The organism is Pseudomonas sp. 58 R 12 (assembly GCF_900005865.1).
In the GTDB taxonomy this organism is placed as follows: Bacteria; Pseudomonadota; Gammaproteobacteria; order Pseudomonadales; family Pseudomonadaceae; genus Aquipseudomonas; species Aquipseudomonas tritici.
This window is the reverse complement of record NZ_CVTP01000008.1, coordinates 1-56,020: the sequence shown is the minus strand read 5'-3', so window position 1 is coordinate 56,020 and position 56,020 is coordinate 1. Positions and strand designations below refer to the sequence as shown.

Annotated in this window: 55 protein-coding genes (1 of these 55 cut by a window edge); 32 read left to right on the top strand and 23 right to left on the bottom strand. The window is 60.8% G+C overall.

What is annotated here, in order from left to right:
- Positions 1-86 carry the 3' portion of an efflux RND transporter permease subunit gene (locus BFP95_RS03700; protein ID WP_065909299.1) on the top strand. It extends 3,094 nt beyond the left edge of the window, so the window shows 86 of its 3,180 coding nt (coding positions 3,095-3,180); its start codon lies beyond the left edge, outside the window; it ends in the stop codon at positions 84-86.
- Entirely contained in the window at positions 83-1,498 is a 1,416-nt protein-coding gene (locus BFP95_RS03695; RefSeq protein WP_065873185.1) for an efflux transporter outer membrane subunit, read from the top strand. The genes BFP95_RS03700 and BFP95_RS03695 overlap by 4 nt, the downstream gene beginning before the upstream one ends.
- 122 nt (positions 1,499-1,620) lie before the next feature.
- Here the strand turns inward: BFP95_RS03695 and BFP95_RS03690 are convergent, their stop codons facing one another.
- Together BFP95_RS03690 and BFP95_RS03685 are read right to left on the bottom strand one after the other, a co-directional pair.
- Positions 1,621-2,157 (bottom strand): hypothetical protein, encoded by a 537-nt coding sequence (locus BFP95_RS03690; RefSeq protein ID WP_139113199.1) that lies wholly within the window; start codon positions 2,155-2,157, stop codon positions 1,621-1,623.
- Between the two features lie 74 nt (positions 2,158-2,231).
- Complete coding sequence (locus BFP95_RS03685) at positions 2,232-3,248, bottom strand: AraC family transcriptional regulator (protein WP_065880463.1); 1,017 nt, start codon at positions 3,246-3,248, stop codon at positions 2,232-2,234.
- A 169-nt stretch (positions 3,249-3,417) separates the two neighbouring features.
- Between BFP95_RS03685 and efeU the strand changes: the two genes are divergently transcribed.
- Genes efeU through efeO (BFP95_RS03665) form a run of 4 tightly spaced genes read left to right on the top strand, consistent with a single transcriptional unit; the run spans position 3,418 to position 7,640 of the window.
- Positions 3,418-4,263: an iron uptake transporter permease EfeU gene (gene efeU / locus BFP95_RS03680; RefSeq protein ID WP_065909297.1), complete on the top strand. Its 846-nt coding sequence runs from the start codon at positions 3,418-3,420 to the stop codon at positions 4,261-4,263.
- Between the two features lie 10 nt (positions 4,264-4,273).
- Positions 4,274-5,476 (top strand): iron uptake system protein EfeO, encoded by a 1,203-nt coding sequence (gene efeO / locus BFP95_RS03675; RefSeq protein ID WP_065880462.1) that lies wholly within the window; start codon positions 4,274-4,276, stop codon positions 5,474-5,476.
- A gap of 13 nt (positions 5,477-5,489) precedes the next feature.
- Positions 5,490-6,794: an iron uptake transporter deferrochelatase/peroxidase subunit gene (gene efeB / locus BFP95_RS03670; protein ID WP_065880659.1), complete on the top strand. Its 1,305-nt coding sequence runs from the start codon at positions 5,490-5,492 to the stop codon at positions 6,792-6,794.
- Positions 6,795-6,821: 27 nt separating this feature from the next.
- The gene (gene efeO, locus BFP95_RS03665) at positions 6,822-7,640 is read left to right on the top strand and encodes an iron uptake system protein EfeO (protein ID WP_065909295.1); all 819 of its coding nucleotides are present in this window, start codon (positions 6,822-6,824) and stop codon (positions 7,638-7,640) included.
- Between the two features lie 61 nt (positions 7,641-7,701).
- Here the strand turns inward: efeO (BFP95_RS03665) and pssA are convergent, their stop codons facing one another.
- The gene (gene pssA / locus BFP95_RS03660; RefSeq protein ID WP_065873191.1) at positions 7,702-9,045 is read right to left on the bottom strand and encodes a CDP-diacylglycerol--serine O-phosphatidyltransferase; all 1,344 of its coding nucleotides are present in this window, start codon (positions 9,043-9,045) and stop codon (positions 7,702-7,704) included.
- A 125-nt stretch (positions 9,046-9,170) separates the two neighbouring features.
- On the opposite strand from pssA, the gene BFP95_RS03655 reads away from it, so the two are divergent.
- Positions 9,171-9,734, top strand: a complete 564-nt coding sequence (locus BFP95_RS03655; RefSeq protein WP_065891018.1) for a TetR/AcrR family transcriptional regulator — start codon at positions 9,171-9,173, stop codon at positions 9,732-9,734.
- A 53-nt stretch (positions 9,735-9,787) separates the two neighbouring features.
- On the top strand, positions 9,788-10,267 hold the full coding sequence (locus tag BFP95_RS03650; protein WP_049708495.1) for a nuclear transport factor 2 family protein: 480 nt from the start codon (positions 9,788-9,790) through the stop codon (positions 10,265-10,267).
- A gap of 96 nt (positions 10,268-10,363) precedes the next feature.
- On the opposite strand, the gene BFP95_RS03645 is transcribed toward BFP95_RS03650, so the two are convergent.
- Both BFP95_RS03645 and BFP95_RS03640 read right to left on the bottom strand, forming a co-directional pair.
- Entirely contained in the window at positions 10,364-11,521 is a 1,158-nt protein-coding gene (locus tag BFP95_RS03645) for a PQQ-dependent sugar dehydrogenase (RefSeq protein ID WP_065909294.1), read from the bottom strand.
- 12 nt (positions 11,522-11,533) lie between these two features.
- Complete coding sequence (locus BFP95_RS03640; protein WP_065873195.1) at positions 11,534-11,848, bottom strand: hypothetical protein; 315 nt, start codon at positions 11,846-11,848, stop codon at positions 11,534-11,536.
- Between the two features lie 184 nt (positions 11,849-12,032).
- On the opposite strand from BFP95_RS03640, the gene BFP95_RS03635 reads away from it, so the two are divergent.
- Both BFP95_RS03635 and ligD read left to right on the top strand, forming a co-directional pair.
- Entirely contained in the window at positions 12,033-12,866 is an 834-nt protein-coding gene (locus tag BFP95_RS03635) for a non-homologous end joining protein Ku (RefSeq protein ID WP_065873196.1), read from the top strand.
- Between the two features lie 3 nt (positions 12,867-12,869).
- Positions 12,870-15,347 carry a DNA ligase D gene (gene ligD / locus BFP95_RS03630; protein WP_065909292.1) on the top strand — a complete coding sequence of 826 codons (2,478 nt, stop codon included), beginning with the start codon at positions 12,870-12,872 and terminating at the stop codon, positions 15,345-15,347.
- A 19-nt stretch (positions 15,348-15,366) separates the two neighbouring features.
- On the opposite strand, the gene lpxO is transcribed toward ligD, so the two are convergent.
- Together lpxO and BFP95_RS03620 are read right to left on the bottom strand one after the other, a co-directional pair.
- Complete coding sequence (gene lpxO, locus BFP95_RS03625) at positions 15,367-16,266, bottom strand: lipid A hydroxylase LpxO (RefSeq protein ID WP_065909290.1); 900 nt, start codon at positions 16,264-16,266, stop codon at positions 15,367-15,369.
- A 253-nt stretch (positions 16,267-16,519) separates the two neighbouring features.
- Positions 16,520-17,836, bottom strand: a complete 1,317-nt coding sequence (locus BFP95_RS03620; RefSeq protein ID WP_065909288.1) for a Wzz/FepE/Etk N-terminal domain-containing protein — start codon at positions 17,834-17,836, stop codon at positions 16,520-16,522.
- Positions 17,837-18,237: 401 nt separating this feature from the next.
- On the opposite strand from BFP95_RS03620, the gene BFP95_RS03615 reads away from it, so the two are divergent.
- Positions 18,238-18,624, top strand: coding sequence for a TIGR03067 domain-containing protein (locus tag BFP95_RS03615; protein ID WP_065873200.1), 387 nt, complete (start codon positions 18,238-18,240; stop codon positions 18,622-18,624).
- Positions 18,625-18,762: 138 nt separating this feature from the next.
- Here BFP95_RS03615 and BFP95_RS03610 read toward each other — a convergent pair whose 3' ends face one another.
- Entirely contained in the window at positions 18,763-19,575 is an 813-nt protein-coding gene (locus tag BFP95_RS03610; protein WP_065873201.1) for a class I SAM-dependent methyltransferase, read from the bottom strand.
- A gap of 155 nt (positions 19,576-19,730) precedes the next feature.
- Here BFP95_RS03610 and BFP95_RS03605 point away from each other — a divergent pair, with 155 nt between their 5' ends.
- The 3 genes from BFP95_RS03605 to BFP95_RS03595 all read left to right on the top strand — a co-directional run bounded on the left by BFP95_RS03605 (position 19,731) and on the right by BFP95_RS03595 (position 24,108).
- Positions 19,731-20,969, top strand: coding sequence for an MFS transporter (locus BFP95_RS03605; RefSeq protein WP_065909286.1), 1,239 nt, complete (start codon positions 19,731-19,733; stop codon positions 20,967-20,969).
- 142 nt (positions 20,970-21,111) lie between these two features.
- Positions 21,112-22,698 carry an ABC-F family ATPase gene (locus BFP95_RS03600; RefSeq protein WP_082224316.1) on the top strand — a complete coding sequence of 529 codons (1,587 nt, stop codon included), beginning with the start codon at positions 21,112-21,114 and terminating at the stop codon, positions 22,696-22,698.
- Between the two features lie 234 nt (positions 22,699-22,932).
- Positions 22,933-24,108: an MFS transporter gene (locus BFP95_RS03595; protein WP_065873203.1), complete on the top strand. Its 1,176-nt coding sequence runs from the start codon at positions 22,933-22,935 to the stop codon at positions 24,106-24,108.
- Here the strand turns inward: BFP95_RS03595 and BFP95_RS03590 are convergent.
- A complete protein-coding gene (locus BFP95_RS03590) occupies positions 24,102-25,139 on the bottom strand; it encodes an alpha/beta hydrolase family protein (RefSeq protein WP_065873204.1) in 1,038 nt (345 codons plus the stop codon). The two genes, BFP95_RS03595 and BFP95_RS03590, sit on opposite strands and share 7 nt — an antisense overlap.
- Before the next feature lie 241 nt (positions 25,140-25,380).
- On the bottom strand, positions 25,381-25,992 hold the full coding sequence (locus BFP95_RS03585; protein ID WP_065909284.1) for an FMN-dependent NADH-azoreductase: 612 nt from the start codon (positions 25,990-25,992) through the stop codon (positions 25,381-25,383).
- Positions 25,993-26,116: 124 nt separating this feature from the next.
- Between BFP95_RS03585 and BFP95_RS03580 the strand changes: the two genes are divergently transcribed.
- Together BFP95_RS03580 and BFP95_RS03575 are read left to right on the top strand one after the other, a co-directional pair.
- Positions 26,117-27,025, top strand: coding sequence for a LysR substrate-binding domain-containing protein (locus tag BFP95_RS03580; RefSeq protein ID WP_065873206.1), 909 nt, complete (start codon positions 26,117-26,119; stop codon positions 27,023-27,025).
- Positions 27,022-27,378: an MmcQ/YjbR family DNA-binding protein gene (locus BFP95_RS03575; RefSeq protein WP_065873207.1), complete on the top strand. Its 357-nt coding sequence runs from the start codon at positions 27,022-27,024 to the stop codon at positions 27,376-27,378. The genes BFP95_RS03580 and BFP95_RS03575 overlap by 4 nt, the downstream gene beginning before the upstream one ends.
- Before the next feature lie 258 nt (positions 27,379-27,636).
- Here BFP95_RS03575 and BFP95_RS03570 read toward each other — a convergent pair whose 3' ends face one another.
- Positions 27,637-28,020 (bottom strand): DUF1294 domain-containing protein, encoded by a 384-nt coding sequence (locus BFP95_RS03570; protein ID WP_065909282.1) that lies wholly within the window; start codon positions 28,018-28,020, stop codon positions 27,637-27,639.
- The gene (locus BFP95_RS03565; RefSeq protein ID WP_065873209.1) at positions 28,017-28,847 is read right to left on the bottom strand and encodes an undecaprenyl-diphosphate phosphatase; all 831 of its coding nucleotides are present in this window, start codon (positions 28,845-28,847) and stop codon (positions 28,017-28,019) included. The genes BFP95_RS03570 and BFP95_RS03565 overlap by 4 nt, the downstream gene beginning before the upstream one ends.
- A gap of 219 nt (positions 28,848-29,066) precedes the next feature.
- On the opposite strand from BFP95_RS03565, the gene BFP95_RS03560 reads away from it, so the two are divergent.
- The 3 genes from BFP95_RS03560 to BFP95_RS03550 all read left to right on the top strand — a co-directional run bounded on the left by BFP95_RS03560 (position 29,067) and on the right by BFP95_RS03550 (position 31,993).
- Entirely contained in the window at positions 29,067-30,701 is a 1,635-nt protein-coding gene (locus tag BFP95_RS03560) for a methyl-accepting chemotaxis protein (protein ID WP_065873210.1), read from the top strand.
- Positions 30,702-30,905: 204 nt separating this feature from the next.
- Positions 30,906-31,469, top strand: a complete 564-nt coding sequence (pnuC, locus tag BFP95_RS03555; protein ID WP_049708513.1) for a nicotinamide riboside transporter PnuC — start codon at positions 30,906-30,908, stop codon at positions 31,467-31,469.
- Complete coding sequence (locus tag BFP95_RS03550) at positions 31,466-31,993, top strand: AAA family ATPase (RefSeq protein ID WP_065909280.1); 528 nt, start codon at positions 31,466-31,468, stop codon at positions 31,991-31,993. Before pnuC ends, BFP95_RS03550 begins: the two co-directional genes overlap by 4 nt.
- A 9-nt stretch (positions 31,994-32,002) precedes the next feature.
- Here the strand turns inward: BFP95_RS03550 and BFP95_RS03545 are convergent, their stop codons facing one another.
- The 3 genes from BFP95_RS03545 to BFP95_RS03535 form a co-directional block, all read right to left on the bottom strand.
- Positions 32,003-32,797, bottom strand: a complete 795-nt coding sequence (locus tag BFP95_RS03545) for an exodeoxyribonuclease III (RefSeq protein WP_065909278.1) — start codon at positions 32,795-32,797, stop codon at positions 32,003-32,005.
- Between the two features lie 179 nt (positions 32,798-32,976).
- The gene (gene ggt, locus BFP95_RS03540) at positions 32,977-34,701 is read right to left on the bottom strand and encodes a gamma-glutamyltransferase (RefSeq protein ID WP_065909272.1); all 1,725 of its coding nucleotides are present in this window, start codon (positions 34,699-34,701) and stop codon (positions 32,977-32,979) included.
- A 122-nt stretch (positions 34,702-34,823) separates the two neighbouring features.
- Positions 34,824-36,203 carry a MocR-like pyridoxine biosynthesis transcription factor PdxR gene (locus BFP95_RS03535; protein WP_065909271.1) on the bottom strand — a complete coding sequence of 460 codons (1,380 nt, stop codon included), beginning with the start codon at positions 36,201-36,203 and terminating at the stop codon, positions 34,824-34,826.
- A gap of 130 nt (positions 36,204-36,333) precedes the next feature.
- Here BFP95_RS03535 and BFP95_RS03530 point away from each other — a divergent pair, with 130 nt between their 5' ends.
- Genes BFP95_RS03530 through BFP95_RS03515 form a run of 4 tightly spaced genes read left to right on the top strand, consistent with a single transcriptional unit; the run spans position 36,334 to position 39,044 of the window.
- Positions 36,334-36,810 carry a carboxymuconolactone decarboxylase family protein gene (locus BFP95_RS03530; RefSeq protein ID WP_065873215.1) on the top strand — a complete coding sequence of 159 codons (477 nt, stop codon included), beginning with the start codon at positions 36,334-36,336 and terminating at the stop codon, positions 36,808-36,810.
- Positions 36,803-37,243 carry a GNAT family N-acetyltransferase gene (locus BFP95_RS03525; protein ID WP_065873216.1) on the top strand — a complete coding sequence of 147 codons (441 nt, stop codon included), beginning with the start codon at positions 36,803-36,805 and terminating at the stop codon, positions 37,241-37,243. Before BFP95_RS03530 ends, BFP95_RS03525 begins: the two co-directional genes overlap by 8 nt.
- Positions 37,240-37,833: an FMN-dependent NADH-azoreductase gene (locus BFP95_RS03520; protein ID WP_065909270.1), complete on the top strand. Its 594-nt coding sequence runs from the start codon at positions 37,240-37,242 to the stop codon at positions 37,831-37,833. The genes BFP95_RS03525 and BFP95_RS03520 overlap by 4 nt, the downstream gene beginning before the upstream one ends.
- A gap of 59 nt (positions 37,834-37,892) precedes the next feature.
- A complete protein-coding gene (locus BFP95_RS03515) occupies positions 37,893-39,044 on the top strand; it encodes a MalY/PatB family protein (protein ID WP_065909269.1) in 1,152 nt (383 codons plus the stop codon).
- Positions 39,045-39,560: 516 nt separating this feature from the next.
- On the opposite strand, the gene BFP95_RS03510 is transcribed toward BFP95_RS03515, so the two are convergent.
- From BFP95_RS03510 to BFP95_RS03495, 4 genes are all read right to left on the bottom strand, one after another.
- On the bottom strand, positions 39,561-39,776 hold the full coding sequence (locus tag BFP95_RS03510) for a TOBE domain-containing protein (protein ID WP_003173733.1): 216 nt from the start codon (positions 39,774-39,776) through the stop codon (positions 39,561-39,563).
- Between the two features lie 280 nt (positions 39,777-40,056).
- A complete protein-coding gene (locus BFP95_RS03505; RefSeq protein WP_065909267.1) occupies positions 40,057-40,965 on the bottom strand; it encodes a FecR domain-containing protein in 909 nt (302 codons plus the stop codon).
- Entirely contained in the window at positions 40,962-41,480 is a 519-nt protein-coding gene (locus BFP95_RS03500) for a sigma-70 family RNA polymerase sigma factor (protein ID WP_065873220.1), read from the bottom strand. The genes BFP95_RS03505 and BFP95_RS03500 overlap by 4 nt, the downstream gene beginning before the upstream one ends.
- A gap of 92 nt (positions 41,481-41,572) precedes the next feature.
- Positions 41,573-42,514, bottom strand: a complete 942-nt coding sequence (locus BFP95_RS03495) for a LysR family transcriptional regulator (protein ID WP_065873221.1) — start codon at positions 42,512-42,514, stop codon at positions 41,573-41,575.
- Positions 42,515-42,630: 116 nt separating this feature from the next.
- On the opposite strand from BFP95_RS03495, the gene BFP95_RS03490 reads away from it, so the two are divergent.
- The 9 genes from BFP95_RS03490 to BFP95_RS03450 all read left to right on the top strand — a co-directional run bounded on the left by BFP95_RS03490 (position 42,631) and on the right by BFP95_RS03450 (position 52,058).
- The gene (locus tag BFP95_RS03490; RefSeq protein WP_065873222.1) at positions 42,631-43,926 is read left to right on the top strand and encodes an MFS transporter; all 1,296 of its coding nucleotides are present in this window, start codon (positions 42,631-42,633) and stop codon (positions 43,924-43,926) included.
- A 16-nt stretch (positions 43,927-43,942) separates the two neighbouring features.
- On the top strand, positions 43,943-45,127 hold the full coding sequence (gene rhmD / locus BFP95_RS03485) for an L-rhamnonate dehydratase (protein ID WP_065891029.1): 1,185 nt from the start codon (positions 43,943-43,945) through the stop codon (positions 45,125-45,127).
- Positions 45,128-45,137: 10 nt separating this feature from the next.
- Complete coding sequence (locus BFP95_RS03480; protein WP_065873224.1) at positions 45,138-45,938, top strand: HpcH/HpaI aldolase family protein; 801 nt, start codon at positions 45,138-45,140, stop codon at positions 45,936-45,938.
- 11 nt (positions 45,939-45,949) lie between these two features.
- Positions 45,950-47,383 carry an aldehyde dehydrogenase gene (gene aldA, locus BFP95_RS03475; protein WP_065873225.1) on the top strand — a complete coding sequence of 478 codons (1,434 nt, stop codon included), beginning with the start codon at positions 45,950-45,952 and terminating at the stop codon, positions 47,381-47,383.
- Between the two features lie 70 nt (positions 47,384-47,453).
- Positions 47,454-48,335, top strand: coding sequence for an amidohydrolase family protein (locus BFP95_RS03470; RefSeq protein ID WP_065909266.1), 882 nt, complete (start codon positions 47,454-47,456; stop codon positions 48,333-48,335).
- On the top strand, positions 48,335-48,655 hold the full coding sequence (rhaM, locus tag BFP95_RS03465; protein ID WP_175403029.1) for an L-rhamnose mutarotase: 321 nt from the start codon (positions 48,335-48,337) through the stop codon (positions 48,653-48,655). The genes BFP95_RS03470 and rhaM overlap by 1 nt, the downstream gene beginning before the upstream one ends.
- A 40-nt stretch (positions 48,656-48,695) precedes the next feature.
- Positions 48,696-49,754, top strand: coding sequence for an L-rhamnose/proton symporter RhaT (rhaT, locus tag BFP95_RS03460; RefSeq protein WP_065873227.1), 1,059 nt, complete (start codon positions 48,696-48,698; stop codon positions 49,752-49,754).
- Between the two features lie 27 nt (positions 49,755-49,781).
- The gene (locus BFP95_RS03455; protein WP_065873228.1) at positions 49,782-50,552 is read left to right on the top strand and encodes an SDR family NAD(P)-dependent oxidoreductase; all 771 of its coding nucleotides are present in this window, start codon (positions 49,782-49,784) and stop codon (positions 50,550-50,552) included.
- 183 nt (positions 50,553-50,735) lie between these two features.
- Entirely contained in the window at positions 50,736-52,058 is a 1,323-nt protein-coding gene (locus BFP95_RS03450; RefSeq protein WP_065873229.1) for a carbohydrate porin, read from the top strand.
- Here BFP95_RS03450 and BFP95_RS03445 read toward each other — a convergent pair.
- The 4 genes from BFP95_RS03445 to BFP95_RS03430 all read right to left on the bottom strand — a co-directional run bounded on the left by BFP95_RS03445 (position 52,055) and on the right by BFP95_RS03430 (position 55,799).
- Entirely contained in the window at positions 52,055-52,669 is a 615-nt protein-coding gene (locus BFP95_RS03445; RefSeq protein ID WP_083213991.1) for an LpxA family transferase, read from the bottom strand. The genes BFP95_RS03450 and BFP95_RS03445 overlap by 4 nt on opposite strands.
- Before the next feature lie 195 nt (positions 52,670-52,864).
- A complete protein-coding gene (locus tag BFP95_RS03440) occupies positions 52,865-53,191 on the bottom strand; it encodes an aldehyde dehydrogenase family protein (RefSeq protein WP_256534135.1) in 327 nt (108 codons plus the stop codon).
- A gap of 47 nt (positions 53,192-53,238) precedes the next feature.
- The gene (locus BFP95_RS03435; protein ID WP_065873232.1) at positions 53,239-54,684 is read right to left on the bottom strand and encodes a mechanosensitive ion channel family protein; all 1,446 of its coding nucleotides are present in this window, start codon (positions 54,682-54,684) and stop codon (positions 53,239-53,241) included.
- A 182-nt stretch (positions 54,685-54,866) separates the two neighbouring features.
- A complete protein-coding gene (locus BFP95_RS03430) occupies positions 54,867-55,799 on the bottom strand; it encodes an IS110 family transposase (protein WP_065889165.1) in 933 nt (310 codons plus the stop codon).
- Positions 55,800-56,020: the final 221 nt, after the last annotated feature.

Below are 56,020 nucleotides of genomic sequence, written 5' to 3'. Positions count from 1 at the left end.
TGTTCTACGTACTGATCCGTCGCTATGTGGAGCGCCAGGAAGCGCGCAAAGCGGCCAAGGCCTTGAAGCTGGAGACACAGCAATGAGTGTGAAAGTATTCTTGCCGAGCTTGCTGGTACTGGCGCTGAGCGCCTGTGCCGTAGGCCCGGACTACAAAACCCAGACCCCGGAGGCGGCCAATGTGATGGCCGCCGCCGATGCCAAGAAATATGACCACGCCAAGTTCGAAGGCATCTGGTGGCAACAGTTCGAGGACCCGACCCTCAACCAGTTGGTGACTCAGTCGCTGCAGGGCAACCGTGATTTGCGCGTCGCCTTTGCCCGTCTGCGGGCCGCCCGCGCCATCCGCGATGACGCCAGCAATGACGCGATGCCGACCATCACCAGCCGCGTCAGCAGTGACCAGGGCAAAGGCCAGATTCCGGGCCAGACCACTAGCCGCGTCAAGACCGAGCGTTACGACCTGGGCCTGGACATGGCCTGGGAGCTGGACCTGTTCGGCCGCATCCAGCGCAACCTGGAAGCCACCGACGCCGACCAGCAGGCCGCCGAGGCTGACTTGTACCAACTGCAAGTCACCATGATTGCCGAACTAGTGGATGCCTACGGTCAACTGCGCGGCGCGCAACTGCGTGAACGCATTGCCCTGGACAACCTGAAGAACCAGCAGGAATCGCGCACCATCACCGAAAGCCTGCGCGATGCCGGCGTGGGTGATCAGTTGGATGTGGAACGTGCCGACGCACGCCTCGCGGCGGTTGAAGCCAGCGTGCCGCAACTCCAGGCCGAGCAAGTGCGCGAGCGCAACCGCATCGCCACCCTCCTCGGCCAGCGGCCCGACAAGCTCACCGTAGACCTTGGTCCTAAAGACCTGCCAGCGATTGCCAAGGCATTGCCGATTGGCGACCCGGGGCAACTGCTGCAACGTCGCCCGGACATCCTCAGCGCCGAACGCAAACTGGCCGCCGCCACTGCGCGTATCGGTGTGGCCAAGGCCGATTTGTTCCCACGGGTCAGCCTCAGCGGCTTCCTCGGCTTTACCGCCGGGCGTGGTTCGCAGATCGGCTCGTCCGCCGCGAATGCCTGGGCCCTTGGCCCGAACATCACCTGGGCCGCCTTTGACCTGGGCAGCGTACGCGCCCGTTTGCGCGGCGCGGATGCCGAGGCTGATGGCGCGCTGGCAAGCTACGAGCAACAAGTGTTGCTGGCGTTGGAAGAATCCGAGAACGCCTTCAGTGACTACGGCAAGCGTCAGCAACGCCTGGTCTCACTGATCCGCCAAAGCGAATCCAGCCGCGCCGCCGCCGACCTGGCTGCGATCCGCTACCGCGAAGGCACCGTGGACTTCCTGGTGCTGCTCGACGCGCAACGTGAGCGTCTGGCCGCTGAAGACTCCCAGGCGCAGGCCGAAGTCGACTTGTATCGCGGGATTGTGGCGATCTACAAGGCGCTGGGGGGTGGTTGGAAGCCGGACACGGTTGTCGCCACCGCCAAGTGAAGTAAAGAGCTCCTTTGGTTGGTCGCATCCAGCCAATTTTTAGCCCCGTGGTCCATTCGGTCACGGGGCTTTTTTTTGCCTGAAACCCGAGTTCACTGAGCGGGACGGGCGCGACGATCACGTCACTTGGATTTCGCCCTTCGTGCCCTGTCGATCTTGTCATAGTGCGCACGTGTTTCGATGTTCAAGGCTGAGGTAGCTTTGTCCGCAATCTCGACGGTGGTCCAATCAAACACATTGGACACGCGATAGATCAACTCGCCGTCCGTGAGAAACACCTCATGACGGCCATCGGTGTCGGGTACCAATTGCGCCTTCTGCATCAAGGGAACCTGCCGTTTGACGCGCTCAACGTCAGTGGTATTAAACGAGATGCTCAACTGTTTGAGACGGTCAGCATCATCAAAATAGGCACCCACGACATAGATCGGAACATCGCCCAAGCTGTAAGGATGGTTGGGCTCTAGCGCCCTGTAGTAAGGCATTGGAACTGAATAGCTCAAGTTGTATTCCCTGTTTACCTGCGCAAAGTAGGGCTTGAGCGTGTCAAGGACCTGCTGACGTGACATACCCAGGGTGAAATCACCAATGCCCAACGCCGACCAGGCGGTCAGCGGGAAAAGCGCCCAGCACAGCAACATAGCCAATGACTTTCGCACGATCACTCTCCTTGAATGTACCGGCGCAAACTACTACGGCAGGCGCGTAAAGCGAAGGGGGTTGGCGCCAGGGATCAACGGTTTTCGTTGAGAATCAGACTGCGGTAATGCCCCGGATTCGACCCCGCCCACTTACGAAATGCCTTATAGAAGGAGCTGGTGTCCGCAAATCCGAGTCGCTCGGCAATTTCAGCAAAGCTGATCTGTGGCTCCGCCAACCACACAATCGCCAACTCCTTGCGCACACTGTCCTTGAGCCCCTGATAAGTCTGCCCCTCTTCCGCCAGGCGACGGCGCAAGGTTGAGGCCGAGATGCACAGGCTCGTGGCGAGGCCTTCGGTTTCCGGCCAGGTGTCGGGGGGCATTTGGCGCAAGTCGTGTTTGATGCGAGTAGCGAGGCTATCGGGGTCGCGGTACTTGACCAGGATATTGGCCGGCGCGTGGGCCAGGAAGCGCTTGAGTTCTTCCGGGCTGCGCTTGATCGGCACGTCGAGGCAGTCGGCGGAGAAGATCATGCGGGTGCGCGGCCGGTCGAAACGCAGGTTGTCGGAGAACATCACCTGATAGTCAGCGCAGAAATCCGGTTTTGGGCAGCGCAGCTCAATGGCCAGGATCGGAATCCGCCGTCCGGCCAGCCAACAGGCTACGCCGTGCACAATCATCCAATACGTAAAGTAGGTGAAGGCCCTGTTGGGTTCGGGCTCCGGTTCCAGCAGCACGATCTCCGCCAGACTTTGTTGACGCACCAGTTGGGCCGGCATTCGCTCCAGCATCAGTGACAGAAACCCCAGGCCGGTTTCCAGGCTTGCGCCGAGGGTGGGTTGCGCCATGGAAGCGCGGCAAAGGAAGGCCAGGCTGCCAGACCTGAGCTTGCGCGGGTCCATGCCGAAGAACTCATCGTCCATACGCCGCGCCAGCAGGCGCCATAGACGCGCATAGGTCGTGGCCGAGACGCGCGCATCGGGCTGGTCCAACAGTGCCGGGGCGATACCGGCTTTGTTCAACACTTCGACGGCGGCTTCACCGGGTGCGCAGCTCTGCAACAAGGCTTCGCGCACGAGGTGGAGGGAGATGGTGTCTTTTTCCGACATGAGCGATCGGGCATCCGGCTGCACACAATAGTGGCGTGCATCATAAGGTGGGTCGCGATTTGCCACCACCGTTCAGTCCCTGTTCAGCAAACGTCAAGAATTGTTGTTTAGCAATGAGTATCATTATGTTACAACTTAGCTTCCTATCTAGTTCACCCCGCGGTGCCGAATGCTCGTTCCCTTTCTCATCATGCTGCGCGAAGGCATTGAAGCCGCATTGATCGTTGGCATCATCGCCAGCTACCTGCAACAGACTGGCCGTGGTCAGTGGATGCCGGCTGTCTGGATCGGCGTATTCCTCGCCGCTGCGCTGGCCCTGCTGGTCGGTGGCGGCCTTGAGTTGGTCAGCGCGGAGTTCCCGCAAAAGCAGCAGGAACTGTTCGAGGGCATCGTCGGCCTGGTCGCCGTGGGCATCCTCAGTTCGATGGTGTTCTGGATGCGCAAAGTGGCGCGGTCCATCAAGCATTCCCTGCACGCCTCCCTTGATCATGCGTTGGCCGGTTCCAAACACCAGGTGACCGCGCTGATCCTGATGGTGTTTTTCGCGGTGGCCCGTGAAGGCCTGGAAACTGTGTTCTTCCTGCTGGCGGTGTTCCAGCAGAGTGAAGGCCCGGGCGCGCCGATTGGTGCCCTGCTTGGCCTGGTCCTGGCGATCATCGTCGGTTTCCTGATTTACACCGGCAGCATGCGCCTGAACCTCGGCGCGTTTTTCCGCTGGACCGGCCTGGTTATCCTTGTCGTCGCCGCCGGCATCCTCGCCAACTCGGTGCAAGCCCTGCACGAAGCGGGCGTGTGGAACCACCTGCAAACCGTGCTGTTCGACTTCAGCGCCGCGCTGCCAATGGACAGCCCGCTGGGTTCGGTACTGGCCGGCATGTTCGGCTATCAGGAAGCGCCCACCGTCAGCACCCTCGGTGCTTACCTGATTTACCTGGTGGTGGCGCTGGTGATGTTCTTCCTGCCCGCCGCACCGCCCAAGCCTGCCACCACGCCTTCTTCCGTTTCCACCCACTAAGGACCGCCTCTTGTCCAACCCAACTCCTCAACCGGCTCTGCCACCCCGCGCCCTGCGTTGGGCCGTGGCAGGCTCGGTGGTCGTGATGATCGCCGCCGGTGGCCTGTTCTATTACGCCTCGCAACTGGCGGCCAGCAAGCGCCAGGCCAACCACAATGAAATTGCCGTGACGATCCACGGCCATGCCTGCGAACCGAATGAACTGACGGTACCGGCCGGCCGCGCGAGCTTCCGCATCATCAACCGCTCCGAGCGTGCGGTGGAATGGGAAATCCTCGACGGCGTGCTGGTGGTCGAAGAACGGGAAAACATCGCCCCCGGCCTCAGCCAGGTGATCAACGCCAACCTGTTGCCCGGCGACTATGCAATCACCTGCGGCCTGCTGAGCAATCCACGTGGCACCTTGCATGTGACGCCCACCGCCGAGTCCGACGCACAGGCCAAGGCCAAGCCGTCGATGGTCGCGTTTATTGGCCCGCTGTCGGAATTCCGCGTGTACTTGAGCAGCCAAGGCAGCGCATTGGTCAAGGCCGTGACCGCCTTGCAGCAAGCAATCGACGCGGGTGACCTGGCGCAAGCCCAAGCGCTTTACCTACCGGCGCGCGAGGCTTACCAGCGACTGGCCCCGGCGTCGCAACGCCTGGCGGAGTTGGACAACGCGATCAACGCCCGCGCCGACTACTTCGAGAAACGCGAACAGGACCCAGCCTTCAGCGGCTTCCACCGCGTCGAATACAGCCTATTCCAACAACGCAGCCTCGAAGGCCTGGCGCCGATTGCGCAGCGCCTGGTAACCGACGTCACGACATTGAAGCAACAACTGCTGGCCCAGTCCCTGCCGCCGGAGCAACTGGTGAGCATCGTGGTGCGCAACCTCAATAGCCTGGCCGATGTGCGCGCCATCAGCGGTGAAGAAGAGCGCTACAGCCACGTCGACCTGAATGGTTTTGCCGCTAACTTGGAAGTCGCCCACAAGGTTGTCGAGCTGATGCGCCCGCTGCTGACCAAGTCCGCCGCCGACCTGTTACCAAACGTCGACAGCGCCCTCGCGGCCTTCGACAGCGAACTCAATGGTTTGAAAGTCGACGGCCAGTACCGCCGCTACGACAGCGTGACCGCCGATCAGCGCAAGCAGATCGCCGACAAGGCCAAGGCTCTGGCCGTTGCACTCGATGGAATCGACCCCGCCCTTGGCCTTTCCGGCCTGCAGTGAAGACGACCGCCACATGAGTAATTCAGAACAGTTTGACCTTCAGCGCCGCCGTGTCCTGCTGGGCATGGCCGCCACCGGCGCCGCGATTGCCGGTAGCACATTGAGCTGCCCGGCCATGGCCGCCGCAGCGGAACAAGTCACCACGGCACCCCGCAGTGACAAAACCCAGGACCACCACGATTTTTTTGGCAAGCACCAAACTGGCATCGTCACTCCACGCCCGGCCTGCGGCATGCTGGTGGCGTTCGATGTACTGGCCAGCGACCGTGAAGACTTGGAACGCCTGTTCCGCACGTTGAATGAACGCATCGCTTTTCTGATGACCGGCGGCACCGTGCCGCAAGTCGATCCGAAACTGCCGCCCACCGACTCCGGCATCCTCGGCCCGGTGGTGACGCCGGACAACCTCACCATCACCGTGTCTGTCGGTGAGTCACTGTTCGACGAGCGCTTCGGCCTCACGGCAGTCAAGCCCAAGCGCCTGAGCCGCATGGTCGGTTTCCCCAACGACGCGCTGGAACCGGCGCAGTGCCACGGCGACCTGAGCCTGCAGTTCAGCTCCAACACGCCCGACACCAATATCCACGCCCTGCGCGACATCGTGAAGAACCTGCCGGACCTGCTGCTGGTGCGCTGGAAGCAGGAAGGCAGCGTACCGCCGCAGGCACCGAGTAAACCCGGAGAACCTGCGCAGAGCGCGCGTAACTTCCTCGGTTTCCGTGACGGTTCGGCCAACCCGAATTCCAACGACGCCACGGCCATGGACCAGATTGTGTGGGTCCAGCCTGGCAGCGACGAACCGGCCTGGGCGGCCAACGGCAGCTATCAGGCCGTGCGCATCATCCGCAACTTCGTCGAGCGTTGGGACCGAACGCCGCTGCAAGAGCAGGAAAGCATCATCGGCCGCATCAAGCCGACCGGCGCGCCGATGGACGGCGACAAAGAAACCCAGGTGCCCGACTACAGCAAGGACCCGGAAGGCAAATTGACCAAGCTCGATGCCCATATCCGCCTGGCCAACCCGCGCACCCCGCAGACTCAGGCCAACCTGATCCTGCGCCGGCCGTTCAACTACTCCAACGGCGTCAACAAAAACGGTCAGCTGGACATGGGGCTGTTGTTCATCTGCTACCAGGCTGACCTGGAGAAAGGCTTTATCAGCGTACAAACCCGGCTCAACGGCGAGCCCCTGGAGGAGTACCTCAAGCCGGTCGGCGGCGGGTACTTCTTCACCTTGCCAGGGGTCACGGGACCGAAGGATTTCATCGGGCGCACGCTGCTGGCTGCAACGCCCCCTCAAACCACTGCCACTACCTAAAACAACCCCCAGAGCGGAAATCGTCCCATGAAGAAGTCGACCATTGCGTTTTCGTTGTTGCTGACCCTTTCGCCGCTGGCGGCGTTTGCCGCTACCGCGCCGCTGGACCTGGTAGGCCCGGTGTCGGACTACAAGATCTACGTCACCGAAGAAATCGGTGAGCTGGTCACCCAGACCCAGGCGTTCACCGACGCCATCAACAAAGGCGACCTGGCCACCGCCAAGAAGCTCTACGCGCCGACCCGCGTGCACTATGAGTCCATCGAGCCGATTGCCGAGCTGTTCAGCGACCTTGATGCGTCCATCGACTCCCGCGTCGATGACCATGAAAAAGGCGTGACCGCCGAAGATTTCACCGGCTTCCACCGCATCGAATACGCACTGTTCTCGCAGAACAGCACCAAGGGCCTGGAAACCCTCACGGCCAAACTCAACACCGACGTCAACGACCTCAAGACCCGCGTCGACGACCTGACCTTCCCGCCGGAAAAAGTCGTCGGCGGCGCCGCAGCGCTGCTTGAAGAAGTCGCCGCCACCAAGATATCCGGTGAGGAAGACCGCTACAGCCACACCGACCTGTACGACTTCCAGGGCAACATCGACGGCGCGAAGAAAATCGTCGACCTGTTCCGTGGCCAGATCGAGAAGCAAGACAAAACCTTCCTGGCCAAAGTCGACAAGAACTTCGCCACCGTGGACAAGATCCTGGCCAAGTACAAAACCAAGGACGGCGGCTTCGAGACCTACGACAAGGTCAAGGAAAGCGACCGCAAGGCGCTGGTGGGTCCGGTCAACACCCTGGCTGAAGACCTGTCCATGTTGCGTGGCAAGCTGGGCCTGAACTAAACGCTGGATAAAAAAAGACCCAGCCCTGTTGAGGGGCTGGGTCTTTTTTTCGCCTGCAGTTCTACAGGATGCGGTACAGCAACCGCTCGATCCGAACGCGGCTGACCCGACGCAGGAATTTGCCGACCGCCTCCGGGTAGTCCAGCAGCGTTTGCAGGTCCTGATAACGCTCGATACGCGTGGTGTGCTGGAAAATCTGCGCCAGCTCGGTGCGGCGTGGTTCAAGCCACTGGCCTTGCGGGTCGTCGATCAGCAAAGCGTTTTCCAAGTCGAGGCGGAACGCTCGCGGGTTGAGATTGTTGCCGGTGAGCAACGTGTAGCGCTGGTCGACCCACATGCCCTTGAGGTGGTAGGTGTTGTCGCCGTCGTGCCACAGGTGCAGGTTCAACTGGCCGTGGTCGATGTCGCGCTGATGCCGCTTGGCGAAGCGGCGCAGGCTGATTTCGTAGAGGTAGGGCAGCGCGGCAATGACTTTGAACGGCTCGCTCGGCGGAATGTAGAAGTCGTTGGCGGTCTTGTCGCCAACGATGATGTCGACCTTCACACCCCGCGCCAGGGCGCGGTTGATTTCGCGAGTCACCGGCAGCGGCAGGTTGAAGTACGGCGTGCAGATGGTCAGCTGATGCTGGGCGCTGGCGATCAGTTCGAGGATCACCCGGTTCAGCGGGTTGTTCTTGCCAACCCCGAGTAACGGGCTGACCGACAGGTGACCATTGGGCAACTGCCCCGTCGTGGTGTCGTAGGTCGCGTGTTTCAAACGGCTGCGCAAGTCGCCGATATCATTGCGCAAGCTGCGCGTGGTCGGGGGATTGGGCAGGTCCAGGCGATTAACTGCCTTGGAGGCGACAAGCCCGTGTTCCACCAGGTGCTGCATCGAGTCGGCGAGCGGCTGGCTGTGGATCAGGTGGTAACGGTCGAAGCGGTACTTGTCGAACTTGTGCAGGTACACGTTATTCAGGCTGGCACCGCTGTACAGCACCGTGTCGTCGATCACAAAGCCCTTGAGGTGCAGCACGCCGAACAACTCGCGGGTTTGCACCGGTACGCCATACACCGGCACTTCAGTGCTGTGGCTGTGGGTCATGGACTGATACCAGGCGCTGTTGCCTGGCTGTTTGCCGGCGCCGATCAAACCGCGCTGGGCGCGCAGCCAGTCGACCACCACCACGATGTCCAACGCCGGCCGCGCAGCCTTGGCCGCGTGCAGCGCATCGTAGATCTCCTGCCCCGCCTCGTCCTGCTGCAAGTACAGCGCAACAATGTAGATACGCCGCGTGGCCTGGGCAATCTTCTCCAGCAGGCAACGGCGATACGCGTCGGCGCCGGACAGCACCTCAAGGGCGTCGGGAGTGAGGGGGAAACCGCGCAGTTTGGGCAACAGGGAGCGTTTGAAGAACGACGGCATAAGGCTCGCAATGGGTCGAATCCGAAGAGGCCCCGAGCTTACACCATGGGGGTGCTCAGGTCTCGCTGTGCGGCATGGAAAAAATTTAATTGACCAAGAAGAACGATCGTTCTACTGTTCGCCACATGAACGACATGATCAGTAATGAAACCCGCGAAATCATCCTCGACGTCACCGAAAAGTTGATCTACCGCCATGGTATCGCCGCCACCGGCATGGACTTCCTGGTGAAAACCGCCGGTGTCTCGAGAAAAAGCATTTACCGCTACTTCGCCAATAAAGACGAACTGGTGATTGCCGCTCTGCAGCGCCGCGATGAGCGCTGGATGCAGTGGCTGCGCGACGAGGTGGAGCGCAGCGAAGGCACAGGTGAGCGCCTGCTTGCGCTGTTCAGCGCGCTCAAGGCCTGGTTCGGTACTGCGGATTTTCGTGGCTGCGCCTTTATCAACACCAGTGGCGAAACCGGCGACCCGCAAGACCCGGTGCGCCTGCTGGCCAAGGCGCATAAACAAAAACTGTTCGAGTATGCACTTGAACTGTGTCAGGCACATGGTACCCCCGACCCTGAACGGCAGGCCGCGCAACTGCTGATCCTGATCGATGGCGCCATTACCGTTGCCCTGGTGATGGGCGATTCAACAGCGGCCGATAATGCGCAATGCATGGCGCAAACGTTATTGGGACTTTGAACGCACTGGCAGGCGCAACGCTCGATAAAACCTATTGTTTGAGGAATTGCCCGATGTCATCAATTGCAGAAACACGTCCGCCCTTGCCGCCGTTTACCCGCGCGTCGGCCATCGAAAAAGTGCGCCTGGCCGAGGACGGCTGGAATTCGCGCGACCCGCAACGGGTGTCCCTGGCCTACACCCTGGACACGCAGTGGCGCAACCGTGCCGAATTCGCGCATAACCGCGAAGAAGCCAAAGGCTTTCTGACCCGTAAGTGGGCCAAGGAGCTGGATTATCGGCTGATCAAGGAGCTGTGGGCGTTCACCGATAACCGCATCGCGGTGCGCTATGCCTATGAGTGGCACGACGATTCGGGTAACTGGTTCCGCTCTTATGGCAACGAGAACTGGGAATTCGATGAGAACGGCTTGATGGCCAATCGTTTTGCTTGCATCAACGACCTGCCGATCAAGGAAAGCGAACGCAAGTTCCACTGGCCGCTGGGCCGGCGCCCGGATGATCATCCGGGGCTGTCCGACCTGGGCTTGTAACCCTTTGGAACTGGCTTGCCTGCCTTGGTGCCTCTGATACACCGAGGTGCTTTCATCGCAGGCAAGCCAGCTCCCACATTGGCGCAGCGGCGTAACTCAGTCCTGATTCAGCCCAACCCGATACAGCACGCCATCCTCCTCATCCGTCAGCACGTACAAAAAGCCATCGGGCCCCTGCCGCACATCGCGGATCCGCGCTTTCAAGCCGCCCAGCAAACGCTCCTCGTGAACGACCTTGTCGCCATCGAACTGCAACCGAATCAACTCCTGGCTGGCCAGCGCGCCAATAAATACGTTGTGCTGCCAGGCTCTGAAGCGGTCTGCATCGTAAAACGCCATCCCGCTGATCCCCGGTGATTTCTCCCAGACGTGATGCGGCGGCACCGTGCCCTCCACCGTCTTGCCCTTGGCTTCGGGTATGGGTGTCAGCGAATAGTTGATGCCATGGGTTGCCAGCGGCCAGCCGTAATTCTTGCCCCGTTCGATGATGTTGATCTCATCGCCGCCGCGCGGCCCATGTTCGTTTTCCCAGATCGTGCCGCTCCACGGGTTCAATGCCAGGCCCTGGGGATTACGTTGGCCGTAGGACCAGATCTCCGGGCGTACGCCTTGCTGGCCGACAAACGGGTTGTCATCCGGCACGCGGCCGTCCGGGTAGATGCGCACGACCTTGCCTTGCAACTTGTCCAGATCCTGGGCCGTCGGGCGATCGTTGTTTTCCCCAAGGGTCACGAACAGGTAGCCGTCACGGTCGAAGGCCAAGCGCGAGCCGAAGTGATTGCCGTTGGACAGCTTAGGCTCCTGGCGCAGGATCACTTTGAAGTCGGTCAAGCCACTGAGGTCAGCCGCCAGGCGACCACGGCCCACTGCAGTGCCGGCCGTGCCGCCCTCGCCGCCGCCTTCCGCGTAGGACAGGTAGACCATGCGGTCCTGTTTGAAATCCGGCGACAGCACCACGTCGAGCAGACCGCCCTGCCCTTTGGCCCACACTTCAGGCACGCCCTTGAGTGGCGCGGAGAGCTTGCCGTCCGGGCTGACAAAGCGCAGGTGGCCGGGGCGTTCCGTCACCAGGAAGCCTTGCTTGTCCGGCAGAAAGGCCACCGCCCATGGATGGTCCAGGCCTTTGGCAATCGGGGTGGCAGTGATGCTGCCTTGTTCGCTGGGAAACTGCTGGGCCTCGGCGGCGACAGCGGCCGTCAACGGCAGCAGCGTGGTTGCGCAAAGGGCGGCTAACAAGGTTTTGCGTAGAAACATAAGGCGGGATCCTTACCGGCGATTGCCGCTGGCGTCATAAGTAGGGGCTTTGGTTTCGGTGGCCGGGCGGTTCGGGGTGGCATCGCGCTGGGGATAGCGGTTGCCGATGCCGCCGTTCTCCAGGGTCGGCGTACGTGTGGTCGGCCCAGTCTGAATACCGCGAATGGCCGGCGCATTGGGCTGGGTGCCCTGCATGCTATTGGGGTTGGCCCGGTGAATCGGACCGTTGTTGGAGTTGTTGTTGCCGGGCAGGTTTTGCGCATAGGCCAAAGGGGCAAGGGCCAAACTCAACACCAGCGCCGCAACGTGACGCACACAGCTGTTCATGACAAAGCCTCTCTGGGGCGAGGAGTACGTGCTTTCGATAACACGCTACGCCTCAGGTTCGGCTTTCGACACTAAATAGTTTCTCATCAGGTGTAACACGATCTGTCCGTGCATCTGTCCGTGGAAACTTTTCGCACAGGGTCCGAGTCACCAGAACACAGCCTCTATGTAAGGAATCGCACATATGCCACGGGCAATCTGGAAAGGCGCCATCAGCTTTGGCCTGGTGCATATACCGGTGTCACTGGTCTCGGCCACATCATCACAGGGCGTTGACTTTGACTGGCTCGACAAACGCAGCATGGACCCGGTGGGCTATAAGCGCATCAACAAGACCACCGGCAAGGAAGTGACAAAAGAGAACATCGTCAAAGGCGTCGCGTTCGAGAAAGGCCGTTACGTGGTGCTCAGCGAAGAAGAAATCCGCTCGGCCCACCCCAAGTCGACCCAGACCATTGAAATCATCGCTTTTGTTGCCAGCGACCAGATTCCGTTGCAGAACATCGACACCCCCTACTTTCTCGCCCCGGACAAACGCGGCGGCAAGGTGTATGCGTTGCTCAGGGAAACCCTTAAAAAAACCGGTAAAGTCGCCCTGGCCAATGTGGTGCTGCACACCAAGCAACACTTGGCCGCATTGATGCCCCTGGACTCGGCCTTGATACTGGTGATGTTGCGCTGGCCCGCCGAGGTGCGCAGCCTGGACGATCTGGAACTGGGCAGCGACGTGACCAAACCCACATTGGCCAAAGGTGAGTTGGACATGGCCAAGCGTCTGGTGGAAGACATGAGCGCCGACTGGCAACCGGATGACTACCGCGACAGCTTCCAAGAGAAAATCATGGCGCTGGTGGCCAAGAAGGCCAAGGCCGGCAAGATCGAGGACGTGGAAAGCAGCACGGACGGTGAGGAGCGTAAATCTGCCGATGTGATTGACCTGACGGAATTGCTCAAGCGCAGCCTGGCCGGTAAGCCGGCGAAGAAGCCTGCGGTGAAGAAATCTACCAAGGCCTCATAAGTCATGCCAAAGCCCCTCAGCGACTACAACCGAAAACGCGACTTCGGGATTACCGCCGAACCGGCAGGCAGTGCGCCCGCCGGCAAACGGAAGGCCTCGGCGCTGTCCTTCGTGATCCAGAAACATGACGCGCGCAACCTGCACTATGACTTCCGCCTGGAGCTTAATGGCGTGTTGCTCAGTTGGGCGGTACCCAAAGGCCCGAGCCTGGACCCGAGCCAGAAACGCCTGGCCGTCCACGTTGAAGATCACCCCCTCGGCTATGGCAGCTTCGAAGGCAATATTCCGGCGGGTCAGTACGGCGCAGGCGACGTTATCGTGTGGGACCGCGGCGTGTGGCAACCCCATGACGACCCGCATAAGGCCTACGCCGCCGGCAAGCTCAAATTCACCTTGGTTGGCGAGAAGCTCTCAGGCGACTGGACCCTGGTGCGCACGCGCCTGAAGGGCAGCGGCGATAAACAACAATGGCTGCTGATCAAGGAAAAGGACGCACAGGCACGTCCTGCCGATGACTACGATATTGTCCAGGCCCAACCGAACAGCGTGCTCAGCAACGCCTCGGTCGGCAAACCCAACGCTAAAGCCAAACCCAAGCCCAAGCCGCAAAAAACCGTAGCCACCCTCCCCGAGCAATTCGCCCCGCAATTGGCCACGCTGGTGGACCGCGCGCCAGAAGGCGACTGGCATTACGAAATCAAGTTCGACGGTTACCGCATGCTCGCGCGCATTCGTGACGGCGAGGTACGCCTGTTCACCCGCAACGGCCATGACTGGACCGAACGCCTGCCCCGTCAAGCCAAGGCCCTGCAAGCGCTGAAACTCAAGGACAGCTGGCTCGACGGTGAGGTGGTCAGCCTAAACGGCGACGGCCTGCCGGACTTCCAGGCGCTGCAAAACGCGTTTGATATTGGGCGCAGCCTGGACATTGTCTACTACCTGTTCGATGCGCCGTTCCTCAATGGCCAGGACCAACGCCAGGCGCCTGTCGAGGAGCGCCGCGCAGCCCTCAAGGCCGCGCTGGCCGGTAGTCGAAGCAAGTTGCTGCGCTTCTCCGAAGCGTTCACTGCGCACCATCGTGACATCTTTGAAAGCGCATGCGACCTGGCCCTGGAAGGCGTGATCGGTAAACGCCTGGGCAGCCCCTACGTGTCGAGTCGCAGTGCCGATTGGATCAAGCTCAAATGCCGCTTGCGCCAAGAGTTTGTGATTGTTGGCTACACCCGGCCGCAGGGCTCACGCAGTGGTTTCGGGGCGCTGTTGCTGGCGGTGAATGATGATTCCGGGCTGGTGTACGCCGGGCGGGTGGGCACAGGCTTTGATCAGGCGTCGCTGAAGTCGATCTACGCGCAACTTACGCCATTGGAGTGCAGCACGTCCCCCCTGGAAAAACCGCTGACCAGCGCCCAGGCCCGCGGTGTGCATTGGGTGCAGCCGACGCTGGTTGGCGAGGTGCAATTTGCCGAATGGACCCGGGAAGGCGTGGTTCGCCAGGCCGCGTTCGTCGGCATGCGGACCGATAAACCGGCTGCGCAGATCATTCATGAGCAACCGCGCACGGCCAAATCCATGAAAACCGCAAAAAAAACCAGCGGCAACGTGAACATCACCCATCCCGACCGCGTAATCGATAAGCAAACCGGTACGCAAAAACAGCAACTGGCGGAGTTCTACGACAGCATCAGCCAATGGATTCTGCCCTTCCTGCGGCACCGTCCGGTTTCGCTGCTCAGAGCGCCTGAGGGCATTGAAGGCGAGCAGTTCTTCCAGAAGCATTCCGAGCGGCTCGCGATTCCTAACATCAAGCAACTGGATCAGGCGCTCGACCCTGGCCATGCACGCCTGATGGAAATCGACAGCGCCGCTGCATTGATCGGTGCGGTGCAAATGGGCACCGTGGAGTTCCACACCTGGGGCGGCACCACCGACAAGATCGAAACCCCGGACCTGTTTGTGCTCGATCTCGACCCGGACCCGGCACTGCCTTGGAAAGCCATGTTGGAGGCGGCGCAGCTCACGCTGTCGGTGCTTGACGAATTGGGACTGCAAGCGTTCGTCAAGACCAGCGGTGGCAAGGGCCTGCACCTGGTCGTGCCACTGGCGCGGCGCGACAATTGGGACACCGTCAAGGCATTCGCCAAGGCCATTGCCCAGTTCATGACCGCGCAATTGCCGGAGCGTTTTACCGCAACGTCAGGGCCCAAAAACCGTGTCGGCAAGATCTTTATCGACTACCTGCGCAATGCTCGAGGCGCCAGTACCGTGGCAGCCTACTCCGTGCGTGCGCGGCCTGGATTGCCGGTGTCGGTGCCGGTCAGTCGTGAGGAATTGAAGGGCTTGCGTGGTGCCCAGCAATGGACGGTCGCCAACGTGCATGAGCGTTTAAAGGCGTTGAAGGTTGATCCCTGGGACGGGTATGCCAATCGCCAGAAAATCAGCAAGAAGATGTGGGATAAGCTGGGCGCCCATCCGCCGCCGTGAAGAGCGCCCAGAGTGCGCCTCAGATCAGTACAAAGATCAACGCCAACCCAGCGAAGATCGCCCACTTTTCCAGGTAGTAGCGCATGCGGTTGCGCTTTTTCAGCGCTTTGCCGCGCAGACGGATTTTATACAGGCGCGCGAAGGCGCGGTTGAGCCCCCCGGTCTGGTCACCGGCATCGTTAGGCGAGCCCGCAGCGGCCATGACGGTACGGCTGAACCAGCGATTGAACGCCGCGGCCCAGCGGTACTTCATCGGACGCTCGATATCGCAGAACAGGATGATGCGGTTCTGCTGCGTGGTGTTTTCGGCGTAGTGAATGTAGGTCTCGTCGAACATCACCGGCTCGCCATCACGCCAGTAGTAGTTTTCGCCATCCACATTGATGTAGCAGCCCGGGTCATTCGGGGTATCCAAGCCCAAGTGATAGCGATACGAGCCTGCATACGGGTCGCGGTGGCGCACCAGCCTGGAACCTGGCGGCAGTTCGGCGAACATCGCGGCCTTGATCGAGCCAATGCCCTGGACCAGCTCAGTGGTGCGCGGGCAGAGCTTCATCGCGGAAGGATGGCTGTCGCCATACCATTTCAAGTAAAAGCGCTTCCAACCGGATTTAAAGAAGGAATTGAAACCTACGTCGTTGTACTGGTCCGAGCGCTTGATCTCCCCGGCGCGCATCAGGGCCAGGCCTTCCTGGCGGATTTCTTGCCAGTGCGCCTGCAGCGGGCTCAGGTCCGGGAAATCGCCGGGCGACAGATAAGGTCGGCTGGACAGTTTAGAGAAGAGGTAGAGAAAGCAGTTGACCGGTGCCAGGAAGGTCGAATGATCACTGAGTTGGCGGCCTAGCTTATGCCGCACCCGACCGCGCAGGTGTACATAGGCAATCGAGGCAACGTAGAGCATTACAATGATGAGTTTCACGGGGATTCGTCACACGTCAGAAGAAAACAGGCAGCTCCTGCGTGCCCACTACGGCCGAGGTTGGAGAGCAACACCTGAAATCACAATTCACACAATCGGCACGACCGGCTAAGTGACAATCCGACCCGTAGCCCTTTGCCGTTATTTAGCCACAAGTTGTAACCAAAAGTTAAACAAGAATTGTGAAAAGCTGTCTTGTGAATGTGATGGGCGGGCTTGTTGTGTGGCAAGCCCGCGAGGGGTTCGGCCCGTCCTATTGGCGTGGCAGCCGACGCTCATCTAACACAGAAAAGGGTCCGGATTCCTGACGAACTTGGACGAAATGCCGGATCAACGCCACCAACACGCCCAACATCAGCCCTGCCACCAAGCTCAATGCAATGATCAAGGCCTTCCTTGGCTTGATTGGGTTCAAGGGCTCTTGCGCCTGCCGGTCGACTGTCACCAGTTTCAGCGCACTCATGTCGATATTCAGGCCACGCAGCCGGGCCTCCTCTGCCCAGAGGGGTTCAACGTCTTGCAGGAATATGTCTTCATCTTTACGGTTTTCGAGGACCTCCACTTGGCGATTGACGTCAAGCATGCGCAATTCCTTGCCAATATCAGCAATGCGACTGTTGGTAAAATCATCATTGGTTCGTTGGGTCAACGCGGTCCGCTCGGCTTGCAACGCCTCGGTGCCCATGAAGTACAACGGAATCTTCTGGTTGGTCACTTCAGTGCGCATCACTTGGTTCGCGCCACGAAGTGCATCAGCGCCCATGGCAGAAGGCGTGGTGGGGTGCTTGATGCCGATTGACTTGGCTATCGAGATAGCCTCAGCCAGTTCGGCCAGCCGATTGGTGCGTTGCGTCCTCATCTGCAGGCGTAACGCGGTGAGCTCGTCTTGCAACTGAGCGCGTTTGACTTTATCCGCCTCCAGCAATCTGGCGATTTGCGACGTTTTGCCGGCTTCATAGTTGGCACGTGCCGCATCGATCTTGCCTTTGAGCTCATTGAGGCGATTGTTGACGATCACCTTGAGGTCCGCCCCCACCTGATCGCGCTGCTGCGCGATGGCGTAAGCCACAAACCCGTTGAGAATTGCCACCCCGTCGATCCCATTGGGGTACTGCATTTCCAAGCGGATGGACGTGTTGAGGACGTCAGGCTTCTTGGGGTCCGGCAGCACCAGGCGAATGGCATTATTGTTGAATGTCTCAAAGCTCTGCTCCAGGCTGCGCCCAGGCTGCTCAAACGCCTCGAACAGCGCGGGATTGGCCCTGAAGAAGCCCAGGCGCGCTTCGTATGAGTCCAACTGTGCGCCTACTTTGCTCAGCGCCTCGGCCGGCGGTAGCTTGTACACTTCGGAACGGTTGAGGGCATCCAGTTCATTGATTGCGGCAGGCCGCAGCACACTGCTGACCTGGTAAACCGGGGTCGCAAGATACGCGTAGCCTACTCCCAGAAGGCCCGCCAGGATCGTGCAACCAATGACCAGTTTTTTTTGCTTCCAGATAGCACCGAACAGTTCAAAGAGATCGATTTCATCCGACGGTAAATGGCGATGCAGCTGGGGAGTGTTATTCAAAATTAATACACCCTGGTGAGTTGAAATCCAGCGCCCATAAAACACAGACCTGGATAGCGACTGAATAAACAGGGGGCAACGTCCGGGCCGGAGCATTACGCGGCCCTCTGCCGGCAAAGGGACCACCCCCATCCACTGAAGCATTACACCTAAGCAACAAGAGGCTTCATTTCAGTGACACGGGTGTCATGACTGACAGGCACCGAGCGTAAAGGAGGTCCGTTACAAGACGTTACCCGGAGGCCAGGCAACGTAACGCGAATTGCCTGTCTTTTAAGGAAGAATTTCTGTGAAAACTAAAAAATAGGATTATTCCTACGCGTAATTACGCAAAAAGTAATAAGAAATGCTGCATTTCCTCTAATGAACGACGGAACCCCCTTCAGCAAAAAGGAATTTGTATGTCATCTATAACAGACCCCGATTTCCAAGCCCTTCAAGGTGCCTGGGAACAAATAGCGCTCGAAGACAGTGGCGTGCTCAACCCCGTCGATGCCCACAGCGCCCCGGGTGCAATCACCACTATTACCGGCGACCGATTCGAAGTGAAGACCGTCAGCGGCGAGGTATTGCTGGCTGGCCGGTTTTCCCTGGACAGCAGCACCGTTCCCAAGAGCATTACCTGGATCGACTCCATAGGGGATGACGCAGGCAAACACTTGCCTGCCAGTTATCGCCTTGAAGAGGATGAATTCGTGTTTATTGCAGCCGATGAAAGTATGCCCAGGCCAATTGCGTTCAGTACTGGCCCAGGTCAAACCATGCGCACTTTCGTGCGGCGCGCCTGATCGGAACGCCATCCGAATGAGCGACAGTATTTTCACAAAACCTTCACCTTCGGGTCTATAGGGTGAAGCCTACCTACTCCAGTGAATCCCTTAGCCCGCCTCTCCTCGCGGGCTTTTTTTTGCCTGTCGACTATCGGTTCAATCGGCGCGCTTGATGGCGGTCAGGGTGAAGCACATCGGCAATTGCGCAGGCTGGTGTTCGTACCTGTCGTAAAGCTCTTCGCGATTGGAGTGGGGATATTCCTGCAAGTCGCTGATCTGTAACTGCGCGCAGATCGCGGCATTTACCACCTCACCCAACGTGTGCACGTACCAGTAGGACGTTGGCCCGGCAACTTCGCCCTGGCCTTCATAGACAATTGACTCCTGCAGCACAAAGGGCTCGCGCTGGAAGTAAGAGCTGGCTGGCAAGAAGGGGTTTTGCGCCCGAGGATCAAACACCTCCAGGAACGGATGGGTTTCATACATCACCAGCGTGCCGCCAGGTTTCAAGGTGCTGGCGACGTGGCGCATGAACAGCGCCACATCCGGCATCCAACCCAGCACGCCGATAGTCACCAAGGCGATATCGAAGCGTTGGTGCAAATCCTGCGGCAGGTGATGGATATCGCTTTCAATGAACTCGGGATTGTGCGGCGAGACACTGGCCAGTTCACGGGCCTGCTGCAGAAACGCTCGTGATTGATCCACTCCTACCGCCGAGCGCGCGCCCAGGCCAAATAACGACAAGGTTTCACGACCGTTGTTGCAGCACAGTTGCACCACATCCTTGCCGGCTACGCCGATGTCTTGCAGCAAGCCGGTAAGGGTGGGGTCCAGGCAAGAAAAACCGGCGTCACCCACGCTGTTGAGCAACGCGTTCCAGGTGTCGGTGGTTTTATGCAGGTTGGCAGATTGGTCCCAGGCGTCCTTGTTGCTGGCAATCGCCTGTTGCGCTGAGGGCATGTCCATTGCATCTCCAGATAATCAATACGGCGGGACTCAGAAAATAAGCCAAGTGCCCATGGATGAAAACCCCGAGCAGCGTGCGAAACTTATCGCAAATCCCATGGGTCATTAACGCAATGAGCGTTCTGCCCTCGAACGCCGCCTCCGAAGATCTCGCCATGGACAAACAGTCTGACGTGCGTAACGCCTTGTCCCTGGACAGCCTCAATTTCTTCCTGGCGGACGTCCGCGATGGCCTGGGCCCCTACCTCGCCATCTACCTGCTGGCCGTGCATAAATGGGACCCGGCCAGTATCGGCGTGGTCATGACCCTGGCCGGTATCGCCGCGCTGCTCACCCAGGGCCCGGCGGGCGCGCTGATTGATCGCACCCGCAGCAAGCGCGCCGTGATTGCGCTGGCCGCCATCGTAGTGACCCTCTGTTGCGTGCTGCTGCCTTTCGTCAGTTCTTTCGGCCTGGTAGCGCTGACCCAGGCCGCCAGTGCTGTTGCCGCTTCGGTGTTCGCTCCGGCGATCAGCGCGATTTCCCTGGGCATTACCGGGCCACGCGCCTTCACCCGTCGTACAGGGCGTAACGAAACCTTCAACCACGCGGGTAACGCCGTGGCCGCACTGCTGGCTGGTGGCCTGGCCTACCTGTTTGGTCCTGTGGTGGTGTTTTACCTGATGGCGTTTATGGCAGTCGCCAGTGTCTTGGCAGTGAGCTGCGTGTCAGCAGCAGCGATCGACCACGAAGTTGCCCGCGGCTTCGATCCTGAGCATCACACCGATCATGAACAACCTTCCGGCCTCAAGGTATTGCTGGCGAACCGCCCGCTGTTGTTATTCGCCATCTGTTGCGCCCTTTTCCACTTGGCCAATGCCGCCATGCTGCCGCTGGTCAGCCAAAAGCTCTCACAGATAAACCTGCAAATGGCCACGCCGCTGACATCAGCCTGCATTGTCGCCGCGCAATTGGTGATGGTGCCGATGGCCTGGCTGGTCGGGCTCAAGGCCGACATCTGGGGGCGCAAACCCTTGCTGATGGCCGGTTTCATGATCCTGCCGCTGCGCGGTGTGCTCTATACGCTGTCCAGCGATCCTTACTGGCTGGTGGCGGTGCAAATGCTCGACGGCATCGGCGCAGGGATTTTCGGCGCGTTGTTCCCGGTGATCGTCAAGGACCTGACCCAGGGCACCGGCCGCTTCAACGTCAGCCTGGGCGCCCTCTCCACCGTATTCGGCCTGGGGGCGGCGCTAAGCAGCAGCCTGGCCGGTTTCGTGGTGCAGCAAGCGGGCTACAACGCGGCGTTCCTGACACTCGCCGGCGTTGCCGCGCTGGCCCTGGCGCTCTTATGGCTGGCGATGCCGGAGACGTTGGTGAAACCATCCTTCGCTCGACATACAACTGTCGCCTGACATATGCGACAATGCGCGCCAAATTCCAACACACATCCAAAATTTTCTGCTCAGCGACCGGGTTTCGCGCCTTGATGTCGCTGTTGACGCATGCCTGAAGGCTCCTGCCGACACGCTCGCAACCCATTGATAGGTAAAGTAATTGATCTCCACAGCTAACATCACCATGCAGTTCGGCGCCAAGCCGCTCTTCGAGAACGTCTCGGTCAAGTTCGGCGCAGGCAACCGTTATGGTTTGATCGGTGCCAACGGTTGCGGCAAGTCGACCTTCATGAAAATCCTCGGTGGCGACCTCGATCCGTCCGGCGGCCAGGTCATGCTGGAGCCGAACGTGCGCTTGGGTAAGCTGCGCCAGGACCAGTTCGCCTACGAAGAATTCACCGTGCTCGACACCGTGATCATGGGCCACGAGGAACTGTGGAAGGTCAAGGCCGAACGCGATCGTATCTACTCGCTGCCGGAAATGAGCGAAGAAGACGGCATGGCCGTGGCCGAGCTGGAAACCGAATTCGCCGAGATGGACGGCTACACCGCCGAATCCCGCGCCGGTGAGCTGCTGCTGGGCCTGGGCATTCCCCTGGAACAGCACTTCGGCCCGATGAGCGAAGTGTCCCCTGGCTGGAAACTGCGCGTATTGCTGGCCCAGGCGCTGTTCTCCGACCCTGAAGTGCTGTTGCTCGACGAACCGACCAACCACTTGGACATCAACACTATCCGCTGGCTGGAAAACATCCTGACCCAGCGTTCCAGCCTGATGATCATCATCTCTCACGACCGTCACTTCCTGAACAGCGTGTGCACCCACATGGCTGACCTGGACTACGGCGAGCTGCGCCTGTTCCCGGGCAACTACGACGAGTACATGACTGTAGCGACCCAGTCCCGCGAGCAATTGCTGTCGGACAACGCCAAGAAGAAGGCGCAGATCTCCGAACTGCAATCCTTCGTCAGCCGCTTCTCGGCCAACGCCTCGAAAGCCAAGCAAGCCACCTCCCGCGCCAAGGCGATCGACAAGATCCAGCTGGCCGAGGTCAAGCCTTCGAGCCGTGTGAGCCCGTTCATCCGTTTCGACCAGAACAAAAAACTGCACCGCCAGGCGGTCATTGTCGAGCGCATGGCCAAAGGCTTCGATGGCAAACCGCTGTTCAAGGACTTCAGCTTCCAGGTTGAAGCAGGCGAGCGCGTGGCGATCATCGGTCCGAACGGTATCGGCAAGACCACGCTGCTGCGCACCCTGGTCAACGAACTGACGCCGGATGCCGGTAGCATCAAGTGGACCGACGCGGCTGAGCTGGGCTACTACGCTCAGGACCACGCCCATGACTTCGAAGACGACATGAGCTTGTTCGACTGGATGGGCCAGTGGACTCAAGGCGAGCAAATGATCCGTGGCACCTTGGGTCGCATGCTGTTCTCCAACGACGAGATCCAGAAGTCGGTGAAGGTGATTTCCGGTGGTGAGCAAGGCCGCATGCTGTTCGGCAAGCTGATCCTGCAAAAGCCGAACGTGCTGATCATGGACGAACCGACCAACCACTTGGACATGGAATCCATCGAGGCCCTGAACCTGGCACTGGAGAACTACCCGGGCACGCTGATCTTCGTCAGCCACGACCGTGAGTTCGTATCCTCCCTGGCCACCCGCATCATCGAGTTGAGCGCCACCGGCGTGATCGACTTCAGCGGCACCTATGACGACTACCTGCGCAGCCAAGGCGTGGTGTTCTAACCCGACTTGCCCTGCTGACCGGACTTACCGTAGTGAGCGGGCTTGTCCCGCGCTGGGTGGCGAAGCCGCCCTAAAACCAAACACCGCGCTCTGTCTGACAGACCGCGGTGTTTTTTATTGGGGTGGCTTTGCCACCCAGCGCGGGACAAGCCCGCTCACTACATAGTTAGGCTGCTTTCTTTTCTCCCGGCCCCTTGCCATGATGCGCCTACCGCCCGCCAGCGAACGAGTGCCATGCCTGCCGCCACCCCCAACTCCCTGTCGATCACCCTGCAGATCGTCTCCATCGTCTTCTACACCTTCATCGCCTTTATCTGCATCGGCCTGCCGATTGCGGTCATCCCTGGCTATGTACACGAGCAACTTGGGTTCAGCGCTGTAGTGGCCGGCATCACAATCGGCTCGCAATACCTCGCCACCCTGCTCAGCCGTCCCATGGCCGGGCGCATGTCGGATAACGTCGGCACCAAGCGTGCAATTGTGTTGGGGCTGGCCGGGATTCTTGTGAGTGGCGTGCTGACGTTCTTCGCGACGCTGGTGGAAAGCCTGCCGCCGCTGAGCCTGGGCATTCTGATCGTCGCACGTCTGTTGTTGGGTGTGGCCCAAGGGTTGATCGGCGTGGGCACCATTAGTTGGTGCATGGGCCAGGTCGGTGCCGAACACACCGCCCGGTCGATTTCGTGGAATGGCATCGCGTCCTACGGTGCCATTGCCATTGGTGCACCGCTGGGTGTGGTGATGGTGGCCGAATACGGCTATACCAGCCTGGGCCTTGCGCTGTCAGTGTTGGCGGCGCTGGGCCTGGTGCTGATCCGCAACAAACCATCGGTGCCGGTTGTGCGTGGCGAGCGCCTGCCATTTTGGGCAGTGTTCGGGCGTATCGCGCCGTTTGGCGCCAGCCTGTGCCTGGCATCAATTGGCTATGGCACCCTCACCACCTTTATCACCCTGTACTACCTCAATCGAGGCTGGGTCGGCGCGGCGTACTGCCTCACGGTATTTGGCGCGTGCTTCATCCTGTCACGGCTGGTGTTTATTTCCGCCATCAGCCGTTTTGGTGGCTTTCGGGCAGCGATTGCCTGCATGACCATCGAAACCCTCGGCCTTACGTTGCTATGGCTGGCGCCGTCCACCGGGGTAGCCTTGATTGGAGCCGGGCTGACCGGCTTTGGCTTGTCACTGGTGTACCCGGCGCTGGGGGTGGAAGCCATCAAGCAGGTGCCCAACAGCAGCCGAGGCGCGGGGCTGAGTGCGTATGCGGTGTTTTTTGACTTGGCCCTCGCGATCGCCGGGCCGTTGATGGGCGCCGTGGCCTTGAACCTCGGCTACGGCTGGATCTTCTTCTGCGCCGCGCTGTTGTCGATCACCGCCCTGGGCGTGACCCTGTTGCTCATGCGCCGCGCTTACTGATCAGCCGTTTGCATACCGGCGCGGGTGGATTGACCGAGGGTGTGGCTGAAAAAACGCCCCGCCTCAGAGATCAAGTCACGGTGAATGCCTTCACGGTCGACACCGTCAGCATCCGTGCAAATCGCCGGCATCGCCGCCAATTGGTCGCTGTCACACGGCGCCATGAACACGAAGTGCCCTGCCCCGGCCAGCAGCTTGAAGTCCGGCGGCTCAGGCAGCTTGCGCGCCAGGGCGGCAGCGTTCTTGTCCACGGCCACCAACTTGTCACCATCGCCACTGTAGAGCAGCACCGGCACATGCACGTCGGCCAGGGTGTGACGACCGAACATCAGGCTCAACGGTGCCATCAGCATCAAGGCGTGAATGCGCGAGTCGGATTGCGGTTGCAGGTCATCGCGGTCCACCACCAATTCGCCCTTGGTGGTGCAGGCATCACGATCTTCCGGGCGCTGCTGACAGTAACGGCGCAAGCGGTCGAAATCCGGCTTGGCGCCCGCCAGGATCAACGCGGTTTCACCCCCGGCCGAGTAACCGATAACGCCCACCTGATCGACGTCAACAAAGGGCGACAGCATCGGATCGCCCAGGGTGGCAGTGATCGCTTCAGAAATCTGGATCGGCCGGCCATACAGGTTGCTCACCGTGCCCAGTCGACTGTGGTCTTTGTAGTTGTCGCCAGGATGCAGCACCGCCACCACCACAAAACCTTTACGCGCCAGCGACGTGGCCAGGTCGTGCAGGGCCAGAGGTGTGCCAGTGTTGCCGTGGGACAACATCAACATCGGAAATCGGCCGATGGCAATCTTGGAATCTTCAGACGCCGCGACGTGATAGGCGCCCAACGGCGTGGTGTGCTCAGCGTCGGTGGACGGGTAGAACGCGATGGCTTTCATCGGCTGCAAGTCCAGCGGGTCGAGAAAAGTCATGCGGTGGAAGCCCACACTCCAATGGGGGTGCGGTGCAGGGGCGGCGTGCACTGAAACCAGGCTGCCGAGCAGGGAAAGAACCATAACAGCACAAAGACGCATCATGGGGATGGCCACCTTTGCTGTGTGCCCACGTTCAACATCCGCGGCATATCTGGTTGAAAAGTCCATGGTTCAAGGCGCTCGCACCGGGTGATAACCCAATGCGTGCATAACCTGGGCCAGAGTAATGACAGCGGGTAAACGAAAAAACTCCGTATTCCGGTCGTTTTGAGGCGATCAGAATACAGAGTTTAGACGCACCGCTTCAGATTGAAACGGGGAAAGGTGCTGTTTTACATAAGCTTTACGCGGCGGCAAACAATTGTTCGTTGATGAGTATGTTGGCGTCGCTCAGGGATCTGCTACGGAACTCATCACCATACGCCAGACCATGGGCGCGGACGAACTCGATGTCGGTGATGCCAAGGAAACCCAGCAGCACTTTCAGATATTCTTCGTGGGCAACACCGGTGGCTTGGCCGACGTGCAGGCCGCCCGACGTCGATACGATGATGACCTTCTTGTTGCCGCACAGGCCTTCCGGGCCGGCTTCGGTGTAACGGAAAGTCTGGCCGGCGACGGCGATGCGGTCGATCCAGGCTTTCAATTGAGTCGGGATGGTGAAGTTGTACATGGGCGCAGCCAGTACCACGGCATCCGCGGCGAGGAATTCAGCCAGTGTCTTTGCGCTGAGGTCGGCTTCTTGTTGCTGGGCGGCGTTGCGCTGTTCGGCCGGGGTGCCCAGGGCGCCCAGGGTCGCGCCGGAGAAGTGGTTGATGCCTTCGGCCGCCAGGTCGCGGTAAGTCACTTCCACACCCGGCTCTGCCGCTTGCCAGGCCTTGACCACACCCGCGCTGAGCTGACGGGACGCCGAGTTGTCGCCGAGAATGCTGGAATCGATATGCAAGAGTTTCATGTGGGATCTCCGGTTAGGATTGTCAGGGGCGATCAGATGGTGGTGATGCTACGCATGAAACCAATAGCCGATAAGGCAGCTTAAATGCGATAGTTCGTCCCACTGACAGGACAATAGGCTGACCATGCAAGACCTCAACGACCTCTATTATTTCGCCAAAGTCGTGGAAGCCGGTGGCTTCGCGGCGGCCGGGCGATTGCTGGGAATTCCCAAGTCGCGGCTGTCGCGGCGCATCGCCGAGCTGGAAGAACGCCTGGGCGCGCGCCTGCTGCAACGCACCACCCGCCAATTGACCCTCACCGCCGTCGGCGAGCGCTACCTGCGCCACTGCCAGGCCATGCTGCTGGAAGCGGAAATGGCCGATGAGGCCGTGGCCAGCATGTCCAGCGAACCCCGTGGTCGGCTGCGGGTCAGCTGCCCGGTGGGCATGGCGCAGCATATTCTGCCGGAGCTGGTCGCGGGCTTTCTCGCTGCCCACCCCCAGGTGCAGTTGGAAATGACCCTGGTCAATCGCCGTGTCGACCTGGTGGCGGAAGGTATCGATGTGGCTTTGCGCGTGCGTGAACTCGGTGATGAAGACCCGCTACTGGTGACCAAACGCTTGCGCCAGGCCCAGACCGTGCTGGTCGCCAGTCCCGAATTCGTGCGCGAGCGCCGGGTCAACAGCCTCGACGACCTCAGGCAACTGCCCATACTCGGCGCACTGGAGGCAGACCGCATGGTGCATCAACGTATCCTCGACCCACAGGGCACCCCTCACGAACTGGTGATGGAGGCCCGCCTGGGCATCGAAGACTTCATTGTGCGTAAAGCCAGCGCCATCATGGGCGTGGGTTTTACCGTGTTACCGATGATGTATTGCGAAGAAGAGCTGGCCAGCGGCCGATTGGTGCAATTGTTGCCTGAATGGTCGTTGCCGGGCGGCTGGCTGCAGGCGGTTTACCCGCATCGGCGCGGCGTGCTGCCGGCGATACGTGCCTGGATCGACTACCTGGAAGAGGGCTTCAAAGGCTGTGGAGACCGCTTGCTATGAGGATGACCGAAGAACACGTCGCCAGCTTCTGCCTGAGCCTGCCCGGTGCGCGGGAGGACTATAAATGGGGCGGTGTGCGTGTGTTCTCGATTGCCGGCAACAAGATGTTCGCCCTGCAGAACCTGCGCGGTGAATCGCTGGCGTTCAAGGTCGATAAGGAACTGTTCCTCGGCCATGTGGACCGCCCAGGCATCCACCCGGCGCCGTATCTGGCCCGCGCGCAGTGGATCATCATGAACACGCCCTACCCGCTTGGGGCCGATGAACTGCGTGACTTGTTGCAGCGGTCCCACCAGTTGGTGGTCAGCAAGTTGCCCAAGCGCACGCAGGTCGGGCTGTTGCTGGATGATTGACGCAAAAGCACGTAGGTAATCAAGTTTCCAAAAGTGAGTCGCTGTAAGAGCGAAACCCTAAGTGGCCGTGACCGTAGCAACGGATATGTACCCCAACCAGAAAACTCTAGCGCCTGACACATAGCCATCGCAGGCAAGCCAGCTCCCACACTTGAACCGTTTCTCGCCAGATAAAACTCACCGCATGCCCAGCCGCCACGGGAGCAAGCTCCCTCGCCACAGGTCTAGCGCAGCACCAAAAGAGGTGCAGATCCAACCCTATAGGACTGAAACCAACGTGCCGCCGAGAAACATCTGGTCAAGCCAAAACACCTGGTGCAGCAACACAATCACCCAAAACAACACCTGATAAGACACCTTGCGCGTCTTGTGCCGGAACACCTGCTGGGCAATCAACGCCCCCGGCCAACCGCCCGCCAGTTCCACGGCATGCAGGATATTCTCCGGCGTACGCCAACTGTCAGTGCGCGCCTTGCGCTTGTCGCTCCAATACAGGAAAAACGCAATCACGCTGACCACGCCATACGCCGCCAGCGGGATCACGGTCTCGCCGCGCTGCCACACCAATACCGAACCCAACAGCGGCGCCGCGCACAGCAGCACGAAGAGCGCTGCCTTCAAGCGTGGATGCTGAATCATCATGCCTTGGCCGCAGCCCAGTCGATCCAGCCGAATTGCCAGGTCGCCAGGATCAGCAAGCCAAACGCAATGCGGTACCAGGCAAACGCTGCATAGCTGTGGCTGGCGATGAATTTGAGCAAGCCCTTGACCGCAATCATCGCGAAGATGAACGAGGTCACAAAGCCGATGGCGAACACCGGCAAGTCCGCAGGCTGGAACAGGTCACGGTACTTGTAGCCCGAATACACCGCCGCACCCACCATGGTCGGCATCGCCAGGAAGAACGAGAACTCGGTGGCGGTCTTGCGCGACAGGCCGAACAACAGGCCGCCGATAATGGTCGAGCCGGACCGCGACGTGCCCGGAATCATCGCCAGGCACTGCGCCAGGCCGACCTTGAGCGCGTCTTTCCAGGTGATGTCATCGACGGTCTCGGCGTGTACTTCGTGCTCGCGGCGCTCGGCCCACAGCATGATGACGCCGCCCACCACCAGCGCCGTGGCTACGGTGACCGGGTTGAACAGGTAATGATGAATCAGGTCGGCGAAAATCACCCCCAACACCACGGCCGGGAAGAACGCAATCAGCAGGTTGACGGTGAACCGCTGGGCCTTGCGCTGGGTCGGCAGGCCGCTGACCACTTCGAAAATCTTGCCACGGAATTCCCACACCACGGCCAGGATGGCGCCCAGCTGAATGATGATGTTGAACGCGTTGAAACGGTCGCCGGTAAAGTCGAGCAAGTCGGCGACGATGATCTGGTGGCCAGTGCTGGAAATCGGCAGGAACTCGGTAAGCCCCTCCACAACGCCAAGAATCAATGCCTGTATGGCGGTCCAAAAATCCATGCTTCCCCCAAAGGTCTTGCTCTATGGCAAGCCTCGTTGATCTTTTTAATGGTTCACTGACGACAAGACACGATGCTGGGTTTCACCCCCAACCCGCAAAAATCCTGTGAAAAATCAGACAGTACTCAGGTTTTCCGAATACAGGCCGAAAGCCTATCAGACAAGGCGGAAAAGTCGATGCAACGCCCACAATTATAAAAAGCCCGGAGTGACAGGACGATGAACAGTTTGCGCAATATGTCGATCAGCCGGCGCCTCTGGCTGATCCTGATAGTCGCCGTGCTGATGCTGTTGGCCCTGGGTTTGCTGATGCTCAAGCAGATCCATGACGACTTGTACCAGGCCAAGCGCCTACAGACCCAACACGTGGTCCAGGCCGCCAGCGGGATCCTGACGTTTTATCACAGCCTCGAGACGACTGGCGTGATGACCCGCGAAGCCGCGCAGAAACAGGCCCTGAGCGTGGTGCGTGGCTTGCGCTACGACCATGACGACTATTTCTGGATCAACGACCTCACGCCGGTGATGATCATGCACCCGGCCAACCCCAAGCTCGATGGCCAGAACCTGTCGGCCATTCGTGACCCTGACGGGTTTGCCGTGTTCAACGAGTTCGTGATCCTGGCCAAGGCCAAGGGCGCCGGCATCGTCAACTATCGCTGGCCCAAGCCTGGGGCCGACGCGCCAGTGGCGAAAACTTCTTACATCCAACTGTTCCAGCCGTGGGGCTGGATTATCGGTTCCGGTGTGTACGTGGATGATGTGCAGGCCGAGTTCAGCACCCAGGTCTGGAAGGCCTCGTTTATCGGCCTCGGCATTGCGCTGGTGATGGCGTTGCTGGTCTCACTGATCGCCCGCAGCATCGTGCGGCCGTTGCAGGACGCGGTGAACGCCATGGGCAACATTGCCAGCGGCGAAAGCGACCTGACCCGCAGCCTCGACACCCACGGCAGGGACGAAGTCACCCAATTGGCCCATCACTTCAACACCTTCACCGCCAAGTTGCGCGAGGTGGTGAGCCAGTTGCAGGTATGCGCCAACGCGCTGGGCCAGTCCTCACAGGAGCTGGGCAACAATGCGACCCAGGCCCATGACCGCAGCCAGCAACAGTCCCAGCAGATGGAACTGGTGGCCACCGCCATCAATGAAGTCACCTACGGCGTGCAGGACGTGGCCAAGAACGCTGAACACGCCGCCAGCGAAATGCGCGACGCGCAGGCCCAGGCGCAGCAAGGCCAGGTCAATATCGACGGCAGCCTGCAACAGATCGACCAACTGTCCAACACCATCAGCCAGGCCGTGGAAGTGATTCGTACCCTGTCCGCTGAAAGTACCCAGATCGGCAGCGTGCTCGAGGTCATCCGTTCCATCGCCGACCAAACCAACCTGCTGGCCTTGAACGCGGCGATTGAAGCGGCACGCGCTGGCGAACAAGGCCGCGGCTTTGCGGTGGTGGCCGATGAAGTGCGCCTGCTGGCTCAGCGCACGCAAAAATCCACGGCTGAGATCCAGGGCATGATCGAGCGCCTGCAAGGCCATTCGGAAGCGGCGGTCAAAGTGATCAGCGACAGCCACAGCGCTTCGCAACTGACCATCGAGCAAGCCGGCCAGGCCGGCGCCAGCCTGACCGCCATCGGCCAGGCCCTGCACAACCTCAACGGTCTGAACGCGTCGATTGCCAGCGCCACGCTGCAGCAGGCGCATGTGGTGGAAGACATCAACCAGAACGTCACCCAGGCCGCCGGTTTGTCCCACAGCACGGCGTTGGCGGCGGAACAGTCGAGCGTAGCAAGTGCGCACTTGCGCGGCCTGAGCGATCAACTCGACGGCCTCTTGCGCCAGTTCAAAGTCTAGTCCCGTAGTGAGCGGGCTTGCCCCGCGCTGGGTGGCGCAGCCGCCCCAAACCAGTCGCCGCGCTCTGTCTGACAGAATGCGGTGTTCTTATTGGGGCTGCTACGCAGCCCAGCGCGGGGCAAGCCCGCTCACTACAAGCCAATTCCTACGCCAATCTTCTTTCGTTACAATCCCTGCCCTCTCCCACTCTCACAAGGAACCACCATGTCCGGGCTTGAACTGTTTGCCGCTGCCCTGGGGGTGATCGCTGTGTGGCTGACGGTCAAGCAAAACCCTTGGTGCTGGCCGATCGGGCTGGTCATGGTGCTGCTTTACACCTGGGTGTTCTACGACGTGAAACTCTATTCCGACATGCTGCTGCAGGTGGTTTACGCCGCCCTGCAGGTCTACGGCTGGTGGCAGTGGACCCGCGCCGGCCAGGTCAAGCAAGGGCGCCAGGTCACCAGCCTGGGTGTGCCGGCAATCATGGCCAGCCTCACGGTCGGCGCCGTCGGCAGCCTGCTGCTCGGCGCCGCCATGGCCCACTGGACCGACGCCGCCCAACCCTGGCTCGACGCCGCGCTCACCGGTTTCAGCCTGGTGGCGCAAATGTGGATGGCGCAGAAACGTGTGCAGTGCTGGGCTTTGTGGATTGTGGTGGACGTGATCTTCGTCGGGCTGTTCCTCTACAAAGGCTTGTACCTCACCGCCGCGCTGTACGCGCTGTTCACCGTGATCGCCGTGCAAGGCTGGCGTGAATGGCGCGCCGACCCGGCGTTGCACGCATGAAAGTGGTGGTACTGGCGGGTCCCGAATCCAGCGGCAAGAGCTGGCTGGCGGCTGAACTGCAAGCGCACTTCGGCGGGCTGATGGTCGGTGAATATGTGCGCCATTTCATCGACCATCATCAACGTGATACCACCTTGGCCGATATCCCGGCCATCGCCCGCGGCCAACTGGCCTGGGAGGATGCTGCCCGCGCCGAACAGCCTGAGCTGTTGATCCTCGATACGCATTTGCTGACCAACAGACTCTGGAGCCAAACCCTGTTCGGCGACTACCCGGCGTGGCTGGACAGCGAACTGCTGGCACGGCATTACGACCTGCACCTGCTGCTCTCGCCGGATGATGTGGAATGGACCGCCGACGGCCAACGCTGCCAACCGGAACTGGCGGATCGCCAAGCGTTTTACCAAGCCAGCCTGGATTGGATGCACCAGCATCAGCAACCGGTGGTGGCCATGGGGGGCGACTGGGAGCAACGCCGTCACACAGCCTTCGACGCCGTCACGCACTTGCAGGCCTCGAAATGATCCGCGATATCAGCGCTTTTTGCGTGTACCCAGTTGAATCCACGTCGGCGCATGGTCGCTGGCGTGAGGCTCGTTGCGCACCCACGCGTCGACGCCCGCGCCCTTCAGATACGGCGTGAGCGCGGGGTTGAGCAGCACATGATCGATGCGCAGGCCGGCATTTTTCTGCCAGTGCTGGCGGAAGTAATCCCAGTAGGTGTAGACCCGCTCATCGGGATACAAATGGCGTAGCGCATCAGTCCAGCCTTGTTCCAGCAGGCGTTGGTAAGCGTCACGGCTTTGCGGTTGCAGCAGCGCATCCTTGAGCCAGGAGCGCGGGTTGTAGATGTCCAGGTCCGTGGGCACCACATTGAAATCCCCAGCCAGCAGCACCGGATGTTCACTGGCTTGCAGCGCCGTTGCGTAGTCGATCAGCCGCTCGAACCACGCCAGCTTGTAGTCGAATTTCGGCCCGGGTTGCGGGTTGCCATTGGGTAAATACAGGCAGCCGACCAATACGCCATGCACGGCGGCTTCGATATAGCGGCTTTGCGTGTCACTGTCATCGCCCGGCAAACCGCGCCGGCTCTCCAATGGCTGAGCGTCCCGCGCCAAAATCGCCACCCCGTTCCAGGACGCCTGCCCCAAGCAGATCGCACCGTAACCGGCCGCTTCAAATTCGGCGTAGGGGAACAGGCTTTCAGGCGCCTTGAGTTCCTGCAGGCAGACGATGTCCGGTTGGTCCCGTTCCAGCCATTGCAGCAGGTTAGGCAGCCGGGCACGAATACCGTTGATGTTGAAGGTTGCGATTTTCAGCGCTTTCATGGGGCGGGTCCTTCCAGGGCTCTTGGGGTAGAGCCTGGAAGGTGTGCAGATGTTCCGTCCAGCATGGCTCCAAGTGTGGGAGCTGGCTTGCCTGCGATAGCATCAACCGGGTCAGCCTGATCTACCGAATCGCCTGCATCGCAGGCAAGCCAACTCCCACATTTGGATTGCGTCAGGCCTCAATAGCCGAGGGATAGCCCCGTGTTGCGACGCGGGTCATTCGCCCCATAGAAGCGGTTATTCCCCACCGGCTTGCCACCCAGGGATGGAGCGCCCACGAGGATCGCCGCCAAGTGGTTGGCGTCCTGGGGACCTGCAAACTTGTGGCCCCAGCTTTCGAGGATCTTCTGGGTGTCCGGGCTGACCGCGAAGGTCTCCAGGTTAGTCGTCTCAGGCATCCACTGCTGGTGGAAACGCGGCGCGTCCACGGCTTCCTGGATGTTCATCTTGTAGTCGATCACATTCAGGATGGTCAGCAAGGTCGCGGTAATGATGCGGCTGCCACCTGGCGTACCCACTACCATCACCGCCTTGCCATCCTTGGTCACGATGGTCGGGCTCATCGACGACAGCGGCGCCTTGCCCGGTGCAATGGCGTTGGCTTCACCCTGGACCAGCCCGTACATGTTCGGCACGCCGACCTTGACGGTGAAGTCGTCCATTTCATCGTTGAGGATCACCCCGGTCTTGCTCGCCATCACGCCCGCACCGAACCAGTCGTTGAGGGTGTAGGTGACCGACACCGCGTTACCCCACTTGTCGACGATGGAATAGTGGGTGGTGTTATTGCCTTCATGGGGCGATACACCCGGCTTGATCGCCTGGGAATCACCGGCCTTCTGCGGATCGATCGCGTCACGCAGTTTCGTCGCGTAGTTTTTGTCCAGCAGGTGCTCGATCGGGTTCGTTACGAAATCCGGGTCACCGAGGTAGCTGTTACGGTCCACATAGGCGTGGCGCATCGCTTCGATCTGGTAATGCAGGCCTTGGGCCGAGTGATAGCCCAGGTCGGCCATCGGGAAGCCTTCGAGGATGTTCATGATCTGGCAGATCACCACGCCACCGGAGCTCGGCGGGGGTGCCGAAACGACGTGGTAGCCACGGTAGTCGCACTCGATGGGCGCCAGCTCGCGGGTTTTGTATTTGTCGAGGTCTGCCTGGGTGATGATGCCTTTGCCAGCCTGGCTGGAATCGACCAGGGCCTTGGCAACCCAACCTTTATAGAAACCGTCATTGCCCTTGGCCGAGATTTCCTTGAGGGTCTTGGCCAGGTCTTTCTGCACCAGTTTCTGGCCCACCTGCAGCGGTTGGCCGTTATGCAGGAAGATTCCGCGCATGTCCTTGTCTTTTTCAAACTCGCCGGTAGCGGTATGCAGCAGGTCGATATCACCCTGCTCCAGGGCGAAGCCGTTTTCCGCCAGCTTGATCGCCGGGGCGATGACCTGGGCACGCTTGAGGGTGCCGTATTTGCTCAGGGCCAGCTCCATGCCCGAGACGGTGCCGGGTACGCCGACAGCCAGATGGCCCTTAGCGCTGAGGCCTTCGACGACGTTGCCATCTTTGTCCAGGTACATATTGGCGGTGGCCGCCAGCGGCGCTTTTTCGCGAAAATCGAGGAAGGTCTTGCGCCCGTCAGCCAGTTGCACGGTCATGAAACCGCCACCGCCCAGGTTGCCCGCCGCCGGGTATACCACGGCCAGCGCATAGCCCACGGCGACGGCCGCATCGACCGCGTTGCCGCCGGCCTTGAGCACATCCACGCCCACATGAGTTGCCAGATGCTGGGCCGTTACCACCATGCCATTTTCACCGGCCACCGGGGCCTGGGACGCGGCTTGCACACCACTGACCGTCAACACCAGGGCGGTGGCAATCAAGGTACGGCTGAAGGGTTGGTATTTCATCCATGGCTACTCTGGTTATTGAGATGCACCAAAATAGCCCGTTGCGGATTTAATCCCCAGCGCAATGGCGTTTTTATTACAGAACCTGTCGGTCACAGAACGGACCTGAAAAACCCCATGTTCTATCGCGTGCTCAGGCCGGCACATTCGGCGAGAACGCTGCGCAGAACCAACGCCAAGTCCTTCGCTTGCTGAGCCGTCGCGACATTGGTAAATCCCATCATCAACCCCTGCCCCCGCCCCACCTCGAGCGTCCACGATGACAACGCTTGAACTGCCAACCCCGCACGATCAGCCGCCTCAGCCACAGCCCGATCCGGTACATCCACCACCAACCGCGCCAACAAGTTAATCCCGCCCGCCTGCTCATCCACCCGCAAAAACGCTGCGCAATGCACCCGCAACGCCTCCACCAAATACCCCCTTCGTTGCGCATACAACTGCCGCATTTTCTTCAGATGCCGGGTGAAATGCCCCTGCTCCAGAAAATCCGCCGCCGTCAGCTGCAACATCTGCGCGCTGCGCTGCTGCAACGCATGGGCACCCCGCTCAAACACCTCGACCAACGACACGGGCACCACCAGATACCCCAACCGCAACCCCGGGAACAGCATTTTGCTGAAGCTCCCGGCATAGATCACCCGGTCATCCACATCCTGGCTCTTGAGCGCTGCCAGCGGCTGGCCGCGATAGCGAAACTCACTGTCGTAATCATCCTCTACCACCCAACTGCCTTGCGCCCGCGCCCACTCCAGCAAGGCCTGCCGACGCGCCGGGCTCAACGCCACACCTAAAGGGCTCTGATGCGCCGGGGTGACAATCGCCAGCCGCGCCTCGCGCTCGCGTGCCATGCCTTGCTCGACATCCAGGCCATCGCGATCCACCGGCACCGGCACCAGTTCCACACCGTGATGCTCCAGCAATTGCCGCGCATGCAAATATCCAGGGTCTTCAAACCAGCAGCGTTGCCCCGCCATCGCCAGCGCGTCACACACCAACGTCAGGCACCCCGCATACCCGGCACACACAAATACCTGCTGCGGCGAGCACTCCACGCCCCGATACAACGCCAGGTAACTCGCGATCGCCACGCGCAAGGCCTGGGCGCCACGCACATCACCCATCGCCAAGCTGTCGGCGTCAGTGCGGCGCACTTGCTGGGTGACCAACCGTGCCCACAGCTTGCGCGGGAACGCGTCCAAAGCAGGCAGGCCCATCTGCAGCGGACGCGGCCCTGAAGTGCCTGGCAACGCAACCGGTGTTGGCTTGACCGACATCGGCGGCAACGCCTCGGCGATCACCGTTCCCGCTTGCCCGCGCGCCTCAAAGAAGCCCTCGCTGACCAATAGCTGGTACGCCGTCTCCACCGTACCGCGCGCCACCTTGAGCTCCTGGGCCAGCGCCCGCACCGACGGCACGCGCTCACCGGGGCGCAATTGGCCCTGGTCGATGGCTTGGCGAAAGCGCCGGTAGATTTCCTGGTATTTGGGCAGTGACGACATCACAAGTGGCTCGACGGGAAGACAGGCCGAAGTCTGATCATGTCCCAACCCACTTGTCCAATCATGCCCCTGTCGGCCCCCGTTCACCCCCACGACAATGGCGCATCCCTGACCGAACAAAGGATTGCCCATGAAACACCGCCTCGATTACGCCCAGGCCGCCCCTGTCGGCTACAAAGCCCTGGGCGCGGTGCACAGCTACATCCATGCCTGCGGCCTGGAGAAAGAACTGATCGACCTGGTGTACCTGCGGGTCTCGCAACTCAATGGCTGCGCCTATTGCCTGGACAGCCACTCCCGCGACTTGCTCAAACAGGGCGTGAGCCTGGAAAAAATCATGCTGCTGGCCGCTTGGCGCGAAGGGCTCCCGCTCTTTTCCCCGCGTGAGCGTGCCGCCCTGGCCTGGGCCGAAGTGGTCACTTCCGTGGCGCAAACCCAAGTGCCGGATGCGGATTACACAGAGGTCGCGGCGGTGTTCAGTGAGAAGGAAGTCGCCGATCTCACCCTGGCCATTTCGTTGATGAACGCGCTTAACCGCGTTGCGATCAGCTTCCGCAAAGTGCCGGCAGCGATCAAGGCGCACCTGGAGAACCAAGGCCATGAATGAACACGTCGAATGCGTACAGATGGAAACCCAGGCCGATTTCATTGCCAGCTTCGCAGTGATGCAACAGCTGCGCCCGCACCTCACCGACGCCACCGCCTTTGCCGCGCAAATCCAGCGCCAACGGCAAAACGGCTATCGCCTGCTGGCTGCACGCGAAAACGGCCAGGTGATTGGGCTGGCCGGCTACCGGTTGACCGAAAACACCCTGTATGGCCGCTTTATCTACGTGGATGACCTGGTGATAGACGCCGCATTGCAGCGTCGCCGGCTGGGTGAACACCTGCTGGATCGCGTGCGCGAAGAAACCCGCGCGCGTGGCTATCGCTGGCTGGTGCTGGACACCGGCATGCACATGGCCCTGGCCCAGCGTTTTTATTTCCGCCAGGGCCTGCTGCCCCTGGGCATGCACTTTTCCCAGGATTTGAGCCAATGACCCACGCCCTGCTCCTCAGTTTCAGCCCCCACGGCAAAGCGGCGCAGACCTTCAAACTGTCCCGCGCACTGTTACGCGACGTGGTGCCGGACGCGCAGGTGACCGAGCGCGACTATGGCCGCCAGGCGCTGCCACCCTTGACCCGTGAATACGCTAACGCGCTGACCACCCCCGGCGAACTCAGCGGCAGCGCGACCGCGCTGTCGGAACAGTTGATCCTGGAACTCGAAGCCTGCGACCTGCTGATCCTCTGCACGCCGGTGCATAACTTCACCGTGCCGGCGGCGCTGAAGGCCTGGATCGACCACGTGGTGCGCATCCAACGCAGCTTTACGCTGAATGAGCAGTTTGAAAAAGTCGGCTTGCTGAAGGACCGACGCACCTTTGTGCTGGTCAGTTCGGGTAACGCCCGCAAGGGCCATGAGCCGGACTTTCTCACGCCGTACATGACCGCGATCCTGTCTACCGTGGGCATTCAGTCAGTCGACTTCGTGTATTTACCGGCCATGGTGCGCGGCGCGGAAGCGGTCAACCGCGCGCTGGAACAGGCGCATCAGCAATTGTCCGCGGCAATCAGCTCTGGCCTATAAAAATAATGGCGCTAGAATCAGCGCCATTCTTGCGCCTGACTTCCTGATACGAGCCCCCCATGAGCTTTGATTTCGACACGATCCACCCACGCCTCGGCACCGGCAGCACCAAGTGGAACCGCTACCCGCAGGACGTTTTGCCGATGTGGATCGCCGACATGGACATCGCCGCGCCCCCCGCCGTGCTGCAGGCGCTGCATGCACGTCTTGACCAGCAGGTCCTCGGCTACAGCGTCGCCGGCCCGGATGTGCGCGAGGCGATCGTTGCCGACCTGTGGGCCAAATACGCTTGGCGCGTACAACCGGATGAGCTGCTGTTCCTGCCCGGCGTCGAACCGGGTTTCAACATGGCGCTGCACGCGTTTGTACAGCCGGGCCAGCCGGTGGTGCTGCAAACCCCGAACTATCGGCCGATCCGCCTGGCCCCAGGACACTGGAACCTGCCGCGCATCGAAGTCCCTTTCGAACTGATCGCCGGTGAATACCTCACGCCACTGCCCGCCCTGCGCGATGCGCTGGCCGGCGCGGGTGCACTGCTGCTGAGCAACCCGCACAACCCCATTGGCAAAGTCTTCCCGCGCGAAGAACTGCTCGCCGTGGCCAATGCCTGCCTGGCAAACGGCGCACTGATCATCTCCGATGAAATCCACGCCGAGCTGTGCTTTGACGGCCGCCGCCATATCCCCACCGCCAGCCTCAGCGATGAGATCGCCCAGCGCACCATCACCCTGATGTCGGCCAGCAAGGCCTACAACGTGGCGGGTTTGAAGACCTGCTTCGCGGTGGTCCAGAACGCCGAGATCCGCGAGCGCTTCAACGCGGCCCGTTGCGGCATGGTCGACAGCGTCAGCCCCCTCGGCCTGGAAGCCACCCGCGCCGCCTATAGCCAGTGCGGTGAATGGCTCGACGCGCTGGTGCAATACCTGCAAGCCAACCGTGACTACCTGCTCGACGCCGTGCAAACCCGCCTGCCCGGTGTGGTGATGCATGCACCGCAAGGCACCTACCTGGCCTGGCTCGACTGCAGCGCCCTGGGCCTGGATGACCCGCAACAGTTCTTCCTGGAACAGGCCAAGGTAGGCTTGAGCGCAGGGATCGAATTCGGTGACGACAGCCAGCAATTCGTACGCCTGAACTTCGGCTGCCCACGATCGATGCTGGAAGAAGGTTTGCAGCGTATGGAGCAGGCGCTACGCCAACGCCAGGCCTGACTCACCCAAACCTGAGCCAACTTGCCGGCGATGAGCCGTAATCTGCTCAGCTTTTGATCTGCTCTGCTCTAAGCTTTTGATCTTGATCTTGATCTCAGGCGCCCCGTCAACCACGCTGGCCGAACGCAGGCTTGAATCCGTGGGTAACCCGGCAGGACGCCGGGTTAGCCGCGCTGGGCCAAGGATGGCCCATCGCGGCGGCCCACGGATTCAAGCCGGAGTGAGGGCACACCGAGCCTAGGCGAGGTGCCGAGTGGTGGGGCAAGAGCCCTTTGCTTACTTTGGGGCTTTTCCAAAGTGAGCCGCCGTAAGGGCGGAACCCTAACTGGCCGTGACCGCAGCAACGGATATGTACCCCGACCAGAAAACTCTAGCGCCTACCACATAGCCATCGCAGGCAAGCCAGCTCCCACATTTGAACCTCATTTACAACTGATAAAGCTTGGGCGACTATCAGGCCGCCACGGGAGCAAGCTCCCTCGCCACAGGCGCACCTATGCGGCGATGAGTGGATCGTCAAAGCTTAGCGATGGACACTTCAGTGGACTTCACAAAGGCAATCACCTCACTGCCCACTTTCAATTCCAGATCACGTACCGAACGGGTAGTGATCACCGAAGTGACGATACCGGACGCCGTTTGCACGTCGATTTCCGACACCACTTCCCCCAGCAGAATTTCCTTGATCACACCCTTGAACTGATTGCGCACGTTGATCGCTTTAATGGTCATGTCGGCTTTCCTTTTGGCTGTTGGGTCAATCCGCACGAATGCGCAGGCCCTCAAAATGCGCCATTGCCGACCACATTAAAAAGAATATATATCTCTTTATTTATATGATTACGATATATGCAGATTGTTGCGCTGCCAACAGCACCTCAACCATTTGCCAACCTCCGTAGCCGCCGAGCGCCAGCGAATCGGCGTGATCCGGTGCTGGCGCAGCTGAAGGCGCTGTGCTTGAACGAGCTGCAACGCGCCCATGCGATTTGAATTGAAACAGCTCCCACACTTAACTCAGTGTGACCCAATACCGCGTCCGCGCCTGCACCTCGAACCCCAGCGTCGAGGCCAATAGGTTGAGGATTCGGTCCGTGTCGTCCAGACGAAAACTGCCTGTCACCCGCAAACGCTCCAGGCGTGAATCCCAGCGCAACACCCCTGGGCGATAGCGCTCCAGCTCCCGCAGAAAATCCCCCAACGGTTGGTTCTGCGCCGTCAACACCCCCTCGCGCCAGCCCAACTGCAACACATCGAACGACGCCCAGGCGGCCAGCCCACTGGCGTTCAGGGGGGCTTGCTGGCCCGCCTGCAAGGTCGTCATTTGCCCGTTCAGGTCGCGTACTTCAACCGAGCCCTTGAGCACCGAAACCCGACAGCCGGCGGCCAGTTGCCGCACACACACGTCGGCCTGGCTGACCCTCAACTCGCCGTATCGGGTTTGCACGGTCATCGCCGCCGCGCCAGGTACATTCAGCGCCAACTCACCGTCCACCAAGGTGATGCGGCGCTGCGCCAGGTCCATGTCCACTGCCGTCGCGGTATTGAGTTGCAAGCTGCCGCCGTCGGCCAATGGCAGGCGTTTGCGCTCACCGGTGGCGGTATGCAGGTCGGCGCGCCATACCTCGATGGGCAATTGGCGGCTGACCAGCCAGGCAGTCGGCACCAATGCCGCGATCCCCAAGGCACGCTTGAGCACAGCGCGTCGCCCCGGTTGTGGGCGATCGAGGCTGGCCATCGCCAGGGCCTGGGGCAAGTCGCTGAAACGCTGGCGCAGGGTTTGGGCCTTCTGCCAGGTCTGTTCGTGTTGGGGATGGCTGTCACGCCAATGCTGCAACGCGGCGTGATCACGCTCGGTGGCCGCGCCGGATTCGAGCAGCGCCAACCACTGAGCAGCGGCGCGGGCGACGTCGCGGCTCACAGGTCCACCACCAGGCAGTGCTCGTAGGCTTGGGCCATGTAGCGTTTTACCGTGCGTTCGGACACGTCGAGGCGCTCGGCGATCTCGCGGTAGCCCAACCCTTCCAGTTGGCTCCAGAGGAAGGCGCGGCGGACCAGCACCGGCAAGCCGTCGAGTAATTCATCCAAGGCTTGCAGCGTCTCCAACACCAACCAGCGCTGCTCGGGCGATGGCACGCACGCTTCCGGCAGGTTCGCCAAGGCAGTCAGATAAGCCTGTTCAAGGCTGCGCCGCTGATGAAAATTCACCAGCAGGCGCTTGCCGACGGTCACCAGGTACGCCCGCGGCTCCTGCATCTGCGCAATCGGCTGGGCGCTGGCGAGCACACGCAAAAACGTATCCTGGCTCAGGTCCGCGGCATCCCAGGCATTGCCCAGCCGCCGGCGCAGCCAACTTTCGAGCCAGCTGCGATGGTCGCGGTACAGGCTCGACAAGGTCAGTTCGGGGGCGTGGGTCGGTACAACAGCATCATTCATGGCGAGCGACCTGCGCGGCGCGAGTGAGTCTCAAATGAGATTCATTCTATTTAATATCGCGCCGACACACCATGCCCTTTTCAACAATGCGTTTAGAGCGTGGCGGCTTTCTGCCGCAGCAAGTCGATAAACAACCCCAATTCACGGCTCACCACCTCGCCTTTGCGCAATAGCATGCCAAACGGCGCCAGCCGCACCTCCAGGGCTACCGGCAACGCCACCACCAAACCCATCTTCAGGTAATCACGCAGCGCGCTTTCTGACAGCACCATCACCGCATCGGTCAGCTGGATCAACTGCTGCATGGAGTACACCGAGCTGCATTCGATAATGTCCGCCGGGCTCGGCAGCGCCAGGTCCTGCAGCGCCTGGTCGAAGCCGATACGCGCCGGGCTGGTTTGCGGTTGCAGGATCCACGGCCAGTCACGCACCAATTCCTCCAAGGGCACGTGTTCACGCTGAGCCAGGGGATGGCCCGCATGCACCACCACCAGCAAGCGCTCGTTGCCCAGGGGTTCGAAGCTGTAATGCTCGCTGTCAGTGGCGGCGTTGCGCCGCGAGATCGCCAGGTCGATGCGACCCTGCTCAAGCAGTTGGATCACCTGGTCGCTGGTGTCACCCATGATGCGGATACGCAGTTGCGGGTTCAGCGACTTGATCTGCGCGATGGAGTCCATCACCAAGTCCGGTGCGGCGCCCATGATGGTGCCGATCGACAGGTAGCCATAGCCGCCCTGCTGGCGTGCCATCAAGTCTTCGGCGCAACGGTCCAGCCCGCTCAAGGCTGATTCGGCAAAGCGGATCAACTCCTGGCCCAGCGCCGTCGGGCGCATGCCCCTGGGCAACCGCTCGAAAAGGTCGCAGGCAAACATGTCCTCGATCTCACGCAGCATGCGCGTGGCGGCCGGCTGCGACATGTTCAGCGCCTGGGACGCACGGTGCAGGTTCTGGCTGGAACTCAGCGCAACGAGCATATGCAAATGCTTGTAGCGCAGACGGTTGAACAGGCTGCGGGAGATCGGCGGACTACTCATCAATTTCCTTTTTATCGATACCCTGAGGTTATCAGTTGTAAGCGAGATTCGATTTGTAGCGCATTGCTCGCCCGCCGTACAGTCCGTCCCATAAGAACAAAACATCGGACGCCACTATGAAAACCCTGCCTGCGCCCCTGCTCGCCAAAATTTCCTGGCGGCTGCTGCCCTTCCTGCTGTTGATGTACATCATGGCCTTTCTCGACCGCGCCAACGTCGGGTTTGCCAAGCAAGCCTTCCAGGCCGATACCGGTTTGAGCGATGCCGCATTCGCATTTGGCGCGGGCGTGTTCTTTGTCGGCTATGCGCTGCTGGAAGTACCGAGCAACCTGATCCTGCACCGTGTCGGCGCCCGCCTGTGGATGTGCCGCATCATGGTCAGTTGGGGCCTGGTTTCGGCGGCCATGGTATTTGCCCATAGCGAAACCAGCTTCTATGTGCTGCGTTTTTTACTCGGTGTGGCCGAAGCCGGATTCTTCCCCGGCGTCATCCTCTACCTCACCTATTGGTTCCCCCAGGCCGTGCGCGGCAAGGCCATGGGCTTCTTCTACTTTGGCGCGCCCTTGGCCTTCATCTTCGGCAGCCCGCTGTCCGGTTTGCTGCTGGAAATGGACGGCTTCGCTGGGATTCACGGCTGGCAATGGCTGTTCGCGGTCGAAGGCCTGATGGCAACGGCAGTGGGCATCTGGGCGTATTGGTACCTGGACAATCGCCCCGCCGATGCCACGTGGCTGACCACGGATGAACGCCAGCAGATCCAACGCCTGCTGGACAGCGAAGACCAACACAAAACCTCCCACGGCCGCAGCCTGCTGACCGTGCTGTGCCAACCCTCGGTGTTGTACCTGTGCCTGGTGTACCTGCTGATCCAGGCCAGCGTGTACGGCGTGGTGTTTTACCTGCCAACCCAGGTCGGCGGCCTGCTCGGCACCAAGGTCGGCTTGATGGTCGGGCTGGTCTCGGCCATCCCTTGGCTGTGCGCGCTGTTCGCCGCCTGGTGGATCCCCAGCTATTGCGACCGTACCGGCCTACGCCGCCAGACCGCCTGCCTGACCCTGCTGATGGCCGCCGCCGGCATCGCTTGCTCGGTGACCTTCGCCAACCCGCTGCTGGGCATGCTCGCGCTGTGTTTCGCCGCCTCCGGTTTTATCGCGGTGCAACCGGTGTTCTGGACCTTCCCCTCCAGCTACCTCGCCGGCAGCGCCGCCGCAGCCAGCATTGCGCTGATCAATTCCTTCGGTGCCCTCGGTGGTTTTATAGCCCCTGTGATCAAGCACTGGGCCGAAGGCGCCTTCAATTCCCCGGCAGCCGGTCTGTACCTGCTGTCCGCCACCACGGTACTGGCTGCATTGCTGGTGCTGGGCATCCATTCACCCGGCCGCACAGCGTCGAAAACGCCGGCCACTGTTTAACGCCAGGAGTCACACCATGGGTAATCTCACCATCAAACACGTCCGCGCCTTTGTACTGCGAGGCGGCGGCGCCGATTACCACGACCAGGCCGATGGGCATTGGATCGACGACCATATTTCCACGCCGATGAGCAAGTACCCCGAGTACCGCCAGAGTCGCCGCAGCTTCGGCATCAACGTACTCGGCACCCTGGTGGTGGAAATCGAAGCCAGTGACGGCACCGTTGGTTTTGCCGTGACCACCGGCGGTGAACCGGCCGCCTACATCGTCGAGAAACACCTGGCGCGTTTTATCGAAGGCGCCCGCGTCACCGATATCGAGAAAATCTGGGACCAGATGTACCAGTCCACCCTCTATTACGGCCGCAAGGGTTTGGTGATCAACACGATTTCCGGCGTCGACCTAGCGCTGTGGGACTTGCTCGGCAAAATCCGCCAGGAACCGGTGCACCAATTGCTCGGTGGCGCGGTGCGTGACGAGTTGCAGTTCTACGCCACCGGTGCGCGCCCGGACCTCGCGCAGAAGATGGGCTTTATCGGCGGCAAGATGCCCCTGCATCACGGCCCCAGTGAAGGCGAAGAAGGCCTGCGCAAGAACCTCGAAGCGCTGGCGACCATGCGCGAACGGGTCGGCCCGGACTTTTGGCTGATGCTTGATTGCTGGATGAGCCTGGATCTGAACTACGTCACCAAGCTCGCGATTGGCGCCCATGAACATGGCTTGAAGTGGATCGAAGAAGCGCTGTCCCCGGACGATTACTGGGGCTATGCGGCCCTGCGCAAAAACGTGCCCAAAGGCATGTTGGTCACCACAGGCGAACACGAAGCCACCCGCTGGGGCTTTCGCATGCTGCTAGAGATGGGCTGCTGCGACATCATCCAGCCCGACGTCGGCTGGTGTGGCGGCCTCACTGAGCTGGTGAAAATCTCGGCGCTGGCTGACGCGCATAACGCAATGGTCGTGCCCCACGGTTCATCGGTGTACAGCTACCACTTTGTCGCCACCCGCCATAACAGCCCATTCGCCGAGTTCCTGATGATGGCGCCGAAGGCGGATGAAGTGGTGCCGATGTTCCACCCGCAATTGTTGGGCGAACCGGTGCCGGTGAATGGCCGCATGCGTTTATCGGTACTGGACAAGCCCGGCTTCGGCGTGGACCTGAACCCCGATTGCCAACTGCACCGTCCCTACAACCGCTGAGGAAAGCGCCATGCACATGCCCCGCAATGGCTTCAAGGCCGCCCTCGCCAAGGACGCCACTCAGTATGGCATCTGGGCCGGTTTCGCCACCGGCTACGCCGCCGAGATCGTCGCCAGCCTGGGTTACGACTGGATGCTGATCGACGGTGAACATGCACCCAACACTGTGCCCAGTGTGCTCAACCAGTTGCAGACGGTCGCGCCGTACACCACGGCGCCCGTGGTGCGTGCCGTCAACGGTGACGCCAGCCTGATCAAGCAACTGCTCGACGTCGGCGCCCAGACCTTGATGATCCCCATGGTCGAAACCGCCGAACAGGCCCAGGCCCTGGTGCGTGCCATGCGTTATCCGCCCCACGGTATTCGTGGCGTCGGCGGCGGTTTGACCCGCGCCACACGCTGGGACGGGGTGGACAACTACCTGGACACCGCCCATGAACAGCTGTGCCTGATCGTGCAGGTGGAATCGCGCCTTGGCGTGGAAAACGTCGCTGCGATTGCCGCCGTGGAAGGTGTTGACGCGGTGTTCATCGGCCCCGCCGACTTGTCCATCGGCCTCGGCCATGCCGGCAACCCCGGCCACCCCGAGGTGCAGGAGCGCATCAAACACGCCATCGACGCCACCCTCGCCGCCGGCAAGGTCAGCGGCATCCTGGCGCCCAACGAAGACGACGCACGCCGCTACCAGGCCTGGGGTTGCCGCTTTATCGCGGTGGCTATCGACATCAGCCTGCTGCGCCAGAGCGCCCTGACCACCCTCGCCCGCTATCGCCCTGCTGTCGACACACAAGCGCCTTCGCGCACTTACTGAGGAACCTGCCCATGTCATCCGTTCCCGTTTACCAGAACTTCATCAATGGCCGCTTCACGCCCAGCGAAGCGCACATTGACGTGCTCAACCCGGCCACTGGCGCGCTGCTGTCCAAGGTGCCGGCGTCCACCGCTGCCGATGTCGACCAGGCCCTGGCCGCCGCGCGCCAGGCGCAAAAGACCTGGGCGCGCAAACCCGCCATCGAACGCGCCGGGCACCTGCGGCGCATCGCCGCCAAACTGCGTGAGAACGTCGCCCACCTGGCGCGCACCATCACCCTGGAACAAGGCAAAATCAGTGGTTTGGCCGAAGTGGAGGTGAATTTCACCGCCGACTACCTCGACTACATGGCCGAGTGGGCGCGGCGCATCGAAGGCGAGATCATCACCAGCGACCGCCAGGACGAAAATATCTTCCTGTTCCGCAAGCCGTTGGGCGTGGTGGCCGGCATCCTGCCGTGGAATTTTCCGTTCTTCCTGATCGCGCGCAAAATGGCGCCGGCGCTGCTCACCGGCAACACCATCGTGATCAAGCCCAGCGAAGAAACCCCGAACAACTGCTTTGAATTCGCCAAGCTCGTCGCCGAGACCGACCTGCCCGCCGGCGTGTTCAACGTGGTCTGCGGCGACGGCCAGGTCGGCGGCGCACTCACGGCGCACAAAGGCGTAGACATGATCAGCTTCACCGGCAGCGTGGCCACCGGTTCGCGGATCATGACCGCCGCCGCCCCCAACATCACCAAACTCAACCTGGAACTGGGCGGCAAGGCCCCGGCCATCGTGCTGGCGGACGCCGACCTGGACCTGGCGGTGAAAGCCATCCGTGACTCGCGCATCATCAACACCGGCCAAGTGTGCAACTGCGCCGAGCGCGTGTACGTGGAGCGCAAGGTCGCCGATCAATTCATCGAGCGCATCAGCGCAGCCATGTCCGCCACCCGCTACGGCGACCCCATCGCCAGGGCCGACGTGGAAATGGGTCCGCTGATCAATCGCCAGGGCCTGGACAGCGTCAACCGCAAGGTGCGCACCGCGTTGAGCCAGGGCGCGAGCTTGGTCAGTGGCGGGCAGATTGCCGACCTGGGTGCGGGTTTTCACTTCGAGCCGACGGTATTGGCCGGGTGCCGCGCCGACATGGAGATCATGCGCGAAGAGATCTTCGGCCCGGTACTGCCGATCCAGATTGTCGACGACCTCGACGAAGCCATCGCACTGGCCAATGACTGCGATTACGGCCTGACCTCGTCGATCTACACCCGTGACCTGGGCAAGGCCATGCACGCGGTGCGCGAGATCGACTTTGGCGAAACCTACGTCAACCGCGAAAACTTCGAGGCCATGCAAGGTTTCCACGCCGGCGTGCGCAAATCCGGCATCGGCGGCGCCGACGGCAAGCACGGCCTGTACGAGTACACCCACACGCACGTGGTGTACCTGCAGAGCTGAGTTGGTTAAACCGGGCCAGGCACGCTAGCGTGCTGGCCCCTTCGAATTTGCTTCTGATAAGGACGGCGTCATGCCCCTGACCTCCTATAGCGGCCCGATCATCGACAGCCATTTGCACCTGTTCGACCCGCGTCGGCCCCAGGGCATTCCATGGCCCGAGCCGGGTAACCGGCTGTACGCCGCGCACCTGCCAGCGGATTACTGGGCCCTGGCCGAGCCACACAACGTGGTCGGCGCGATTGCCGTGGAAGCCAGCCCGTGGCGCGACGATAACCGCTGGCTGCTCGACACATTACGCAGCGATCCGCGCATGCTCGGCTTCGTGGGCAACCTGGACCCGCTGCACGCACGCTTTGCCGCCGACCTCGATGCCCTGGCGGATGAGCCGCTGTTCCTTGGCCTGCGCTACGGCAACCTGTGGGACCGCGACCTGTTGCTGGACCAGACACGCCCAGGGTTTATCGACGGCCTGCGCCAGCTCGCCGCCACGGGCCGCAGCCTGGACAGCGCCAACCCGAACCCGCGCCTGATCAAGGGCCTGCTGACGTTGAGCGATGCCCTGCCAGCGCTGCGCATTGTCGTCGATCACCTGCCTAACGCCCAGGTGCCGGCGGGTGAAGAAGCGGCGTATCACGCGGACCTGTTGCGCCTGGCAGAGCGCCCGAATGTGTTCGCCAAACTGGCAGAAATCCCCCAGCTCGGGCCGCACGGCTTGATCACCGACACGGCGTTCTACAACGACCGCCTGGCCGTGCTCTGGGAAGCCTTTGGCGAAGACCGTTGCCTCTTCGGCAGCGACTGGCCCAACAGCGATCACCTGGCAGATTTCGCCACCACCCTCGGGCTCGTCAAGCACTGCATGGCCGACAAATCCGAGACCGTGCAAGGCAAGTTCTTAGTGCACAACGCGGTGCGGATCTACACCCCCGGCCCTCACGCTGGAGCGCAGTGATGCAGACCCGTGCCTTTCGCATGAACCTCAACCCGGGCCAGGCCGCCGAGTACCGCCGACGTCACGATGAGATCTGGCCGGAACTCGCCCAGGCGCTGCTGGAGGCCGGCGTGGTGGATTATCGGATTTTCCTCGATGAGCCCGCCAATGCGCTGTTCGCCACGCTGACCCACGAAGACGTCCATGGCCTGGATGAACTGCCTGGCACCGCACTGATGCAACGCTGGTGGAACTACATGCAAGACATCATGCCCAGCCACGCGGATGCCTCGCCGATCAGTGTCGACCTGCTACCGATGTTCGAACTGACGCGGCCCTGATCCAACTGACCCACAACAACAATAAAAAGGATTCGACTACGTGGAAATCATTCTCCTTGGTGTGATTCTGCACTTCATCGGCGGCTTCGCTTCCGGCAGTTTCTACATCCCTTACAAGAAGGTCCGCGGCTGGGCCTGGGAAAGTTATTGGATCACCGGCGGCCTGGTGTCTTGGCTGATCGTGCCGCTGATCGCGGCGCAACTGACGGTGCCCGGCTGGGTGGACATCCTGCGCAATGCCGACACCAGCACCCTGCTCTGGACCTACCTGTTCGGCGTGTTGTGGGGTATCGGCGGGCTGACGTTCGGCCTGACCATGCGCTACCTCGGCTTGTCCCTTGGCATGTCGCTGATCATGGGCCTCACCTCGGCCCTCGGCGCCTTGATGCCGGCGCTGTACCGCGACCTGTTCACCACTGAAACCGAAGGCACGCTGACCTCGATGCTGGCCTCTCAAGGTGGGCATTGGGTGTTATGGGGCGTCGCGGTGTCGTTGATCGGTATTGCGGTGTGCGGCAAGGCCGGACTGATCAAGGAACGCGAAGTGTCGCAGGCGGTGAAGTTCGCCAGTGTCAGCGAGTTCGCGTTGGGCAAGGGCATGCTGGTGGCGGTGATTTCCGGGGTGCTGAGTGCGTGTTTCAGCTACGGCATTTCTGCCGGCCGCCCGCTGGCCGCCGCAGCGGTAGAGCACGGCGCCAACAGCCTGTTCCAGAACAACGTGACCTTTATGGTGATCATGTGGGGCGGACTGACCACGAACGGCATCTGGTGCCTGTGGCTGAACTGGCGCAACCGTACCTTTCATAACTACACCGACCGTAACACCCCGTTGCTGGGCAACTACCTGCTGGTGGCCATCGCCGGCACCCTGTGGTTCTTGCAGTTTTTCTTCTACGGCATGGGCGAAAGCCGCCTGCAGAACGACGCCAGCTCCTGGGTGCTGCACATGTCGTTCATCATCATCGTGTCCAACTGCTGGGGCTTGTATTTCCGCGAATGGCACGGCACGAGCGCCGCCAACAAGGGCGTTTTGGTAGCCGGTATCGCGGTGATCCTCGGCGCGATTGCCATGGTCGGCTACGGCAATTACCTCGGCTGACGCCACCCATTTTTGAAGGAGTGTTTTATGTTGCTTGCAGACAAAACCGTGATCATCACCGGCGCCTCCCGTGGCATCGGCCGCGCCGCCGCCCGTGAATGCGCACGCCAAGGCGCCCGCGTAGTCATCGGCCACAGCGGCAGTGGCCAAGGCACGGAGGCGGCGTATTCGTTGATTGAAGAGATACAGGCGTTTGGCGGTGAAGCCATCGAAGTGGGCGGCGACGCTGCGGACCCGGACACCGGCGACAAACTGGTGGCGGGCGCAGTCAAGGCCTTTGGCAGCGTCGACGTGTTCGTCAATAACGCCGGCATCTGCCCGTTCCACTCGTTCCTCGACATGCCCCGCGAGGTGTACCTGAAAACTGTCAACACCAATCTCAACGGCGCCTACTTCGCCGTGCAGGCGGCGGCCAACCAGATGAAAAACCAGGGGCGCGGCGGCGCAATCATTGCCGTCAGCTCCATCAGCGCCCTCGTCGGCGGCGGTATGCAAACCCACTACACGCCGACCAAGGCTGGGCTGCATTCGCTGATGCAGTCCTGTGCGATTGCCCTGGGGCCTTATGGCATTCGCTGCAACTCGGTACTGCCGGGGACCATCGCCACCGACATCAACAAGGACGATCTCGCGGATGAGGAAAAACTCGCCTACATGACCTCGCGCACGCCGTTGGGTCGACTCGGCGAGCCGGATGACGTGGCAGGGCCGATCGTGTTCCTGGCCTCGGACATGGCGCGCTATGTGACCGGTGCGTCGTTGCTGGTGGATGGCGGGTTGTTCGTTAACCTGCAGTAACCCCCGCTCTTCCTGACACCACAGTTCCAATGTGGGAGCGGGCTTGCTCGCGAATGCAGTGTGTCAGTCACCAGATTCATGCCTGAACCACCGCTTTCGCGAGCAAGCCCGCTCCCACAGGGTCCTCTGTGTGCCTGAAATTTGTGCTGAACCCAATAAAAACAACAATCCAAGGAGCCTCCCATGCGCACCACCCTCCCCCTGGCCCTGCTCTGCAGCGCCATGTCCACCTGTGCCTTCAGCGCCGGTTTGCTGGACCCAAACTCCCCCGCCATGCTCGGTGACTGGAACGGCCTGCGCCCGCAACTGGCCGAGCAAGGCTATGACTTCACCCTCAAATATGTCGGCGAAGTCGGTTCCAACCTTGGCGGTGGGTATAACTCGCACACCACCGCGCGCTGGAGCGACCAGTTGATTCTTGGCGTGAACATGGACCTGCAAAAACTCCTTGGCTGGCGCGACGCGACCTTTCGCATCGGCATCGGCGAGCGCCATGGCAAGGACATCACCAATGACCGCGTGCACCAGCCCAACGCCACCGGACTGACCTCCACCATGGAAGTCTTCGGCGGCGGCAATGCCTGGCGGCTATCGCAGTTCTGGTACGAACAGAAATTCTTTGAGCGCAAGTTCGCCCTGAAACTGGGGCGGTTCGGCCATGGCGAAGACTTCGATCAGTTCCCCTGCGAATTCCAGAACGTGACCCTGTGCGGTTCCCAGGAAGGCAACTGGAACGGCGTGTGGAACAGCTTCCCCATCAGCCAGTGGGCGGTGCGCGCCAAGTACCAGTTCACCGACGCGTTCGCGGTGCAGGTCGGTGCCTACGACAAGAACCCCGGCAACGCTGAAGCCAGCAATGGTTTCAAACCGTTTATCAGCGGCTCCCAGGGCACCAGCTTTCCCATCGAGGCCATCTGGAAAGGCCAGGTTGCCGGGCTGAATGCCGAATACCACGTGGGTTACTACTACGCCAACGCCGACACCAAGGACATGCTCAAGGACGCCGACGGCAACTTTGCCGCCAGCTCGCAAAAGCCGTATCGGATGTATTCCAGCAACGACGGCTGGTGGCTGTCGGGCCAGCAGCAACTGACCACGGTCGACGGCAACAGCAAACGCGGACTCAACGTGTTCGCCAACCTGACGATGAATGACCCGGACAAGAGCGTGATCAAAAACCTGATCCAGGTCGGCCTGATCTACCGGGGCCCGTTCGATTCACGCCCGGACGACACCTTCGGCATTGGCGCGTCGAAACTGCAGGTCAGCGACCGCTACACGCGTAACACGCAGATGCTTAACGAGGCCAATGGCGTGACTGCCATCGACGACCCGCTGTATGTACCCGAGCAGCGCCGCGAGTACAGCTACGAAATCAACTACGGCGTGCAAGCGACGAAGTGGCTGATGGTGCGGCCCAACCTGCAATACGTGAAATACCCCGGCGGACTGGCGCAAACCACCGGCGCGGTCGTTGGTGGGGTGCAGTTTATCGCTGACTTCTAGTCGTTCTCTGCATCAAACACCTGCCCGCGCCCCACCACGCTGGCGGGCTTGAGCACGGCGCCCGGCGCCAACACCGCATTGGCGCCGATCCGGCATTGATCACCGAGCAACGCGCCAAACTTGTCACAGCCCGTGCGTTTCAAGGCCCCGTCGACCCGCACCTGCACATTTTTGTCATCGCGCTCGTTGCGGTAGTTGGCGACGATGCTCCCCGCCTCCAGATTGATCCCATGCCCCAGCACCGAATCGCCGACAAAGTTGAAATGCGCCAGCTTGCTGGCGCTGAACACAAACGAGGTTTTCAACTCGGCACCAGGGCCGATGATGCAGCCCTCATCCAACCAGCAACCACCGCGCAGCAGCGCGCCACTGGCGATAAAACAATCGGCGCCGATGATCAGGGGCGGCTTGAGCAAGGCGCCGGGCTCGACAGTGGCCGTACGGTGGATGGCGATGTCATCCCGAATCAGGTACTCGTCGGCTGGCAGCTCGGCCAGTAGTTGGCGAACCACGGCAGGCGCCTGGGTGACCAGCGCCCACGGCGTCAGGTCCGCCCAGGGTGCCAGCGCGGATTGGGAGAAATGGGCGATGTAGTCGGTGAGTCGGATCAACGTCGAACCCTCTAACGGTCGGAGAAGGTCAGACGCTAGCATTATTCGTCTTGTAATGGATCTACAGGTGGCTGAAACCTTGTAGTGAGCGAGCTTGCTCGCGCTGGGCTGCGAAGTGGCCCCAAAAAACGGGAGCGCTGCGCACTTCAGCGCGAGCAAGCTCGCTCACTACAGGTCAGTGAGCGTCTTGGAGGATCAGGTCGGCGCACTGCCGCCCAGCCCTGAACGTTTCCAGCCGGCGTGAAAGCCCTGGTAAGGGTCTGCCGGGGTGCGATTGACGTACAACTCGCCGGCTTCGATGGTGTTCGCCACGTTCATCGCCGTGCGGTAGTTCTCGGTGTAGAGCACCGACGACAGGCCGAGCGGGTGGTCGTTAGCCCTGGCCAGTGCTTCGTCGATATCGCGGTACTTGAGCACCGGCAGCACTGGGCCGAAGATTTCTTCCTGGATTATGCCCAACGTTGTTGTTATCCGAGTGACATGCAGTTTTGTCATCGGCCAGCCGTTGGACAAACGACTTATTGCGTGGGGTAACGTGCAAAAAAACGCAGGTTAGTCGGTTTCGGTGGTCAGAACCCGCGCGTGCGCAGCCACTGCAGGAAGCCCTTCTTCACCGGCACCACCGGCGTCTCCTGGGTCAGGGCCTGCGCGGCGTGCATGCGGAAGTCGAGCAGGGTTTTCATCGCGTCACTGATGTCGTGGCGGGCGTCCAGGCACGGCGTCAAGTATTCCTTCTCGATGCGGTACAGGGTGCAGAACGTCTTCGCGGAAAAGTCCGCCAGCGCGGCCTGGTCCGTCAGGATCCCCGCCTCGCCAATCACCTCGCCCGGCCCCATGCGTCCGGCTTCGAATTTGTGCCCAGCCTTGGTCAGCATCACCGACACCACGCCGGACTCGATGATAAACAAATGATCGCTGACCTCTCCCGCCGGCAAAATCATCTCGCCGGTACGGTAGGTGTGCAGGGTCATGTTCTGGCTGAAGGTGTCTTTTTCCTCTTGGCGCAACGTGGAGAAGATCGTCGAGTTGTCCAGCAGCGCCCGCGCCCGTGACGTTGCCGCCGGCGTGGCGCTTTCGACGGCGGACAACAAACTCACGCCCGCCGCCTGCAGGTGCCGGAAAGCCAGGTCGTAGAGCTGGTTACGCACTTCGCGCTTGAGGGTCATGGCCGGTACAAACCCACTGATTTCATACTCGACGCCGCCACTGGCCGAGGTCTTGAACGCCACGCTCGGCGCAGGCTTGCTTAACAGTGGCCGGCAACCCTGCATCGCCCGCTCCAGCGACTCGATCACCGTTTGCGGACGCGCATGCGGGCTGACTTGCAGGCTGACCGCCAGGCCAAACATGTCCGCCGGGCGCGAGAAATTGATGATCTTGGCCTTGGCCGCCAGGGAATTGGGGATCACCGCCATGCTGCCCTGGGAGGTTTGCAAGCGCGTGGCACGCCAGTCGATGTCCGTGACCCGGCCTTCGGTGCCGTCGATGGAGATCCAGTCGTCCAGCTGATAAGGCTTGGTGGTGTTAAGCACGATCCCGGAAAACACGTCGCTCAACGTGCTCTGCAGGGCCAGGCCGACGATGATCGCCACCGCGCCGGACGTGGCGAGCACGCCTTTGACCGGCAAGTCGAGCACATAAGCCATGGCGGCAATGATCGCAATCAGGAAAATCACCGCGCCCATCAGGTCCTGCAACAACCGCCCAGTGTGCCCGACCCGCTGCATCATCAGCGTACCGAGCAACACGGTCAGCGTACGCGCCGCAAACAGCCACCAGCCGATCTGCAACGCGGTGGCCGCCAGGTGCAAGGCGGTGTTGTCCGCATAGGGCGCGAGCTGCATGGGGTTCATGCCGTCGTTGAACAGCACCGCACTGAATACCGCAAAGATCACCAACCGCGCCGCCAGCTTCCAATTGGCGAGGTCGGCGGAAATGAGCCGCCACACGGCGATGTCGATAAAGATCAGCGCCAGGGCGCACAGCATCGGGTGTTCAGCGATAAATGAGGGCATCCAGGCGACTCCAGGGCGAATGACGGGAAGATCGCATGAAATGAAGAGATGGGGTATAGCGCAGGACAAAATGTGGGAGCAACTGTCTTGATGGTTTTCATCAAGCCATTTTTTCCAGAGGCGGCAACGCTCCCACGGCTGTACTCCGTGTAACTGCTTTAGGAAATAGCTACCGCAGGATTTTAGGCGGCTTGCTCTTTCCATTCAGATCCATCACGGATCATTGCGTTTAGGCGTACCAGCAAAACACGCATACACGCGATGAGTGCCACTTTGGCGCATTTTCCTTTCTCCCGCAGCGCCTTATATCGCGCGGCAAACTCAGGCTGAAACCGGATCACTGACCAACAGGCCATATACAGTGAGCGCCTCGCGGCGAACCTGCCGCCGCTGATATGACGCTTGCCTTTGTGCTTGCCGCTATCGTCGTTGTAGGGCGCAGTGCCGCTCAATGCTGCAATCTGATGTCTACCCACCTCGCCTAGCTCCGGAAGATAGGACATCAAGCTGGCCGCTGTAACAAGTCCTATGCCTTTGACTGAGCACAGAAGGGCTACTTTTTTACGATCCAGACGTTCTGTACTTTGGCGGATCAGGCTTTCCAGCTCCTTCAGCACTTTTTGCAAATAGTCGATATGACTCTGCAGCGCAGGCTTGACCACGTCAGAGGAGGCCGTTTTAAGCCGCCGTTTGTCGTCATCTCTTTGCTGAACAAAGTGCTCTCGCTGTTGGACTAGGGCGCGCAAATCATCCTGCTCGGCGCTGGTAACCCGGCTATCGGGCGATTTGATGACCGCTGCGAACTGCGCAAGAAGGCGTGCATCTATCGGATCGGTTTTGGCTTGTTGCCCCATAGCCCGGGCAAAGCTTTTGGCTCGGCAAGGGTTGATCCGTATGACTTCAAAGCCCGCAGCTTGAAGCGCTTTCATGACTTTGCGCTCGTAACCGCCAGTGGCCTCCAGCAACACTCGACCCACGCGATGCAGGGTTAGCCATCCAATTAACCCAGGAAAATCACTCTGCGAATTGGAACAACTCATCGCTACATCCAGTTGATCAACCCGAATCTCGAGGCTACCGCTGGAGACATCAATACCTGCTGGATAGGAAAACATAGCCAAATCCTCTTACACTCAAGGTGAGAGCGCTCTGGCTTGGCCCACGCTTGTAACTGTTCGAGGTGGGCTCGTTCAACTGTTCGGGCTCAATGACCAGAGTGGAGAGGTGAGTGACAGCATGGGCTCCCACACGTGCTTTAAGCACTTCGGGCATTCAGCTTGTCACTCACCGCTCTCACCTTCAGTTTAAGCCTGGTTCAAGACACAAGCGGGCTTGC

What these genes read in the sequence shown, in the direction of transcription:
- BFP95_RS03695 (WP_065873185.1), top strand. Translation starts at nt 83, where the DNA reads ATGAGTGTGAAAGTATTCTTGCCGAGCTTGCTGGTACTGGCGCTGAGC.
- BFP95_RS03685 (WP_065880463.1), bottom strand. Translation starts at nt 3,248, where the DNA reads ATGTCGGAAAAAGACACCATCTCCCTCCACCTCGTGCGCGAAGCCTTG.
- efeU (WP_065909297.1), top strand. Translation starts at nt 3,418, where the DNA reads ATGCTCGTTCCCTTTCTCATCATGCTGCGCGAAGGCATTGAAGCCGCA.
- efeB (WP_065880659.1), top strand. Translation starts at nt 5,490, where the DNA reads ATGAGTAATTCAGAACAGTTTGACCTTCAGCGCCGCCGTGTCCTGCTG.
- efeO (WP_065909295.1), top strand. Translation starts at nt 6,822, where the DNA reads ATGAAGAAGTCGACCATTGCGTTTTCGTTGTTGCTGACCCTTTCGCCG.
- pssA (WP_065873191.1), bottom strand. Translation starts at nt 9,045, where the DNA reads ATGCCGTCGTTCTTCAAACGCTCCCTGTTGCCCAAACTGCGCGGTTTC.
- BFP95_RS03655 (WP_065891018.1), top strand. Translation starts at nt 9,171, where the DNA reads ATGAACGACATGATCAGTAATGAAACCCGCGAAATCATCCTCGACGTC.
- BFP95_RS03650 (WP_049708495.1), top strand. Translation starts at nt 9,788, where the DNA reads ATGTCATCAATTGCAGAAACACGTCCGCCCTTGCCGCCGTTTACCCGC.
- BFP95_RS03645 (WP_065909294.1), bottom strand. Translation starts at nt 11,521, where the DNA reads ATGTTTCTACGCAAAACCTTGTTAGCCGCCCTTTGCGCAACCACGCTG.
- BFP95_RS03640 (WP_065873195.1), bottom strand. Translation starts at nt 11,848, where the DNA reads ATGAACAGCTGTGTGCGTCACGTTGCGGCGCTGGTGTTGAGTTTGGCC.
- BFP95_RS03635 (WP_065873196.1), top strand. Translation starts at nt 12,033, where the DNA reads ATGCCACGGGCAATCTGGAAAGGCGCCATCAGCTTTGGCCTGGTGCAT.
- ligD (WP_065909292.1), top strand. Translation starts at nt 12,870, where the DNA reads ATGCCAAAGCCCCTCAGCGACTACAACCGAAAACGCGACTTCGGGATT.
- BFP95_RS03615 (WP_065873200.1), top strand. Translation starts at nt 18,238, where the DNA reads ATGTCATCTATAACAGACCCCGATTTCCAAGCCCTTCAAGGTGCCTGG.
- BFP95_RS03610 (WP_065873201.1), bottom strand. Translation starts at nt 19,575, where the DNA reads ATGGACATGCCCTCAGCGCAACAGGCGATTGCCAGCAACAAGGACGCC.
- BFP95_RS03605 (WP_065909286.1), top strand. Translation starts at nt 19,731, where the DNA reads ATGGACAAACAGTCTGACGTGCGTAACGCCTTGTCCCTGGACAGCCTC.
- BFP95_RS03595 (WP_065873203.1), top strand. Translation starts at nt 22,933, where the DNA reads ATGCCTGCCGCCACCCCCAACTCCCTGTCGATCACCCTGCAGATCGTC.
- BFP95_RS03590 (WP_065873204.1), bottom strand. Translation starts at nt 25,139, where the DNA reads ATGATGCGTCTTTGTGCTGTTATGGTTCTTTCCCTGCTCGGCAGCCTG.
- BFP95_RS03585 (WP_065909284.1), bottom strand. Translation starts at nt 25,992, where the DNA reads ATGAAACTCTTGCATATCGATTCCAGCATTCTCGGCGACAACTCGGCG.
- BFP95_RS03580 (WP_065873206.1), top strand. Translation starts at nt 26,117, where the DNA reads ATGCAAGACCTCAACGACCTCTATTATTTCGCCAAAGTCGTGGAAGCC.
- BFP95_RS03575 (WP_065873207.1), top strand. Translation starts at nt 27,022, where the DNA reads ATGAGGATGACCGAAGAACACGTCGCCAGCTTCTGCCTGAGCCTGCCC.
- BFP95_RS03570 (WP_065909282.1), bottom strand. Translation starts at nt 28,020, where the DNA reads ATGATGATTCAGCATCCACGCTTGAAGGCAGCGCTCTTCGTGCTGCTG.
- BFP95_RS03565 (WP_065873209.1), bottom strand. Translation starts at nt 28,847, where the DNA reads ATGGATTTTTGGACCGCCATACAGGCATTGATTCTTGGCGTTGTGGAG.
- BFP95_RS03560 (WP_065873210.1), top strand. Translation starts at nt 29,067, where the DNA reads ATGAACAGTTTGCGCAATATGTCGATCAGCCGGCGCCTCTGGCTGATC.
- pnuC (WP_049708513.1), top strand. Translation starts at nt 30,906, where the DNA reads ATGTCCGGGCTTGAACTGTTTGCCGCTGCCCTGGGGGTGATCGCTGTG.
- BFP95_RS03550 (WP_065909280.1), top strand. Translation starts at nt 31,466, where the DNA reads ATGAAAGTGGTGGTACTGGCGGGTCCCGAATCCAGCGGCAAGAGCTGG.
- BFP95_RS03545 (WP_065909278.1), bottom strand. Translation starts at nt 32,797, where the DNA reads ATGAAAGCGCTGAAAATCGCAACCTTCAACATCAACGGTATTCGTGCC.
- ggt (WP_065909272.1), bottom strand. Translation starts at nt 34,701, where the DNA reads ATGAAATACCAACCCTTCAGCCGTACCTTGATTGCCACCGCCCTGGTG.
- BFP95_RS03535 (WP_065909271.1), bottom strand. Translation starts at nt 36,203, where the DNA reads ATGTCGTCACTGCCCAAATACCAGGAAATCTACCGGCGCTTTCGCCAA.
- BFP95_RS03530 (WP_065873215.1), top strand. Translation starts at nt 36,334, where the DNA reads ATGAAACACCGCCTCGATTACGCCCAGGCCGCCCCTGTCGGCTACAAA.
- BFP95_RS03525 (WP_065873216.1), top strand. Translation starts at nt 36,803, where the DNA reads ATGAATGAACACGTCGAATGCGTACAGATGGAAACCCAGGCCGATTTC.
- BFP95_RS03520 (WP_065909270.1), top strand. Translation starts at nt 37,240, where the DNA reads ATGACCCACGCCCTGCTCCTCAGTTTCAGCCCCCACGGCAAAGCGGCG.
- BFP95_RS03515 (WP_065909269.1), top strand. Translation starts at nt 37,893, where the DNA reads ATGAGCTTTGATTTCGACACGATCCACCCACGCCTCGGCACCGGCAGC.
- BFP95_RS03510 (WP_003173733.1), bottom strand. Translation starts at nt 39,776, where the DNA reads ATGACCATTAAAGCGATCAACGTGCGCAATCAGTTCAAGGGTGTGATC.
- BFP95_RS03500 (WP_065873220.1), bottom strand. Translation starts at nt 41,480, where the DNA reads ATGAATGATGCTGTTGTACCGACCCACGCCCCCGAACTGACCTTGTCG.
- BFP95_RS03495 (WP_065873221.1), bottom strand. Translation starts at nt 42,514, where the DNA reads ATGAGTAGTCCGCCGATCTCCCGCAGCCTGTTCAACCGTCTGCGCTAC.
- BFP95_RS03490 (WP_065873222.1), top strand. Translation starts at nt 42,631, where the DNA reads ATGAAAACCCTGCCTGCGCCCCTGCTCGCCAAAATTTCCTGGCGGCTG.
- rhmD (WP_065891029.1), top strand. Translation starts at nt 43,943, where the DNA reads ATGGGTAATCTCACCATCAAACACGTCCGCGCCTTTGTACTGCGAGGC.
- BFP95_RS03480 (WP_065873224.1), top strand. Translation starts at nt 45,138, where the DNA reads ATGCACATGCCCCGCAATGGCTTCAAGGCCGCCCTCGCCAAGGACGCC.
- aldA (WP_065873225.1), top strand. Translation starts at nt 45,950, where the DNA reads ATGTCATCCGTTCCCGTTTACCAGAACTTCATCAATGGCCGCTTCACG.
- BFP95_RS03470 (WP_065909266.1), top strand. Translation starts at nt 47,454, where the DNA reads ATGCCCCTGACCTCCTATAGCGGCCCGATCATCGACAGCCATTTGCAC.
- rhaM (WP_175403029.1), top strand. Translation starts at nt 48,335, where the DNA reads ATGCAGACCCGTGCCTTTCGCATGAACCTCAACCCGGGCCAGGCCGCC.
- BFP95_RS03455 (WP_065873228.1), top strand. Translation starts at nt 49,782, where the DNA reads ATGTTGCTTGCAGACAAAACCGTGATCATCACCGGCGCCTCCCGTGGC.
- BFP95_RS03450 (WP_065873229.1), top strand. Translation starts at nt 50,736, where the DNA reads ATGCGCACCACCCTCCCCCTGGCCCTGCTCTGCAGCGCCATGTCCACC.
- BFP95_RS03435 (WP_065873232.1), bottom strand. Translation starts at nt 54,684, where the DNA reads ATGCCCTCATTTATCGCTGAACACCCGATGCTGTGCGCCCTGGCGCTG.
- BFP95_RS03430 (WP_065889165.1), bottom strand. Translation starts at nt 55,799, where the DNA reads ATGTTTTCCTATCCAGCAGGTATTGATGTCTCCAGCGGTAGCCTCGAG.